The sequence below is a fragment of the Exiguobacterium sp. s50 genome (assembly GCF_018618175.1).
In the GTDB taxonomy this organism is placed as follows: domain Bacteria; phylum Bacillota; class Bacilli; order Exiguobacteriales; family Exiguobacteriaceae; genus Exiguobacterium; species Exiguobacterium chiriqhucha.
On sequence record NZ_JACSLP010000005.1, the window covers coordinates 111,999 to 168,010 of the forward strand.

A 56,012-nucleotide genomic window follows, 5' to 3' on the forward strand; every position below is an offset into this window, starting at 1 on the left:
CCGAAGGACACGGCGGAACGATTCGCGTCGATTCGAGCGTCGGCCACGGCTCGACATTCACCATCATCTTGCCGAAATACGCGGCGGAAGATCAACTAAGCAGTTAATAGACAAAGGGAGACGCCGCTTGACGCGGAGCCTCCCTTTTATCATTGCACTTTATTTTCAGGACCGAATGATGGATAGAGCGACAAGCCTCCGTCCGCGAAAATCGTCGCGCCGGTGACGTATGATGACTCGTCTGAAGCAAGCCATGCCGCAACGGCCGCAATCTGTTCCGGACGACCAATCTCATGAGTCGGGATGAGCGCCTCGAGCCCTTTCTTCTCTTCAGGGTCTTGCATTGTCTCTTCATTGATTGGTGTGTCGATGGCGCCTGGTGCGATGCCATTGACACGAATTTTGTTCGGTGCGTACTCGAGGGCGACCGATTTCGTGAACATCTTCACGCCACCTTTACTCGCCGCATAATGCGTATAGCCTGGACGTGGAATCACTTCGTGCACCGATGACATGTTGATGATGTTCCCTTGAATCTCATGGTCGACAAAGTATTTGAGGGCGGCACGTACACCGAGGAACGTTCCCGTCAAATTCGTGTCGATGATTTTCTTCCAGTTATCGAGCTCCATCTCGTGCGTCTTCGCCTCGACCTGTACGCCGGCATTGTTGACGAAAATGTCCATCTTCCCGAACTCCGATACGGCCGTTTCAATCATCTTCTCGGCGAGACCCTCTTCGGCGACGTCCCCTTTGACCGCGACCGCTTTCCCGCCAGCAGCCTCGATGCCTTCAATGACTTTGTTCATCTCGTCCTCGCTGCTACGATAATTCAAGACGACATGAACCCCTTCCTTCGCATATCGTTCCGCGATGGCGCGCCCGAGTCCTTTCGAACTCCCGGTGATGACCGCGACTTTTCCTTTTAGTTCTGGATAGTTAGCCATATCAATTCCTCCTTCGTCTCTTCTCGATTTGTAGTTCCCTCATTCCCCTCTTGTCGAAACCTTTCCGCCTGTTTTTTGAATATTTTTGGTAAATCCACTATACTGAAACAAACTATTCGTTTTCAGGGATTCTCCTGAACGACATACGACTTAACGTTAATGGAGGTGACTCCCCGATTTTTGGGGGAATTTTTGGACAGTCCCATGTTACTCAGCTTATTGATCGTCGCCTTGCTCATTTTTATGACCGCCTTTTTCGTGGCAGCCGAATTCTCCATCGTCAAAGTGCGTGGGGCCCGACTCGACCAACTCGTGCTCGAGGGGAACCGACGGGCCGCTGTCGCCAAGAAAGTGATTGAGAATCTCGATGACTCGCTATCGGCCTCACAGTTCGGCATCACACTCGCTGCCCTCGGGCTAGGCTGGATTGGCGCGGACCAAATCGAAGGGATGATTCAACCGCTCGTCGACCGCTTGAACGTCTCATCGTCGCTCGCGACCATCCTATCTTTCTTGATTGCCTTCTTGCTGATTGCCTTCTTACACGTCGTCATCGGGGAACTCGTCCCGAAAACGCTTGCTGTGCATGAAGCCGAACGCTTGACGTTACTCGTCGCCCGACCGCTCTATTTCTTCACGAAATTACTGTATCCGTTTATCCATGTGTTGAACGGGACGGCCCGGTTGACGTTGCGCTTGTTCGGCGTGCAGACGACCGCGCAAGAAACGGCGCACTCGGAAGAAGAACTTAAGATCATCATGACCGAGAGCTTCCGCAGCGGAGAAATTAACGAGAATGAGCTCGCCTACGTTCAAAACATCTTCTCCTTCGACGAACGGATCGCCAAGGACGCGATGGTCCCACGAATGAACATGGTGACCATCGACGAAGAAGACTCGATTGAGACGATTATCGCTACCGTCCAAGAACATCAATACACCCGTTATCCGGTCACGCGTGATGGCGACCGCGATGACGTGCTTGGCTTCATCAATGCCAAACAATTATTCACCGCTCAACTCGTCAAAAGCGATGCCCCGTTCGAGACGTTCATTCATCAGCTGCCGCTCGTGACGGAATTCACACCGCTCCAAGAAGCGATGGTGAAAATGCAGAACGCGCGGACGATGATGTGTCTCGTCATCGATGAGTACGGCGGCACGGCCGGTCTCCTCACGATCGAGGACATCCTCGAAGAAATCGTCGGAGAGATTCGTGACGAGTTCGACCGTGACGAACAGGCTGAAATCACCGAGGTCACACCCGGTCATTACCGCTTGTCCGGTCTCGTCTTGACGCAAGAGATTGAAGAACGGTTCGGCATCGAAATCGAGGATGACGTCGATACAATCGGCGGTTTCGTCTTATCGCAAAAAGCGAATGCCCGCACCGGTGAACGGTTCGTCTTACCGGGCGAACATGAACTGATCGTCCGTGAAATCGACAATCACCGCGTCGTTTTCGTCGATTTGATTTTAGCCCATAAAGACGAGATTCAACCTGAACTCGACTGACTCAATGGACTGCCCTCCCCGATTTTTCGGGGAGGGCTTTTCGTGGAGCGGTCGAACTGTCGCTATATTTTCATGTCTTGTCGTGATATACTGCACATATGTTGCTAATTTGAGTGCGTGTCACTCATTGACACAACATCACCGAACAGTTCATCAATGTTCGGTCCAACAACTACAGAAAGAAGGTTACGCATGGAACGTAAACTATTTTTAATTGACGGAAACTCCATGCTGGCCAGTGCCTACTATGGTGCCGCCGCGAGCCGAACGAAAAAAGGACGCGAGGTATCTAAAAACGATCGGAGTGCCGTCATCGGTATGACCGGCCTCATCCGGACGATTCTACGCAGACATCGTCCGACTCATTTCGTCGTCGTGTGGGACGTCTCACGTGAAACATTATGGCGCCGCGAGCTTTATCCAGGCTATAAACGCCGTCGCCGCCAGACACCACCCGAGTTGAAAGCACAAATGGAACTCATGCGCCAATTGCTTGAAGAGAGCGGCATTCCGCAATATCAAGTCGAAGGCTATGAAGGTGAAGATTTGATTGCTCATATCGCTCGGAAGTTCAGCTGTAGCGCCCCTGTCGTCATTATGACGAAAGACAAGGACTTGCTTCAGCTCGTGAGCCCACGCATCACCGTCTGGCTTCAAACGCAAGAGCTGCAACAAATGCAGGCTCGTTGCGACATCAAAGACAATCGCCCGCTCCCGCTCAAGCGACATCTCGAGATTCGCCCTGAGGAGATTGCGGCATTGTACGAGGGATTGAAGCCAAAACAGCTCTCAGCAGTCAAAGCATTGACAGGAGACCGTTCAGACGGGATTCCACCTGTGGCCGGATTAGATGAAAGTCAATCGGTCCAGTTAATCAAACGCTTCGGTTCGCTCGATAAGCTCTATACGGCGCTCAGCGTCAAAGGCGACAAACGACAATTGATCAATGAAACGATCGCGGCACTGACGTCAGAAGAAGTGCCCCGTAACTTGAGACGCACACGTAAAAAGGCCGAGCGCAACATGGAGCTCGTCCGTCTCGATGTCACGGTGCCAGAACTTGAACACTTGAAACTCGCTCATCTTGAGCTCAGTATCAATTCAAAACGTGTCGAACAAGCGTATCAAAAGCGCGGCATTCGCCTCTCGTTTGATTCAAGTCAAAAGAAAATTTCAGCACGCTAAAAAAGCGCGGACATTAGTCCACGCTTTTTATATTGACCGTGATGCCGTCGTCATCGGTGAGCGACCATTCCGATGTCGTCCCGCCGAGTTCGCGATTCGTGGCCGTATCGACTAAGAGCGTCCACGCCTCCAGACCGGCCTCTTGTCCCATCGGCTGGCTTGGTCGGGCCCAGACGTTCGCGCCAATGTGGTGATGATACCCGTCGGCCGCTAAAAATAAGGCGCCCGGATACGAATCGGTCGTCACCTTGAAACCGAGACGATTTTGATAGAATAATTTTGCCGCTTCTAGGGAACGTACTTTGAAGTGGACATGCCCCATCGTCGTCCCGTTCGGAAGACCCGTGAACGGACGGTCGGCCGCCGCCTCGAGCATCGATTCATATTCAACTGGGTCCGTCGACATCTTCACATGACCGTTCGCTTCATATTCCCACTGCTCGCGAGGACGATCGGCGTAGAGCTCGATGCCGTTACCTTCCGGGTCGCTCAAATAGAACGCCTCACTGACCAAATGGTCGCCTTGTCCGACTTCAATCCGTTGTTCAATCAAATGACGAAGGATCCGTCCGAGTTCGACGCGGTTTGGCAATAGGATCGCCATATGGAACAAGCCAGCTGTTCGTGGATTTGGACGCACGCCGCTCACTTCATGTAAGACGACGAGCGCCATTTCCTTCGTTCCGAGCGTGACGCGATGTTCTGACGTCTCGAGTACATCCATTCCGATGACGCGCTCATAATATGTTTTCATCGTTTCTAAATCGCTGACGCGCAATGTGACGGCGCCGAGTTTAATGTTTGTTAAGTTCATCCTTGATCACCTCTTTCTCAGTATACCCGCTAAGTAGAATCGACAGAAGACGGCACAAAAAGGTGGTATAGTTACCTCAAGGATACTATAGAGAGGAGTGAGACTGATGCCATTGATTTCAAGTTGCGAAGTCGATACCGCGCTCGAGCTGATCACGGGGAAATGGAAACCGTCGATTTTACTCGCGCTCATTAATGGGGACACGTTACGGTTCAGCGAATTGAAACGCTCGCTCCCAAATATCAGCCAAAAGATTTTGACGGCACAGCTTCGCGATTTAGAGGAGCAAGACATCATCATCCGAACCGTCTATCCCGAAGTTCCGCCTCGTGTGGACTATCGCTTGAGCGAGTATGGGAAGACGTTGATTCCGGTGCTCGAGACGATGAACGCTTGGGGCATCCAACACGCAGAACGTATGCGTCAAAAATAATTGTCCACATGTGGATAACTCGTTCCCGCATTCCCATCTATCACTTATCCACAGGAGGCTCACATGATTCGTTATCCACAATTGACCGGACATCACTTCGGTGTGACGGCCCCTTCGTCTGGCGTTCCCGCTGAATTACATGGACTGCTCCATGAGGCCGAGGCGACATTCTCCCGCCATGGGTTCACGCTCCAATTCGAGCCATCGGTCTGGACGCAAGACAAAGCAAAATCGGCACCAGCAGAAGTCCGCGCCGATGAATTGACCCGGTTGTTCCACAATGATGCAATCGATTTGATTATCCCGCCATGGGGCGGCGTCCTCTTGATTGAGTTGCTAGACGCTATCGACTGGGACGCGCTCCCACCGAAATGGATGCTCGGCTATTCTGACGTCAGCTTATTCCTATTCGTGTACACGCTCAAGACCGGTATCGCTTCGGCCCACGGGACGAACCTTGTCGACCTACGCGGCGAAGAATGGGACGCGACAAGCTCGCGTTGGCTCGACGTCGTATCAGCAAAAGAAGGCGAGACGGTCATCCAGCTCGCCTCGGAACAGTTCCAAAAAGAGTGGCAGCATGAGAACCCAAGCCCGCACGTCTATCATTTGACCGAACCGACGGAGTGGAAATCACTCGGCGGGACAGAAGCGACCGGACGACTGCTCGGCGGCTGTATCGATGTCCTGATGCATACGATTGGTACACCGTACGGCGACGTCGCCACGTTCCAACAGACCCATTTGAACGGGGAGCCGATCCTTTGGTATTTCGAAAACGCCGAGCTCGATGTCCCGGCACTCAAACGGACCCTGCTTCAAATGAAGTGGGCCGGTTGGTTCAATCATACGTCTGGCATTCTGTTCGGGCGTAGCGCGGCCCAACAGCCCGTCCAAGGCTACACGGCAGAAGACGTGTATACGGAACTGCAGGAATTGCTCGACGTACCTGTCATTTACGATATCGATTGCGGGCACGTCCCGCCGCAAATGACACTCATCAACGGTGCCCACGCCTCGATTCAAGTCGAGGACGGCAAAGGGACACTCATTCAAACGTTCAAGGGCTGACGCGTCAGCCCTTGATTTTTTGTAATAGTTCGGTCAAATGCGTCCGGTAGAATCCTTCTGGGAGCTTTTCGACGGCTTCACGTATAAACGGGATTAACTTCTCCCCACATCCGTTTAAGCGGATTCTTCATCATCCGCATCAATATCCCCATTCAGCTCTATTTACAGACGAACACGGAACCAGGTTATCTCGGTCGCGTGATCGGTGTTCTCGAATCCCTCGCCATGGGCATCACACCGTTCGGATTCATCGTGTTTGGCCTATTGAGCGAATGGATGCCGGTCGCTTCACTCTATACGATTTGTATGCTCTGCCTGCTCACCATCACGTTGTTCGCGATGTATCGGATCCGTCACGACATCTCTGCCGAAAAAGCAAATGTGTCAGCGAAAGCAGAAAGTGCGTGAACACAAAAAGACATCGAACGTTTTTCAGTTCGATGTCTTTTCTGTTGATGGAAGGACGCGTTTCTCTAACAAGAACGGTCCGAGTGGGATGACCGACGCCATGACGGCGAGGACCAACACTTTGAAGCCCCAGTTGAAACGCCATGCCATATAGACGGCTGCCGCCACGTAAGCGACGAACAGGAAACCATGGGCCGCGCCGACGATGCTGACAGCGAGCGGCATGCCCGCCAAATACTTGAGCGGCATCGCGATGAGCAACAAGAGTAAGAAAGACACTCCTTCTGTGTATCCGAGCCATTTAAAATGTGTCGCGTTCATATTCGTTCTCCTTTTCAATCGATGCTACGTTCATCGTAGCCGAAAGTGGTGAGGTTTGTCACAGGAGAACGTCATAAAGTCGTTACGCTATTTGACGATTTGGTGAACGATGCATGACTTTTGTTTCCACGAACTTGCGAAGGAACAATCCATCGACGCCAAGTTTACCAGCATTGTAGCCTGCGACGAGAATGAGGACTGATACGATTAACATCGTCGGGTTCGTGCTGACCGTACCTGAGAGCAAGAACGCCATGTTCATGACGAGACCGAAGAAGGCTGCGCTACGTGTGAGGGCACCCACTAAGAGTCCAAGACCGACTAGGAATTCACCGTATGGGATCAACACATCGAACAAGGCTGCGTTCGGGATGGCGAAGTTTTCAAGGAATGCTGCCCACCAACCGGCAACGGCTGGGTGATCACCCGTGGCGAGAGAAGCTGCGTTTTGAAGATATCCTTCTGAACCAAATCCGCCTGTGATTTTGCCCCAACCTGCTGTGAGCCAGTGATAGCCGAGCCAGACGCGAAGGACTGTCAAAATACCGGTGGCGACGTTGTGGTTCTGCCAAAATTTTGTGAACATGATAATTCCTCCTTAGAATGAGTGAATGATGACTTATATGTGATTACATTCACAATATACCATCCATGTTCATCTTTTCACATAGGTTAGGACAAAAGTTCACGTTTCGTTCATATGTGTGTCACAGGTCAGTCACTTTTTGGAAATTGGTCAATTACAAAAGACGCCCACTCGGGACGTCTTTGTTTGAATTACAGGTTCACTTCTTGAGGCGGCTGTCCTTTTTTATTCATCACGCGCATCGATTGCGGCGAGATTTTTAAGATGACGAGTTTTGGATCATCCGGACCGTCGAACCAACCTTCGAGTTTCTCGTTCCATACCTTTTCTTTCATCGATTCATCGTCAGATACACTCGTCTCGCCTAAAATCTCGAGGTACGTATCCCCGACGCCGTCCCCGTCATAGCCAATCAAAATATGCGTATACGGATTATTTTTCAGTTCATCCACTTTATCCGTTTCTTTCGAAGTTGCGGTGTAGAGCGTCAAGTCATCATGGAAAAATGTCATATAACGGCTGTGCGGCTTCCCTTTATAAACCGTTGCCATTGTCCCTACGTTACTATGATCTAAAATCTGTTTTGCCGTTTGCATTGCATCCATTCTGAAAAACCTCCTTGTGGTAGTCACTCGTATATTGATTCCCCCGGGGCAAGTGATTAAACACGCGGACAACAAAAAACCTGCTCGCCGAAGCGAGCAGGTTATAAAATTCCTTAGAAAGGAAGATTAGATTTTTTCAACGTTAGAAGCTTGTGGTCCACGAGCTCCGTCAGTGATTTCGAAAGTTACTGCTTGGCCTTCTTCAAGTGTCTTGAAGCCGTCGCCTTGGATTGCTGAGAAGTGTACGAATACGTCGTCTCCGCCTTCCATTTCGATGAAGCCGTAACCTTTTTCTGAGTTAAACCATTTTACTTTACCTGTGTTCATAATGAACCCTCCTGAAATAAACGCTGTGCGTTCTAGTAGTGCCTTACTAGAAAAAACTGACCAATAAAAAATCACAAACCTCTAGGATTATCTTAAACGAAAAATAATCCAAAGCGTTTTGTGAATTATGTTTCCAGCTATTCTTAATTAAGCACATATAGAATATATCATGGATAAATGCTTCTGTCTACTAAATACTTCGGTTTGCTAAAAATACTTCTAAAACGGGTACATCCAATTGTAGTGAACGCTAGGAGGATGAACCATATGACAGCATACATTGACCGTTCGAACATTGCCGCCACGATCGCCCAGCATTCGAATTGGGCACTTGATAAGTTACTGACGGAAACACTCGATTGGCATGAGGCGACTCGACGTACGGCCTATCCCGATCAAGCAAAAACTTATCTCTCCCATTTGCCAATGACGGAGCGTATCGTTCCAGTGACGAGTTCGTTGCCGCTTGAAATAGTAGAAGGAATCGTCCGCCCGGTGTGGATGCGCCGGCTCGACGCCGAGCACTTGAACTTGAGACAAATGACGCGTCAGCACGTCGACGTCACCGATTATGGCGCCATCGGGGATGGGCAGACGGATTGCACGCTCGCTTTTCGGCTCGCCCTCAGGTCGAGCCGCCACGTCCACGTGCCGGCCGGCGTATATATCGTCCGCGGCATCCGTATCCCGTCGAACTGCGTGCTCGAAGGGGCCGGCCAGCAGGAAACGATCATCAAGCTCTCAGACCGGGCACCGAAACATCGACGATTACTTCGAAATGCGACTCCCTTCGCCGGCAACCACCATATCGAAGTCGCACATTTGACGCTCGACTGGAACGTGGAGCGCCTCGGTGACGTCGACCGGACGTCGAGTGGCGATACCGCTTCGAGCGCGTTGACGTTCGCGCACGTCAAATTCGGTTGGATCCATCACGTCACGGCGAAAAACGCGGGACTGCATGCCTTTGATATCACTGCACCCCACTATCATTACTTGGGAGACGGATTACGCGCCAAAAAAGGCAGCCGCTACGTGTGGCTCGATCATTGCGAGGCGACGAATTATGGCGACGATGGCATCACGACCCACCATAGTGACGCCATCTATATCACGAACTGCTATTGTCATCATCCACACGGACGCACCCATGCCCATGGATTCTCGAACTCGAACGGAATCGAGATTGATGACGGGTCACGCCATGTCACACTCGTCAACAATATGAGCGAGGGTTGCTTCGGGGGCGTCGAAGTGAAGGCGCACGGGACGTCTTCAGCCGCTCACGACGTCCACATATTCGGACACTTCTCATATCACGATAATCGCTCGTTCAACTTCCGGCACATCAGCCACCACTTGGCTGATGATCCGCAGTCGAAGACGGCACGCTTCCTTTCAGGGACGAACCTCGTCTCGATGGAGCCGGTCCGTTCGAGTCTTTATAAGAAGTCTTCTGCGCGTAGCCTCGTCATATCAGCGTATCAAGACGTGTTCATTCACGGGTTCACGGCGATTGGGAATCCTGAATATGACTATCGTGGAAATCCGGCGCTCGCCGTTCAATACAAGTCTCGGAACGTCCGCTTGAAACGGATTGCGGCGAGCGGGTTTACTTCGGGACGGGCCGACATCGAACTGTTCGGCGGCGATAACCGGACCGATCACGTCACGATCGAGGACGTCATTTGCCGTAACTCGGCCCCGGTCGCGTTGAAAGTCGGCGGGCAATTGACGAACGTCATGCTCCGTCGGATTGAAGGCGAACAAAAAAGTGGAGATGTACTCATCTCCACGAGTAGCCCGATCGAGGCCCATGATTTATTCGCTTATGGGTTTTCCGATCGCGTACGCAATGACGCTTGAGCCGACTCGACGAGTTCATCGAGCATCGCCTCATCTAAATTGAGTGAACTCACCGTCTGTTTCGCCATCATGCGGACGATGGCTTTGTCGAGAAAGCCCATTCGTTCGAAATCATAGCCGTTGCCGACGACTTCGACGAAATAAGCATGTGCCCGCAACACTTCTCGATAAGCATCCTCGAGTTCTCGTTGCCGTTCGGCCGCAGTCGGCGTACCGGCACATAAATAGAGGCCGAGCGGTCGTTTGAGCAGTTGGGTTTCGTTCCTGTGCAGCCAAGCCGTCATCTCGTCTTGAATTTTGCCCATCCGGATCGAGCTGCCGACAATCACATGATCGACCGTCTCCCACTCGACATCCGGCTGCTCGACTACATTTTGGATGTGAACGTCTCCTGGAAGCCGCTCCGCCAACAAATGAGCAACTTTCTCACTCGTCCCGTAGCGGGTCGAATAAGCAATTAACGTATTCATCGTGTTTCCCCCTTTCGGTCAGACTCTACTATCCCTATTCCCGAAACGGGTCATCTTTACTAACGACACAACAAAAACTCGCCAAGGAGGCGAGTTTTTTTCGTCACACTTTATACACTTGCGCTTCGTACGGACGAAGCGTGAACGGCTCGATTGGTTCCATGTTGCCGATGACGCGTTCTGTCACGTCATACGGCAGCTCCCGCGTCACCGTCTCAGCTGAGAAGTTGCAGAGCACGAGCCACGTCTCGCCTTCGAACGTACGTGTGAAGGCGTATACCGCTTCATCGTCCGGCAGCAACAACTCATACTTCCCGTAAACGACAATCGGATGTTGTTTCCGGAGCTGAATCAATTGGCGATAGTAATGGAAGAGCGAGTCCGGATCGCGTCGTGCCGCTTCCGCGTTCACGGTCACATAGTTCGGGTTGACCCCGATCCAAGGCGTGCCGGACGTGAATCCGCCTTGCGCCTCGGCCGACCACTGGACCGGCGTCCGTGAGTTGTCGCGCCCACGTGCGTGAATGCCGCGGAAAATCTCATCATGCGTCAACAGTCCGTTCGTCGTGTAATCCCGATACGCGTTGAGCGTCTCGATATCGCGGTACTCATCGATCGAGTCGAACGCCACGTTCGTCATCCCGAACTCTTCACCTTGATAGATGTAAGGCGTCCCTTTCAACATGTGCAGGAGCGTCGCCAGCATCTTACCGGAGACGACACGGTATTCGTCCGAGTCGTTCCCGAACCGTGAGATGGCTCGCGGTTGATCATGGTTGCTCCAATAGAGACTGTTCCAGCCATCTTCCTCAAGACCTTCCTGCCAACGCGAGAAGATTGTCTTCAAATCCGTCAACTTCCAGTCCGTCGGGTTCCATTTGCCGAAACTGCCGTTGCCGACGTCGACGTGTTCGAAATGGAACACCATGTTCAACTCATCACGGTCTGTTCCCGTATATAGCTTCGCCTCATCGACGCTGACGCCAGGCATCTCACCGACCGTGATCGTATCGTATTTCGACAAGACCTCACGATTCATCTCCTGCATGAACTCATGGATGCGCGGTCCGTTGAAGAAGAACGGTGTGCCGTCCCCATAACCTGTCCCACGCGTCTCCCCGTCTGGATAGCTCGGATCTTTCGAGATCATGTTGATGACGTCCATCCGGAAACCATCGACCCCTTTATCGAGCCAGTACGTCATCAAATCGTATACTTCACGGCGCAACGTCTCTGACTCCCAGTTCAAGTCTGGTTGCTTTTTGCTGAACAGGTGCAAGTAGTATTCGTCGCTTGCCTCATCGTATTGCCACGCACTCCCTCCGAAGAAAGCACCCCAGTTCGTCGGTGGCTGACCGTTCTCGCCTTTTTTCCAAATGTAGTAGTCTCGGTACGGGCTGTCTTTTGAGGATCGCGATTCCATGAACCATTGGTGTTCGTCCGACGAATGGTTGACGACGAGGTCCATCATGATTTTGATGCCGTGACGATGCGCTTCTTCGAGCATCGCATCGAAATCGTCCATCGTTCCGAACTCATCCATGATGGCCCGGTAATCGCGGATGTCGTATCCGTTGTCGTCGTTCGGTGAATCGTACACCGGCGATAGCCAGATGACATCGATGCCGAGTTCCGCCAAATACGACATCTTCTCAGTGATTCCAGGGATGTCCCCAATCCCGTCACCGTTCGAGTCATTAAAGCTACGCGGGTAAATTTGATAGACGACCGCTTCTTTCCACCATTGTTTCATGTTTCATCCTCCTCATACGTTCTGTCGATTTCATCGTACCCGCTCGTCGCCTTGATTTCTATCCATGATATGATGAAAATATGCACGATTTTGCTATTAAGAAAGGATGATTCGATGGAAATTGGCTTTTGTGGCTATTCGTATCATACAACGACCTATACTTTTCCTTTTCCCAATCGGTTGGAGACGTATTTGATTCGCTTGCAAACAGAAGGCACGGCGCGCATCGTCGTCAATGGGAAGACGTATACGGCACGGCCTGGCGACCTGTTGCTCGTTAAACCTGGTGACGCGTACGAACTGCATGTCGATACCCCGGCAAGCGGGGATTATCATCTTTTCTGTGACGGTCTGACCCTCGATGCATGGTGGGTGGCGGTCGATCGTTCCCGCATCACGTCCATCTCGATCGACCCTCGCTTGTTGTCACTCTGGCAGCATATCACCGAAGAGGCGCGACGCCCGACGACTGAACAAAGTCCGGACTTGATTGAAACACTGATTGAAGCCTTGCTCCTCATGCTCGACCGTTCAGTCCAAGAAGTGCAAGCAAACGTGCGACCACCTGTCGTGTCACGCATGATGCGTTATATAGAAGGAAACGTTACAAGCGACTTCAAAGTGGCGGACGTCGCCGACGCGGTCGGGCTCAGTGTATCGCGGACCGTCCACTTATTTAAAGAAGTGACCGGTATGACGATTGTCGCCTATGCTCAATCGATTCGACTCCAGCTCGCCGAAGAACAGATGCAGTATACCCAACACTCTCTCGAACGGATTGCCGAGCTGTCCGGATTCCGCTCCTATCCATATTTTCATCGTATCTTTAAACGAAAATATGGCGTCGCACCAGGGGTTTATCGCACACTTCAACAAAAAAACGAAAAAAAATAAAAAAAGAGTGATCCATTTTTTGAACCGCTCCGTTAGATGGGTGTAAACAACGACAACCACTCAAAAAAAGGAGCGATTACCCATGAAGAAGAAAACAATGAACAAGATTGTAGCACCGGCACTCGCACTCGGCTTACTCGTACCATTGAATGCACAGGCAGCGGATCACGCACCGACAGCAAGCACACCAGCAGGTGACTTACGAGCCACGCTCGACCAATTACTGTCTGAGCATTACGTCTTAGCCGTCACATCGATGATGAAAGCATATGATGGAGCACCAGACGCTGAAGTCGCGATGAAGGCACTCGATCAAAACGCACTCGACATGACACCGGCCATCGCTTCAATTTATGGAGATGAGGGCGCAGCCCAGTTCGAAGACATCTTCGCTGGTCACAACGACTACTCAGCTGACTTCGTTGAAGCGGCTAAATCAGAAGACAAAGAGCTTCGTGCTGACGCTGAAGCTGAGGTCGACGAATTCGTCGAAGAGTTCTCAACATTCCTTGATGCAGCAACAGAAGGTAACTTACCGAAAGACGCTGCTGCTGACGTACTTGAGCTTCACGAAGACCAAGTTCTCTCAGTATTCGACAACTATGTCGCAGGTGACTACGAGTCGGCATACATGACGTACCGTGAAGGGTACAAGCTCATGTTCGACATCAGTAAAGCCCTCTCAGGCGCAATCGTCACACAGATGCCTGACAAATTTGAAACTGCTGCTGACACACCAGCCGTCGAGCTTCGTTCAACATTGAACAGCCTTGCTGGTGAACACTTCGCACTCGCAGCAATCGGCATGCAAAAAGGCTACGATCAAGCAGAAGACTTCGACTACGTGAGCTGGGCTGAAGATCAGAACACACTCGATTTCAAAGCAGCCATCGGTTCAGTCTACGGTGATGAAGGTGCGGCCCAATTCGAAAAAGTATGGAACGGGAACCACATCACAGCCCAAGGTGACATCGTTGCCGCTACACTCGAAGGCGATGAAGCTAAAATTGAAGAAGCACGCATGAAGCTCGACCAGTTCGCTGTCGATTTCAGCACATTCCTCGATGCAGCGACAGAAGGTAACTTGCCACAAGAAGCTGGCCAAGAAGCCATCAAACAACATGAGGCCCTCGTGCTTCAAACGTTCGATCAGTATGTAGCTGGTGACGCGGATGCCGCTTGGATGTCATTCCGTGAAGGATACGCGTTCATGTTCGGTGTTGGTGAGACACTCGGTAACGCGATCGTGACACAAATGCCTGACAAGTTCGCTGAAACAACAATGCCTGAAGAGATGCCTGAAACAGGTCTCGGTGGTGCACAAGAACAATCAATGAACACGCTCTACGCTGGCCTTGCTGTACTTGGCGGAATCTTGCTCGCCTTTGTAACGCTTCGTAACCGTAAACAATCTGTTCAATAATCAATAAGGAGGGAGCCCCATGAACAAGCGCCATTTGTTTCTGGCGCTCTCTCTCTTTTGTTTTGGCTTCTGGACGTGGACGAGCGCCCAAGAATCGTCGTCACCACCTGTAGAAGAAAAACAAATAGAGGAGAGCCCAGATTTATCGGCTGAATTCTCACTTCTACAGGAAGAGGTGAAGAAGCTCCGATTAGCCGAGGAAGAGGAAAGTGCCAAGGCCGCGACACCCGTCCAACTTCAAATCCCAACCGTTGACGTCGACACCGCGATTGAACAAGTCGGTGTGCTCGACAATGGACAGATGGGCGTCCCAAAAGACGAGAACCAAGTCGGTTGGTTCGAACCGGGCGTCAAACCCGGCAGTAAAGGCAACGCCGTCATCGCCGGACACGTCGACAGCAAGACCGGCCCCGCCGTCTTCTATGAACTCGATCAGCTGAAGACAGGCGATGCCGTGACGATTATCGACGAGACCGGTAACACGTTGCGGTTTCGTGTCACAAAGACAGAGAGTTATGACACGAGCAACGCCCCGATCGAAGCAATTTTCGGTGCTACGTCGAGTCGGCATTTGAACTTGATCACGTGTTCCGGCACCTTCGGAGACGGCGGCTATGACCAACGTTTCGTCGTCTACACCGAACTCGTCGATAGCGAGATCAAGTCGACAGTCGAACTCGACGCACCGACGAGCGTCGAACTCCGCGGGAACTTATTGACGTGGCACGCCGTCCGTGACGACGCCGTCATCGGCTATCGCGTCTACGAAATGGTCGACGGTGAAGCGACACATATCGAAAGTATCCCGTCGCACGCCCGGAAGAGCATCGAAGTCACGAACGAGCAGGCAGCGTATTACGTGACAGCGATCGATCAACTCGGGAACGAGTCGAGTCCTTCCGCACAGACGAAGTGATGATCGAAGCACCCACAGACCGCCATCTGTGGGTGCTTTTTATCAACTTGCAACTTCAAGCAAAAAAGCATCCCTCGATGAGGAATGCTTTTTCGTTTAGACGAAACACGGAATCTGCGGGTTGAACGTCTTATTGTTCTCCGTCATGATCTGTTTTTTGATTTTGCCTTCGCCGAGATAGACGATACGGTCAGCGAGCGCCTCCGCGTCCTCTTCATCGTGGGTAACGAAGATCGTCGTCGTCCCCGTCTGTTTGAGGAGGCGGCGCAAATCGTCCCGAATGCGATGTTGGAGCGACGTGTCCAAGTTGCTGAACGGCTCATCTAAAATGAGGAGCGATGGTTTCGGTGCGAGCGCACGCGCGAGCGCGACACGCTGTTGCTGACCACCACTGAGCTCATACGGATAGCGGTGACGGAACTCGGACAGGTTTACGAGCGTCAGCATCTCTTCGACACGCTCGTTCCGCTCTTTCCGGCTCAATTTATGCAGACCGAAGCGGATGTTCTTCTCAACGGTCATATGCGGGAAGAGCGCATAGTCTTGGAACACCATCCCGACACCACGCTGTTCAGGCGGCATGAACTGGCAATCGTCGCAACAGACACAGTCGTTAACGACGACGACGCCTTGATTCGGCATCTCAAGCCCTGCGATGAGGCGTAAAATCGTACTCTTCCCAGAACCGCTGTCACCGAGAAGCGAGACGATTTCACCTTTCGTGATCGAGATTGAGAATCCTTTAATCGTCTCGGCTTGCGCACCTTTATAGCTGAAGTGTAAATCGTTGATTTGAACAAACATTAGTCGTCCTCCTTATCAAGCACCTTATGGAACACAAAGATCAACAGTCCGCTCATGAGCACGATGACGATTGAGGCGAGCGCTGCCTCATGTATCTTCTCGTCACTGACATATTTGAACGCCTGTGTGGCGAGCGTCGAAAAATTGAATGGCTGTAAAAACAGCGTCAGCGGCAATTCTTTCATAATATCGATAAAGACGAGGATGAACGCGCTCATGATCGCCCCTTTAATCATCGGGATATCGACCCGGAAGAACGTCTGTACCGTCCCCCACCCGAGCATGCGTGACGCTTCCGTGAACGACTTCCCGACTTTCTCAAATCCACTCTCAATCGAGTTATAGCCGATGGCGAGGAAGCGGATGACGTAGGCGAAGATGAGCATGATGAGTGTCGTTCTGAATACGAACGTCTGGCCTAAGTCCAAAGCGAGCGCCACGTTCAACACCCACTCATCAAGCAGCAAGAACAACGTGATGACGGCGATGGCGATGGCCGCTCCCGGGATCGAATAACCGAGCGTCGTCACTTTCGAGATGACGCGTGTCATGTTCGACGGGAACAGGCGCGTGTAGTTCGCGATGATGAGCGCGAACACGAGAATGATCACGGTCGCAATGAACGCCACGCTCACCGTGTTCCAGACGAGGCGGAAAAACTCGGCCGTGAACACTTGCTCGAACGTCAATACCGTCCAAGCGACGAGTTGTACGAACGGGATGAGAAACGCGACGGCGAAGATGGTCGCCACATAGCCGAACACGGCGTAGCGGTGCCACCCGGTCAATTGTCTCGGTTTAAGCGGCTTCACTTTTGTCGTCGCATAGCTGAACTGCTTCCGCCCCCGGACGAGCCGTTCCATCGTCAAGATGGCGATAACAAGAATCATGAGCGTCCCGGCGAGTTTGAGCGCCGAGGACGTATCTTTCATCCCGAACCATGTACTGAAGATGGCCGTGCTGAACGTCTGAATCCCGAAGTATTTGACGACCCCATAGTCGTTCAATACTTCCATCAAGACGAGGCTGACCCCGCCGATGATGGCGACGCGCGAGATCGGGATGACGACAGTGAAGAAGATGTCCCATGAGCCGCGGCCGAGGATGCGGGCGTTCTCAATCATCGAGGACGATTGATTGTGCAGGAAGGCCCGCGTGATCGTATAAATGTATGGATACAAGAACAGCGTGAAGATGAACACCGTCCCTTGAATCGTCATGATGTTGAAGTACGTCTGGTCGACGGTGATACCGAACTCATTGCGCAGCGTCGTCTGGATGACGCCCGTATAGTTCAAGATTCCATGATACGTGTATCCACCGATATAAGGTGGGATGGCGAGCGGTAAGATGAGCGCCCATTTGAAGAACCGACGGAACGGAAAATCATAGACGGTGACGAACCAAGCCAAGCTCGTCCCGATGATGGTCGTCAACAATCCGGTCGCGAGCATGATGAACAGCGTATTGCGCACATAAGTCGGTAACAAGTACTCGCGGATGTGTTGCCAGTTGTCGTTGACCGGTGCGAACAGTTCGACCAAGACGACGACGCCTGGCAGGACGATGAACACCAGCGCGATAAAGCTGAGGATGGACCATCCATTCAGTTGTCGTTTCAGCGCGTACCAGTTCATGTCGTACAACTCCCGTTCTTTCGTTCAGTCACTTCCTGTCCCATCATATCAGGTTCAACGCTCTCGTTGTACCGCTAGCGTGTCGAGAAACGCAAAAATCTTCGGCCTGAACGTTTGTTCAAGCCGAAGTCTTCTTATTTCCAGCCCGCTTCGTTGAAGAGACGGATGGCTTCTTGTTGATGTTCTCCAAGTGCCGAGAGGTTGATGTCTTGCTCTTTGAACTCACCCCATGATTGGAGGAGTTCGTTCGGTTCAACCGATTCGTTGACCGGATACTCATAGTTCGCGCTAGCGAACTGTTCTTGTGCTGACGGATCAGACATGAATTCCATGAGTTTCTTCGCGTTATCTGAGTTCTTCGATGCTTTTGTCATCGCGATTCCTGAGATGTTCACGTGTGTCCCCGTCGTGTCTTGGTTCGGGAAGAAGACGCCGAGTTGCTCAGCCACTTTCTTCTCTTCCGCGTCTTCCGAGTTCAACATGAGACCCATATAGTATGTGTTCATGATGGCGACATCACCTTCACCGGCCACGACTGCTTTCGCTTGGTCACGGTCGTTTCCTTGTGGGTCGCGTGCAAAGTTGTTGACCATACCTTTCGCCCACTCTTTTGCCTGGTCGACACCGTTCACTTCGATGAACGAGGCGAGGAGCGAGATGTTGTACATGTTCTCAGACGGACGGACGAGAACTTTGCCGTTCCACTGTTCTTCTGTGAGTGCTTCATACGTTGACAAGTCTTCTGGTTTCACGCGGTCTTTCGCATAGACGATGACACGGGCCCGCTTCGTGAGACCGAACCATTCTTTGTCTGTGTCACGGTATTTCTCAGGGACGTTTGACTCAAGCACGTCGCTATCGACCGCTTGCAGATGTCCTGCTTCTTTCGCTTGATACAAGTTCCCTGCATCCGCTGTGATGAAGAGATCGGCTTCCGTGTTGTCGCCTTCTGTGTTCAAACGCTCGAGCAACTCATCGCTTTTCCCTTCGACGACGTTGACTTTCACGCCTGTCTCTTCTTCGAACTGCTTGTAAAGCTCTTTATCTACATCATAGTGACGGCTCGAGTAAACATTGACGACTTTTGACTCTTCTGCTGTCTCGTTGTCGCTTGAAGTCGTCGTTTCTTCTGTGCTAGCGCAAGCCGCAAGAAGTGATGTCGTGAGCGCAGCCGAAAGGCCAAGTGCCATGTACTTTTTGTTCATTTCATAATCCCCCACTTATTCATCTCTAATATTGGTAATGATAATTACTCTCAGTTACTATCATCACTGATAATCATTCTCACGTCAACCTTTTTATGAAATCGTTTACCATAGTTATAAACACATAACTTAACAGTTTTAACATCATCATGCCTTGACTTCAAAATGACTAGCCCCCTATAGTGAAAGAGAACAAACCGTCTGGTCGGTACAGAAAGGAGGTATGACATGACAAACCGATCAATGATCACGAAACAGAAATTGTTGGATGCCGCGACGGATATCATCATGGAGCATGGTGTACATCATCTTACATTAGATGAAGTCGCCAAGACGGCAGGCGTCTCGAAAGGTGGTCTCCTATATCATTATCCATCCAAAGAAGCGCTGTTGACCGCAATCGTCGAACGGCTTCAAACCGAGCAAAACGAGTTGTACGAGTCGCTTCAAGCCGACGGCAACGGTCCTGTCGAAGCGTTCGTTCGCCTGTTTGACGAGACGAAACTCCATCCCGAGCGTTCACCGATTCACATCGACGCCGAGAAAATGATTGCCTTCTTGACGCTATTCGCTGTCGACCAGGAATACGCCGAACGGTGGAAGCACGACCTCGACACGTTCTTCGCAGCGTTTCAACAGACGAGCGACCCCGTCGAGACGATGATTATCCGTTATGCACTCGAAGGGATGATGATGTCCGAGCACTTTAACGTCGGCGTCGCCCCTCCCGCCCTAAAACAAGACATTATCGCTCGCTTGATCGAGCGAGCCCGGAACATCGATTCGGGTAAAACAGACTAACCCATCAGAGGAGAAATGAACCCCATGCAGAAAATCACGTCCTTCTCCGTCAACAACAAGTTCGCAGTCTGGTTGATGACGATCATCTTGACGGCCGCCGGAATTTTCGCCGGCTTGACGATGAAACTAGAAACGTTGCCTGACATCACGACACCGACCGTCTCGGTGACGACGATTTACCCAGGCGCTTCACCTGAACAAGTGCTCGACGAAGTCAGTACCGTGCTCGAAGAACGCTTGAAGAGCTTGAACGGCGTCGAACAAGTTCGATCGTCTTCGTTCCAGAACGCTTCAAACATTCAAATCGATTACGATTTCAGCACTGATATGGAAGAAGCTGAACAACTCGTCAAAGACGCGCTCAGCAACGTCGAGTTGCCGGAAGCCGTCCAAGACCCGCAAGTGTCGCGTCTCAGTTTTGACGCATTCCCGGTCATCGGGGCAGCCGTCTCAGATGAGAGTCTCGATTTGGCCGAATTGACGAAATTGGTCGAAGATGAGTTACAACCGGCCCTTGAAGGGGTCGAAGGCGCTCAGACCGTCCAAATCGCCGGACAAGAGATTCGTCGTGTCGAGCTTCAGTTCGATGAGGAGGCACTCGCCGAATACAACTTGACGGAAGACACGGTCAAACAGTTGATTCAAGCGAACGATGCCCGCATCGCGCTCGGCCTATATGAACTCGGTGATACGGAACAAGCCGTCGTCATCGACGGGAAGTCGGAGACGCTCGAAGCGTTCCGCGACCTCCAAATCCCGTACTCACCCGCACAAACGGAACAGCCGGTGCCAGGTGCGCCAACGGAACTTCCGACTGGCGAGACCCCACAAGTCCCGACTGAAGTGCCAGGTGCCGTCCCACCTGCCAACGTCCCGACAACCGTACCGACCGTCGCCTTGAGCGAACTCGCGACGATTGAAGACCGCGGCGTCGAGGAATCGATTTCACGGTCGAACGGGGAACGTTCCATCGGGATTCAAGTGACGAAAACGCAAGACGCGAACACCGTCGATGTCGTCAACGCCGTCAAAGATGTGCTCGCCGACTTCGAAGCCGACTATGACACGGCCAACGTCACAGTCACGCTCGACCAAGGCCAACCGATTGAAGAATCGGTCGAGACGATGGTCTCGAAAGCGTTACTCGGTGGTCTGTTCGCCATCTTGATTATTCTCGTGTTCCTTCGTAACTTCCGCTCGACGATTATTGCGGTCATCTCCATCCCGCTCTCGCTCTTGATGGCGTTGATCGTCTTGAAACAGCTCGACATCACGCTCAACATCATGACGCTCGGCGCGATGACCGTCGCCATCGGGCGGGTCGTCGATGACTCCATCGTCGTCATTGAGAACATTTACCGTCGCCTCACACGTTCGAACGAGACATTGCGCGGCAAAGAACTGATTATCGCTGCGACGAAGGAAGTGTTCATTCCGATCGCGTCGTCGACAATCGTCACGATCGCCGTCTTCTTGCCGCTCGGTTTCGTCACAGGATTCGTCGGCGAGCTGTTCTTACCGTTCGCCTTGACCGTCGTCTTCGCCTTGCTCGCGTCACTTCTCGTCGCGATCACGGTCGTTCCGATGATGGCCGACTCGTTCTTCAAGAACCGCGACAAGTTGAAACCGGAAGAAGGTCCCGGAAAGCTTGCCGAATGGTATCGCGGCGTCCTCAACTGGTCGCTCAACCATAAACTCGTCGTCTTTGGTCTCGCGACAGCACTCCTAATTGGAAGTTTCGCCCTCGTCCCAGCCATCGGCGTCAACTTCTTGAACCAAGAGTCTGAGAAGACGCTTTTCGTCACGTTCGACCCAGAACCGGGTCAAACCCTTGACGATTCAATCGCGGCAGCTGAAGTTGCCGAGACGTACTTCATGGAAGAGCAAGCGAACGCGACCGACGTTCAATTCACGGTCGGTGGTGAGAACCCGCTCAACCCTGGCAATAATAAACAAGGAATCTTCATCGTCCAGTATGATCCGGACACGGAAGACTTTGCTGACGTCAAAATCGCCGATGTCGAACGCTTGAACGAACTCGCCACAGGCGGTGAGTGGAAAGAACAAGACTTCGCCGGCGGCGCCGGAACGAGCGGTGTGACGTATAACGTCTATGCCAACTCACTTGAAGAGCTTGAAGCAATCGTCCCGACATTCATTGAGACGATTGAAGAAGAGACGGATTACGTCCGTCAAGCAACGTCTGACCTTCGCGAATCGTACGTGCAATACACGTTCAACGTCGACCAGCAAGCTGCTGCTGAGGCAGGTGTCTCGGCCGCTCAGCTCGCCCAGACGATTGGACAGTTCCAAGCGCAAGAAAGCCCGCTTTCGACCGTGACGATCGATGACAAGCAGCTCGATGTCATCATCCCGACGGAACAAGTCACGTACGACAGCATTGAAGACTTGCAGGAACAAGAAGTGACAACACCGTTCGGCCCTCGCCCAATCTCGGACTTCATCGAAGTCGAGGAAGGCACGACACCAGATACGCTCGTCCAACGTGACGGGAAGCTCCTTGCTCGCGTCAACGTCGAGCTCAGCACCGACAAAGCGACGGAAGCTTCGGCTGCCATCGAGGAACGTGTGTCTGACATCGAACTCCCGACTGGTGTCTCGTATGACGTCGGTGGGGTCACTGAACAGATTCAAGAATCGTTCACCCAGCTCGGTCTCGCCATGCTCGCGGCCGTCGCCATCGTCTACTTGGTGCTCGTTATCACGTTCGGTGGTGCCGTTACGCCTTTCGTCGTCCTGTTCTCGCTCCCTTACGCGATTATCGGGGGACTTGTCGCTCTCCTCATCACAGGCGAAACGATTTCGGTATCTGCCTTAATCGGTGCGCTCATGTTGATCGGAATCGTTGTCACGAACGCCATCGTCTTGATTGACCGCGTCATTCATAAAGAAGCGGCCGGTCTCTCGACACGCGATGCCTTGCTCGAAGCAGCCGGTACGCGTCTCCGTCCGATTCTCATGACGGCGCTCGCGACGATCGGTGCCCTCGCACCGCTCGCTCTCGGCCTTGAAGGCGGCGCCTTGATCTCGAAAGGTCTCGGTGTGACCGTCATCGGCGGACTGACGAGTTCGACGCTGTTGACGCTCCTTATCGTCCCAATCGCGTATGAGTTCTTCGCACGGTTCCGTAAGAAAAAAGAAGCGTAATTCAAAAGAGAGTCGCCCATAAAGGGTCGACTCTCTTTTTGCGCTCAGTAACATTGCATGATGATTTCAGCTTCTTCAAACCGCTTGGCTCGGAGCGCTTCGATCGGAATCAGGAAATAGAGGATGCCGGCGTCGCCGAACATGATGTCAAGTTCATCGCTTGAGTCCATTTGGAATAAGAGAAATGGGTCACTGAATCGTTCCCCATGGGTCTCTTCAACCTCTTCAAACACATCATGTTGCACCTCGTCTGGATGACCGCCGACCGCATGCGTCTCTTCTTCATTGAATAACTCCTCAAACGCGGAATACTCGTCCTCACTCATCAGATCAAACAAGTCGTGATCGTTCTGCGCATAGCCTTCTTCGAATGCGACAGCCCTCTCGTTGAGTGCTTCGCCGACGCGGACCCTTACAAGCGCCGTCGCATCTGTATAGAGGACGCGCCAAAGGTGACGTTCGTCCGCGTCACCCCACGGTTGTTCGTCCAAATCATAGAAGAACGATAACACCCCTTCTTTCGGAAGCGCTTCGACCGATTCAAATCCAGTGAAGTCACTCAGCCGGAACTGTGCCAACAACGTCAAGTTCTCTCCAGGATGGTCCGACGCACTCGGCAAATCTGGGTAGCCGCCAAATTTCGAATGACCAATCGCGACTTCTTCTCGTGTCGTTCGGGGTTCAAGCTTCAAGTTAACGCGCTTCGTGAACGCCGCCAAGATGTCATCACCCTGTTCGAGCCCGTGCTGATCAATAAACTGTTTGATTGATTGAAGTTCCATTCGAACACCTCATTCGGATATGATAAAAGTAGTCTACCATACCGAACGTGTGTACCCTTTATCATTTTTTATATAGCCTTTATCTTGACCGAATGAATGAAACTTGAGAAAATGCATACGTTTTGAACTTATTCGCGAAAGGATGTCACATATGCAACGTCTCATCAAATGGATCATCGGCCTTTCGCTCTTGTTTGGCTTGAGCGCACTCGGCAATTGGATCGTCGCTGCGCTTGATTTAAAAGTTCCTGGAAGCGTCATCGGAATGGTCCTCTTACTGCTCTTATTGATGACCAAACTGATCCGTGTCGAATGGATTGAAGACAGCGCTGGTTTTATGACAAAGCATCTCGCTTTCTTCTTTATCCCGATTGCGGTCGGACTCATGTCTTACAGTGATTTATTGAAGGCGGAAGGTGTGCCACTGTTTGCCGCCTTGATCATCAGTCTATTCGTTGGCCTCATCGTCACCGCACTCATCTCTGGAAGACGAGGTGAAGCCTCATGACATTATTTTGGGTGCTCGTCACCATCGGCGTCTACATGTTGAGCCGCAAACTATCGTTCAAATGGGCTTCCCCCTTCACAAACGTCGTCTTCTTGAGTACAGCGACATTGATTGTCATCTTGCTCTTGTCCGGACAGACGTACGACACGTACGCCCCGGCTCGAGACGCCATCACGACGCTGCTTGGACCAGCCACGGTCGCACTCGGATTACCACTCTATCGCAACTTGCCTATCTTGCTCGCGCGTGCGAAACGGGCGCTCGGGGCCATTATACTCGGGACGCTGTCGACGATTTTCGTCGCTGTCGGGTTAGGGACCGCGCTCAAATTGACGGATCACGTCTTGCTCGCCTTGTCCGTCAAATCAGTGACGTCACCGATTGCCTTAGAATTGGCGCGGCAACTACAAGGTGACGCCGCACTCGCCGCGTCGGTCGCCGTCGCTTGTGGGATCCTCGGGGCCATGCTCGGTCCGACGATTCTCACGCGCTTCAACGTGACCGACCCGTTCACGCGTGGACTTGCGCTCGGGACGCTCAGCCACGGCATCGGAACGGCCCAAGCCGCGACGGAACATCCACTGTCAGGGGCCACGGGCGGAGCGGCGATGGGTCTGTCTGCCATCTTCACATCATTCATGTTACCGTTTCTACTTCCTCTTCTGTTTTGATTTGGGAAGAACTCGGGCACGGAGAGGCCTTCGCGCCTCTCTTTTTATTTTCAAACAATTTCGATACTTTTCAAAACGGCTCTCATGCTACACTAATTGAGAACAGATTGATCAGAGGAGGTAGACCATGCAATCGAAATTGATTGAACGTTTAATCACGTATGCAAAAATTGATACACAGTCCGACTTCACGAGTGAGACGACACCGTCGACGGCGAAACAATGGGACTTGATTCGTCATCTTGAGGCCGAGTTGAAAGCGATTGGACTCGCAGACGTCGAGACGGATGAATACGGCTACTTGTTCGCGACCTTACCGAGCAACGTCGACCACGATGTGCCGACGATCGGGCTTCTCGCCCACGTCGATACGGCGACCGACTTCACCGGTACGAACGTCAACCCGCAACTCGTCGAGCATTACGAAGGCGGCGAGATCGTCTTGAACGAGGCGCTCGGTGTCATCCTATCGCCGCGCGACTTCCCGGAGCTCGACGGCTACGTCGGACATACGCTCATCACGACAGACGGGACGACGCTACTCGGTGCCGATGATAAAGCCGGCATGGCCGAGATTGTCACCGCGGTCGAATACTTATTGGCCCATCCGGAGATCCCGCACGGACCGGTCCGCATCGCCTTCACACCGGACGAAGAGATCGGACGCGGCCCGCACAAGTTCGACGTCGCCCGCTTCAACGCCGACTTCGCCTATACGATGGACGGTGGTCCGCTCGGTGAACTCCAATATGAGAGCTTCAACGCCGCCGGTGCCACGGTCACGTTCCACGGAACGAACGTCCACCCGGGCAGTGCTAAAAACAAGATGGTCAACTCGATGAAATTGGCGATGGCGTTCCACAACCGCCTTCCGGCCGATGAGGCACCAGAGCATACGAGCGACTATGAAGGCTTCTTTCATTTGAACGGTTTCTCTGGCGACGTGGAGACGACGACATTGCAATACATCATCCGCGACCATGACCGGGAGAAGTTCGAGGCGCGCAAAGCGTTGCTCGAAAAGCTCGTCGTCGAATGGAAACAGAAATACGGTGAAGCGCGTGTCGACTTGAAAATGGACGATCAATACTACAACATGGCCGAGAAAATCGAGCCCGTGAAACACATCGTCGACACTGTCGCCGACGTCATGCGCGAACTCGGGATTGAACCGAAAATCGAACCGATTCGCGGCGGGACGGACGGTTCGCAACTATCGTATATGGGCCTCCCGACCCCGAACATCTTCACGGGCGGCGAGAACTATCACGGCAAGTTCGAATACGTCTCTGTCAACAACATGGAAAAAGCGACCCACGTCATCATCCAGACGCTCCGCACGTTCGCTGAACGCGCGCGAGCATAATCTATGCGCCTCCAATCGTTCTCTTCTAGAATAGAGACATTGGAGGCGATTTTTTATGAAGCATACGTTTCAAATGAACCTCGACTGGACCGGCGGACGTAACGACGTCGGAACGATCGAGGCCGAACGGTTGAAGACACAAATCTCGATCCCCCCGGAAATGGACGGGCCCGGCGTCGGGACGAACCCCGATGAGATGTTGCTCGGTGCTGCGGCGACGTGCTATATCATCACGCTCGCGGCCATGCTCGGTCGAAGCGAACTGCCACACCAAGGCATCACCATCGACGCCGAAGGCATCGTCGACGTGACGAACGGTGTCTTCACCTACGAGACGATTCGCTACGCGACAAACATCAACGTGCCACAGACGGCGACAGACCGTGACATCACGCTCGTCGAACGGATCGCCAAAAAAGCGAAGGACGGCTGTATGATTTCGCGCGCCTTGGCCGGCAACGTCACGTTCGAGCTCGACACGACGGTCACCCGCGTCGACTGACGATAATCCGTTTCGAACGACCGTTGATGGAAGGCACGATCGTCAAGCGGCGCAACCGCTTCATCATGGATGTCTTGCTCGACGATGAAATCGTCGCGTGTCACTGTCCGGTCACGGGGCGAATCGGCGACCTCGTCTTTGACGGTGTGCCATGTCTCGTCTCAGAGGCACCGATTTCCACACGCCGGACTCGGTTCACGGTCGAGGCGATCTCAGTGGACACGGACAATCAATGGATCGGGATTCATCAAGGACAAGTCAACGACCATGTCGCCCATCTATTGTCCTCGACACAACTCGACGTCTTCCCGTCTGCCCAACACGTGGAGCGTGAAGTCCTCATCGACTCGTCACGCCTCGACTTCAACGTCGATGGCGTGTACATGGAAGTGAAGACCCCGCTCGCCGAACTGTTCGTGACGCCGATGCCTCATGTTTCACGAGACGCGGTCAAGGCGCCCGTCGAGACGAAACGATTCCTCCGCCACTTGGAGGCGCTCATCTCGACCTTGCCGGAAACCGGTCGGGCCGTGCTGTTATACGTCTTCTTGTACGACGCGCCCGTCTTCACCGGTCATCCGAACCGAAGACACGACACCTTGATTCGCCAACGGCTTCGCGACGCGACCGTGGATGGACTGGAAGTGTGGCAATTGAACTGTCGTTTCACGGCAGAAGGCATCGTCCCGCTCCGTTGCGTTGAGACAACACCTCACTTCAATTGAAAAAGCCATCGTTGATGGCTTTTTCACTGTAATAACAATGGGGTCACGTACGCCTCGATGACAGCGGAGATCGCAAGGAGCGGAACCGCAATCAACACGAACGTCTTCACCCCAGCGAGAAACAGCGCCTTGAATGTGACGTCCGTCTCTTTCCCGCGCAGCTTCTTCCACACATGACGGTTAAGCGATAACCCCATCGCCGCTCCGAGTAAGATGGCCGAGATCTCGGTGATCCCGTGCGGCAAGATGCCGAGCACGATGACCCGAATCACAGATTCGCCAGCGAACCCGACGAGCATGGCGACCAGGCCGATGACCGCGGCGTTGATGACGACGAACACGTATGGAATGAAGAGTGGGATCAACCCGAATAGAAATGCAAACAGCGTGACACGGGTATTGTTCACGAACAAGGCGATCATCGTCTCGCGCGCGCTCGAATCGAACGTCAATCCCCTCGATTCAAACGTATCCCCGAGCTGGGCTAAAATCTCGTCTATTTGATTAGGTGCGATGACCGATCGAAACAAGAAGTACGATCCGATGCCCGTGATGATGAATAGCATCCACAGGCGCAGAAAGTCTTTCCGATAATAGTTCGACCATGCCTCGCGAATGGATAGCGATGTTTTCATTTGAATTCCCCCTTACCAAGCTATACGAATCTCGTCAACGTTTGTTTCATTTTCCCCACAACTGCGCGTTTTCAAAAAACGTGATACAATACACGTCGTAAACAAATCAGAAAAACGAGGGATCCTATACATGATTACAGTAAATAACGTAAGTCTCCAATTCGGTGGCCGCAAGTTGTTCGAAGACGTGAACATCAAGTTCACACCAGGCAACTGTTACGGCTTGATCGGCGCAAACGGCGCCGGGAAGTCAACATTCTTAAAAATTCTTGCCGGTGAGCAAGACACGACAACAGGTGACGTCAGCTTCTCGCCTGGCGAACGCCTCGCCGTCCTCAAACAGGACCATTACGCGTACGAAGACCAAGCGGTACTCGAGACGGTCATCATGGGCCACGAGCGTTTATATCAAGTCATGAAAGAGAAAGACGCCATCTATATGAAGGAAGATTTCTCTGACGAAGATGGTATGCGCGCGGCTGAACTCGAAGGCGAATTCGCCGAGATGAACGGTTGGGAAGCCGAATCAGAAGCAGCCATGGTCCTTCAAGGACTCGGCATCACGGACGCGTCACACCACAAGCTCATGAGCGAGCTCACAGGTGGCGAGAAAGTCAAAGTCCTCCTTGCTCAAGCATTGTTTGGCAAACCTGACATTCTTCTCCTCGATGAGCCGACGAACGGTCTTGACCTCAAGGCGATTCAATGGCTCGAAGAGTTCTTGATCAACTTTGAGAACACCGTCATCGTCGTATCCCATGACCGTCACTTCTTGAACAAAGTGTGTACGCACATGGCCGACCTCGACTTCGGGAAGATTCAATTGTACGTCGGTAACTACGACTTCTGGTACGAGTCGAGCCAACTCGCTTCACGTATGGCCAACGACCAGAACAAGAAAAAAGAAGAGAAAATCAAAGAACTTCAAAACTTCATCGCCCGCTTCAGCTCGAACGCCTCGAAGGCGCGTCAAGCGACGTCGCGTAAGAAGTTGCTCGATAAAATCACGCTCGACGATATCCGTCCGTCGTCACGCCGTTATCCGTTCGTCGGCTTCTCGATGGAGCGCGAAATCGGGAATGACGTACTCTACGTCGACAACGTCTCGAAAACAATCGATGGCGTCAAAGTACTCGACAACGTCACGTTCTCACTGAACAAGACAGACAAAGTCGCATTCGTCGGCCGTTCGGACGTCGCCATCACGACACTCTTCAAAATCATCATGGGTGAGATGGAGCCTGACACAGGTACAATCAAATGGGGCGTCACGACGACACAGTCTTACTTCCCGAAAGACAACTCAGAATACTTCGAAGGCTCGGATAAGAGCATCTTGGATTGGTTACGCCAGTTCTCACCAGCAGACGAGTCGGATACGTTCCTTCGCGGCTTCCTCGGTCGTATGCTCTTCTCAGGCGAAGAAGTCATGAAGAAAGCGTCTGTCCTCTCAGGGGGCGAGAAAGTGCGTTGCATGCTCTCGAAAATGATGCTCTCCAACTCGAACGTCCTCGTTCTTGACGATCCGACAAACCACTTGGACCTCGAGTCGATTACGGCGCTCAACAACGGTCTCGAAACGTTCAAAGGCGTACTCCTCTTCAGCTCGCATGACCATCAGCTCATCTCGACGATTGCCACGCGCATCATCGAAGTGACGCCGAACGGGATCGTCGACAAAGAAGCGACGTATGACGAGTTCCTCGAGAACGAATCGCTTCAACAACAAGTCGAGTCACTCTATCAGAACGCATAAGAAAAATCGATCGGCCGCGGCCGATCGATTTTTTTATTTGACCTCGACCGTCTCCATGATATGTTCATGGATGTCGTGTCCTTTCGTCACGTGGACTTGAACGTTGTATATGCCTGACTCTTTGAATGTATGCTCACCTTCATAGCTTCCGCCTTCCGTTTCATCAAGCTTCACCCAGTCGTGCTTGTCCGCTCCGTCTTTGAACACTTCGAGTTGGACGTCCGCACCCGTCAACGCCTCATGCTCAATTTCGACGTTGACTGTGAACGGTTGGACTTCATTGGCGACAGCTTGAGTCGGATCAAGGACAATGTCTGCTCCCGCGTGGTTGTGATGGTCTTGCTCAGCTTCAGCCTCAGCCTCGGCCGCCGTCTCCGGATGGCCGACCGTAACGTTAGTCGTCGGCATCGTATGCATCGAACGGGCCGTCACATGGACTTGCACCGTGTAAACTGCTTCTTCGACAAACGTCGTCTCCGCCTCGTAGACTCCATCTTCTGTGAGCGACGCTTTCGTCATCTCACTCTCTTCCTTGGCGCCATTTTTCCAGACCTCGAACTTAATCTCGTCGGCATCATCGACCGCTTCACCGTCTTGTGTGACGCGAACCGCCAACGTGACCGTCTCGTCTTTGTCCGCCGTGGCTGGAACGTTTAATTCTGCTTCTACCGGTTCCATCGACTGCACCGTCTCCGTGCCACTGACCGTTTCATCGGCTCCGCACGCCCCAAGGACGAACAGACCGACGAGACCAAATGCCACCCCGAACCGTTTCATTGATTTACTCATGTTGAATCCCCCTATTCAATCGCTTACATTCTTCACACATTGTTCATGATAGCACCCTTTTTTAGGAAATGTGTGAGGATTGTGTGATATTTGACACGTTGGTCACTCATAAATCGAACACAAATATTGAGAGTCATTATCCAAAAATTCCTTTCCCTATTTTTAGGGTTAGACGATGTTTACCACTAAAAGGGGGTATATAAAATATATACACAGCTCAATATATGGAAAGCCTTAACATCAAGATACATACACCCAAGAATGGAGGCGAAACCAAAATGAAGAGCAAGTTTGTACGTGTGTTGATGGCCTTGTTGATCATGTTGGCACCGTTAGTCGCTTATCCAAAATCGGCTGACGCCGCCGCTTCGAAATTCATCACGAGCGTGAATACGACGAGTAAAGTTGTCGCGTTGACGTTCGATGACGGGGCGGATGGTGCGAATACGAATAAGATTTTGGACATACTTGCCAAGAACAACGTCAAAGCCACTTTCTTTTTGACTGGATCAGGCGCCAATAACCATCCTCAATACATTAAAAACATCGCAGCTAAAGGTCACCAACTCGGTAACCATTCGTATACCCATCCAGACTTCACAAAGTTGACCGCCACGCAAATGAAATCAGAACTTGATCGGACGGAAGCGCTCATTAAATCGCTTACTGGCAAAACGACAAAACCAATCTTCCGGGCACCGTTCGGCGCCGTCAATAGCGCCGTGTTGAGCGGAGTCGGCGCTGCCGGCTACGGTTATACGATTCAATGGAACATCGATACCGTGGACTGGAAAGGAGTCACTGCTAGCCAAATCAATACGAAAGTACAGGCGAACATCAAACCAGGCTCAATCGTCTTGATGCACACCGGTGCCGGCGCTCCAGGTACACCACTCGCCTTGCCGACGATGATTGCCCAGTTGAAAGCGAAAGGCTACAAGTTCGTCACCGTCTCGCAATTGCTCGCTTACCAAAACACATCTACTAGCAAAACGTATACCGTCAAATCAGGCGATACCCTTTATAGCATCGCCCGAGCTTACAACGTCACAGTCGCTGCGCTCGCTGCGGCCAACAAAATTACAAACTACAGTCTCATCTATGTCGGACAAGTGCTCGTCATCCCGGGTACCACTGTAACTCCTCCACCTACGACGACCGTCAAGTATACGGTTAAATCGGGTGACACGCTCTATAAGATCGCCACTTTGTACAAAACGACCGTCGCTAAGATTGCAGCCGCCAACAATATTACGAACGTCAGCTTGATTAGCGTCGGGCAAGTGCTTACAATCCCACGCTAACCAAAAAAGTGTCCTCCGCTTTTCGGGGGACACTTTTTTATGCGCCAAGACACTCATCGACCATCGCGATTGCGACGTTCGCGTCATCAATTCCATGGACGAGCACACGACCGTCTTTAAATAAAAGCATCCGATGATTCCGCCATCGCCATTCTAATGTGAACGGTGTCTGTTTCACAGCGATGTCCGCACGCTCGAGTTGATGTGCGATTGGTTCAAGCCCTTCGATGGACCGACGGACTTGGACGACGTCACGCCCACAGAGGAGTGCTGTCTGTTGCCGATTCGGGACGAGGCTCGGATAGTCGTGAATTTGACAAGAAGGACAAGACACATCGACGAGACGTGCGACATCTAGTCGCTGTGACTGGTTTTCCCACATATCTTCAATCAAGAGTCGACGTTCCATCTTTTCATGACGCCCCGTCAAATATTTCAATGCCTCAACGGCTTGACGACTTGCCACATGTTGAACGATTGGCGCTACCACCCCCGCTGTCGCGCACGTTTGCCCGGCTAGCGGCAAATGACGCATGAGACAACGAAGACACGGCGCTTCTCCCGGCATCACTGTGTAGTTCATGCCGTATGCCCCGACGCAAGAGGCAAACAAGAACGGAATGCCACGCTCGAGTGCGAAATCGTTCAATAGAAGACGCGTCTCGACGTTATCGGTTGCGTCCAAGATGAGATCAACGGACGGCAAAGGCCGAAGCCAATCCCACGAGACATCGGCGATTTGAGCGTCCAACTCAACGTCTGAGTTGATGGCCCGCAGGCGTTCGAGCGCTGCGACCGCTTTCGGCGTCTCGGAACGTGCGTCCTGTTCCGTATAGAGCGTCTGTCGTTGTAAGTTCGTCACCTCGACGTAGTCGCGGTCGACGAGGATGAGCGAGACGCCGGCCCGAACAAGTTGATCGCTAACGGCCGCCCCGAGCGCGCCGAGACCGACGACGAGCACGCGTTTCTCCATCAGACGTTCTTGGCCCTCCACCCCGATGCCGTGGAACCGGGCCTGCCGCGCGTAACGTTCTGGGACAGGTGTCATCGGATGTAGTCCCCTGACTTCCCGCCTTGTTTCTCGAGCAAGTATGTCGGTCCGATGACGATGCCTTTATCGACTGCTTTCGTCATATCGTACACGGTCAAGGCAGCGACCATTGCTGCCGTCAACGCCTCCATCTCGACACCGGTATCGCCTTTCGTCTTCACAAACGACTCGATGATGAGCTGTGTCCCGTCCCATTCGAACGTCAAATCGACTTTTTTCAAGGCGAGCGGATGACACATCGGAATGATGCGGCTCGTCTCTTTGGCGGCCATGATGCCAGCCACTTGAGCGACAGCGAGTACATCCCCTTTTGCAAGACCCCCATCCGTGATGAGTTGTTTGAGTTCACCGCTCAGTTCAACTGATGTACGGGCCCGAGTAGTACGTGTCGTTTCCGGTTTATCCGAGACATCGACCATCCGCGTCCGGCCTCATACCATTCCGCATCGAGTTGTTTGAGACCGAGACGAATCGTTTGGTAGATGAGTGGGAACGCGGCCAAGGCGGACGCGATGACGTTCGCCTGTTTGGTGAACAAGATAGTAATCGGCAACAATCCGCCGATTCCGTTGTTCCCAAGGACAATCAAGGCGTATAGTCCGATGACTGTCGGCGGCAAGATGAGCGGCAGTAAAAACACCGTCTCCAGCAGCCGCTTTCCTTTGAATTGACGGTGATGCATGAAATAGGCCGCTCCGAAGGCGAGGACGAAGGCACTCACCGTCGCCATCATCCCGACTTCGAATGTGAGTTGAAGTGGAGATTGCGTCATTTAGAAAATCCTTTCGCTAAAAAGTGAGCTTGGATATCATCGTCAAACAAACGCGCGTAAACATCGCGCACGTATGGGTTGTGCGTCAATCGGACCGCCTGATACGCGATCGTACCCGTCGCTTCAAACGGGACCGCCTGAAGCGACTCGACGTCCGTCGTCAGTTCCGTCTTATAGACAAATCCCGCATTGGCGTCGCCTTGTTCGATGAGCGTCAACACTTGTCTCACATTCTGGGCGAACATGATTCGTGGTTCCACTTCTTCCCACACGCCTTCCACTTCTAGCGCCGCTTTCGCGTAGCGACCGGCCGGGACATTGACCGGGTCACCGATGACGATCCGAGCACATGCGTTTAAGTCGTCCCACGTCTCCGCGCACGGATTCCCTTTCGGTGTCACGAGCCACAGCTCGTTATGCAAAAACGCATCCCGCTCTAGAATCGGGATTTGTAATCGGTCGACATCTCAACGCTCGCGGCTAAAAAGATATCTGCCGGAGACCCGTGATCGATTTGTGCTCGCAAGGCGCCGCTCCCGTTCGTCACGACCCGAACGTCGATCCCATCGAATTCCGCTTCAAGTTGTCGCTCGACCGCTTCTAAAGCCGGTCCTAAGCTTGCCGCCGCCAAAATGGTCACGGTGGTGTCCTCCGAATCTGAACTCGACCAGACTTGACTTAGTAATAAGGCGACCGTCACCCCTACGATGACTCCACTCACCCGTTTCATGATTAATCACTCCTTTGCCTCCCCTTTATCGTAGCGCTTGATTTGCCTCCCATCTGTATCAAACGTCACAAAAAGACACCCCCACGTAAGTAGAGGTGTGCCACTGCTTAAGCGAACGTGCGCGCCCGCGGGAATAAAATGTTGTTTTCGAGATGAATGTGTTCAAATGTATCCGATTCGAGCGCTTCTAACCGTTGATAGACAAGACGATACGTCCCACACGCTCCTTCAGGCGGCGTATAGTCGTTCGTGATTTGACGCAACTCTTTTAAAATGTCACCGGCTGCCGCGTGTTCTGACTCGAGCGAGGCCAAGATGTCATCAAGCTCCCGTCTCGTTTCAGCTGTCGGTGCCGTCTCGTGACGAAGCAACGTCGGGAAGTCTTCTGTCTCTTCTTTGACGATATGTTGTTCAAGTTCCACTTTCAATTGATTGAACAGTTGATGAATGCGTCCGAGGTGCGGATGATTTTGTCCGTGAACCCGGAACACTTTTGTCACATATGGTGTGAGCTGAGGCAATTCGTCCGTCAAAAACTGGTGATGCTTATAAATGATGTGCTCAATCAATTCCGAAGAAGAAGCGGCATCCCAATCGATGCTCTTCTCGTTCATCTCTTGCTTGCGTTGATAGAGCGCATTGACTTCTTCTAAAATATCTTCTGTCGACCGTTTCGATTTGTCAGTCGCTTCAGCGAGTGGTCGGTTGCCACCACAACAAAAATCGATTCGGTTCCGTTTGAAGATGTCTGCTGCTTGCGGGCATTGTTTGACGATTTCAGATACGTGCGTATCGCCCGTGAATGTCTGTGTCATCTGTCATAACCTCCATATTCGTTTTGACATGTTTAGCGTAGCAAGAGTTTGACGACAAAAATGTGAAATACGTCACATTTAGGTGAACGGGATTGCCGCGTTCCAAATTTGGACACAAAACAGCCCCTCATTTTGTGAGGGGCGTCGATTAATGGGAAGGCGTTTCAAATTGCTCTGCCTCGGTCGATCCGGCCAATGCCGTCGTCGACGACTGGCCTCCAGAAATGACGAGTGACACTTCATCAAAGTACCCGGTCCCGACTTCGCGCTGGTGACGTGTCGCCGTATAGCCATGCTGCTCCGCCGAGAATTCAGCTTGCTGCAACTCGGAATAGGCAGCCATCCCGCGGGCTTTGTATCCGCGTGCGAGTTCGAACATTCCGAAGTTGAGCGAGTGGAAACCAGCGAGCGTGACGAATTGGAACTTGTACCCCATCGCACCAATTTCTTGTTGGAACGTTGCGATTTCCTCGTCTGACAGCTTCTTCTTCCAGTTGAACGAAGGTGAGCAGTTGTAAGCAAGCAGTTTGCCCGGATATTTCGCGTGAATCGCATTTGCGAATTGGCGTGCCTCATCCAAATCGGGCTCGGACGTCTCGCACCAGACGAGGTCGGCGTACGGTGCGTAGGCAAGACCACGCGCGATTGCCTGCTCGATGCCTGCCTCGGTGCGGTAAAACCCTTCCGGTGTCCGGTCACCGACGATGAACGGATGGTCGATTGGGTCGATGTCGCTCGTAATCAAGTTCGCGGCGTGGGCGTCGGTCCGGGCGACGATAATCGTCGACACCCCCATGACGTCTGCCGCGAGACGTGCGGCAATCAAGTTTTTCACGGCCGTCTGTGTCGGGAGCAACACTTTGCCGCCGAGGTGACCGCACTTCTTCTCTGAAGAGAGTTGATCCTCCAAGTGGACGCCGGCTGCACCCGCCTCAATCATCGCCTTCGTCAACTCGAACACGTTGAGCACACCGCCGAAACCGGCTTCCATGTCAGCGACGATCGGGGCGAACCAATGCGTATCGCCTTTCCCTTCCGCCGTTTGAATTTGATCGGCCCGTTGAAGCGCCTGGTTAATCCGTTTGACGACGCTCGGCACCGAGTTAGCCGGGTATAGGCTTTGGTCCGGGTACATGTGTCCCGACAAGTTCGCATCGGCGGCGACTTGCCATCCGCTCAAATAGATGGCTTCGAGACCCGCCTTCACTTGCTGGATGGCCTGGTTCCCCGTCAACGCGCCGAGCGCGTGGACGTAGTCTCGTTCGTGGAGTAACTCCCATAACCGTTCCGCTCCTTTTGTCGCGAGCGTATGCTCGATTAGGACAGACCCCCGAAGCCTCATCACGTCTTTGACCCCATATGGACGTTCGACCCCGTTAAACCGTTCCGACTGTAACATATCCTCTAGTTGCATTTGTTGTTCATTCATATCCATTCCTCCTGTATTATATTAATTTATATATTTATCGTTTGTTATATAACAGATAATGCAAGCTTAATCCAAGTATGCACAGCATTCGAGCGCCGCTTTGAATGACGAGTGCTCCATCCCGCAGCAACGACAGACGTTTTCTTCGTCACGATCTTCTGGTTTACGGAATATGACGACCTCTTCGACCGGCTCTCTCATGATTTGGAGCGACCCGTCGGCCCGGTCGAGCACGAGGCGCATCAAATCGTTCCCATAGACGAACGCCGTGTTAGCGAGCGCCGCTGTCGATTCCCCCGAGACGATCCGACGGACGACCCAACGTTCAATCAACTGTTCGCTTTCGATTTTTTTCGTTGTCATGATGATGCTCCTCCTTTTAAATTCGGTTCTAATGTCACTTGTTGTAAAAACTGTCGGCGGCGCCGGTGCAGGATCGGTTCCGTATATCCATTTGGTGATGCATCGCCTTCGAACACTAACTCTTTCGCCGCTTGATAGGCGATGGAGCAGTCTACATCTGGCGTCATCGGACGATAGTGCGGATCTTCCGCGTTTTGCGCGTCGACGACCTCGGCCATCCGGTAAAGCGTCACTTCGACTTGTTCACGGCTACAGATTCCATGGTATAGCCAGTTGGCGACATGTTGACTCGAAATACGAAGCGTTGCTCGGTCTTCCATCAACCCGACATGATGAATATCGGGCACTTTCGAGCAGCCGACACCTTGCTCGACCCAACGGACGACGTAACCGAGCAACCCTTGCAGGTTGTTCTCGAGTTCCTCGTTCACTTCCTCATCTGTATAGAGACGCGTGGCGAGTGGTACCTCGAGCAGACGCCCTCGCTCAGTTGCTGGATTAAACGAACGATTCGCCAACTCACGCTGAACGTCAAACGCATCGACTTGATGGTAATGCAGCGCATGAAGCGTGGCCGCCGTCGGGGACGGCACCCAAGCCGTCGTCGCCCCGGACCGGACATGATTGCTTTTTTCACGCATCATGTCGCGCATCCGATCGGGCATCGCCCACATCCCTTTCCCGATTTGCCCGCGTTGATGGAATCCTGCGTCAAGCCCGATCTGGACATTCAGACGTTCATAAGCATCGAGCCACTCCGATGTTTTCATCTCGCCTTTCTTGCGCATCGGTCCGAGCGTGAGCGAGGAGTGAATCTCATCGCCCGTCCGGTCGAGGAATCCGGTATTGATGAAGACGATGCGTTCCTTCACTTGCTCGATACAGTTCTTCAAATTAAGCGACGTGCGTCGCTCCTCGTCCATCACGCCGACTTTGAGCGTGTGACGCGGTAACTCGAGTACATCTTCAATCGCATCGAACAAGTCGTTCGTGAACGCGACTTCCTTAGATCCATGCATCTTCGGTTTGACGATATAGATGGAGCGTTCGCGGGAATTTCGTCTGGCATCAAGATGGCGGCTCGCGATGAGCGCAGTGAAAATCCCGTCCAAGATCCCTTCCGGTACTTCACGCCCTTCCGCGTCGAGCATCAAGTCTGTCGTCATCAAGTGCCCGACGTTTCGAATAAAGAGGAGCGATCGGCCCGGAAGCGTGACTTCACGCCCGTCTTTCCCGACATACTTCCGGTCAGGGTTCAACTTCCGAGTGAGCGGCCGACCTCCTTTCGTGAATGTTGCTTCGAGCGTCCCGTCCATCAGGCCTAGCCAGTTCGCGTAAAGGTGGACCTTGTCTTCCGCCCGAACAGCGGCAACCGAGTCTTCACAGTCGACGATGGCAGACAAGGCGGACTCGAGTTCGATGTCAATGAGCCCTGCTCGATCGACCCGTCCGATTGGGTGGTCCCGGTCAAACTGCAACTCGGCGTGAATCCCGTTATGGACGAGCAAGAGCTTATTCGGATCACTCGTTTCCCCGACATAGCCGACGAGACAATCGTCTTGAAACGCGATGCGGTTCCCTTCGATGATGGCGTATGGCCTGCCCTCTGACACGAGATAGCCGTTCGCTTCTTCGTGCGAGCCCTCCCGGAGCGGAAATGTATCGTCGAGAAACTGTTTGGCGTAGGCGATGACCGCTTCACCTCGGACTGGATTATAACCACTCGACTTCGTTTTCCCGTCCTCTTCGTCGATGACGTCCGTTCCGTACAAGGCGTCATACAGACTTCCCCAGCGGGCGTTCGCCGCGTTCAACGCATAGCGCGCGTTGTCGAGCGGAACGACGAGCTGTGGTCCGGCTTGCCTACTAACCTCTGAATCGACACCTGAAACGTCGATGCTGAAATCAGGGACGGTCGCTTCGATGTAATCGATGGACCGAAGGAAACGCTCATAGTCTTCCAGGTCGAAGGCTTGCTTGTGCTCGCTGTACCATTCCTGTAATAGTCGCTCATACGACTCACGTTCGTGAAGCAGTGACTCATTCCGAGGAATGAACTCATCGAGTAGGCGCCCGACCCCAGGCCAAAATTGTCGGTGCGCCTCTTCGTCAGGCAATATACGAGCCGAGATGAAGTCGAGCAACGTTTCATGTACGTGATAAGTACCTACTTGTTTGTAATGTTCCAAGCCGTCACATCCTTCCATTCAATTGTTATATATCAGTTGACTTTAATATAGACTATTATATAACAGTTTGACAACAGTTTTTTGAAACTTTTTATTTGCGATCTATTTCAAAACCGATTAGTATACATTGTGTGAGCTATCAATGATTGATTCATCAATTAGTTTTTTGAAGGAGGATACCCGATGCGCGACGCCTGTTCGCTCAGCGATGAGATTCTCTACCACGTCATCACCGTACAAAAAGAACTGGCCCAACTGTTCGATACGGAAATGGACGGGCTCAGCTCGACCCGCTTCGATATTTTGAGCAACTTGCATCACGTCGGCCCTTTGCGTCAGCGTGAACTGCAACAACGGGTCGGCGTCGATCATGCCGCCATCACGCGTCATTTGAAACAGCTCGAGACACAGGGCTTGATCACGCGCGAACGCTGCCTCCAAGACAATCGGGTCATCTTTGTCGATTTGACCGATGTCGGTCGGGAGCGGATTGCACATTGGACCGAGCAAAAGAAGTGTTTATCGGACCGTCTTTTTGTAAACATGAAGGTAGAGGAGCAACGACAGTTACTCGAACTTTTAAATACGTTACAAACCAACATTCAACATGAAAGGAAGACCCTTATATGAACACGACAACACAGAAAGACTTTATGGAAATCCTCAAAGGACGCCGCTCGATTCGCGTCTATGATGAGAACGTCAAAATCTCAAAAGAAGAGATGACACAAATCCTGGAGGAAGCGACGACGGCACCGTCATCACTCAACCTGCAACCGTGGCGCTTCGTCGTCATCGATAGCGCAGAAGGGAAAGACACACTCCTTCCGCTCGCAAGCTTCAACAAACGCCAAGTCGAGACGTCATCAGCCGTTATCGCCATCTTTGCCGACTACCAGATGGCCGATTACACACAACAGATCTTTGATACGGCCGTCGAGCGTGGCCTCATGCCACCAGAAGTCCGCGACCGTCAAGTCGACATGATCAAAGGCATCTTCAAAGACGCCCCGAAAGAGTCTGTCAAAGACAGCATCTTGCTCGACTCGGGTCTCGTCGCGATGCAACTCATGCTCGTCGCCCGTGCCCACGGCTACGACACAAACCCGATCGGTGGTTATGACAAAGCGAACATCGCGGAAGCGTTCGGCCTCGAGAAAGAGCGCTACCTTCCTGTCATGCTCCTCTCAATCGGAAAAGCCGCGGAAGACGGTTACCAATCGGTCCGCTTCCCAATCGACCGCATCACCGACTGGAAATAAGCAAAAGCTCAAGCGCCGAGGCGCTTGAGCTTTTTTTCATCCGATGTATTTGACGACCTCATTGAAGTCACGGCGTGTCTTCGGCGCGAAGTCACGGGCCCGATGTCCGAACGCGACCATGACCGAGAGCGACCAGGCGCCTCGTTCCATGACGCCTTCTGAAATCAATAATTCGTCAATCTCCGCTTGATTGAACCCTTCGATCGGGCATGAGTCGACGCCGATTTGGGCAGCGGCCGTCATCATGTTGCCGAGCGGGATATACGTTTGGCGTTTAATCCACTCTTGGAACACACGCTCGTCGTCCAACAGTCGATAATCTTGTTCTTGGAACTCACGGACACGTTTTACCCGAAGGGCGTACTCGTCTTCCGTCCGTCCTTGGACGTCCGTGACGATATGACGGATATAGTCCGAGTCGTAGCGCATCGCTTCAGGCGTCCGCGCCAAGATCAACACGAAATGGCTTGCCGTCAACGCCTGCCCTTGCGCCCCCCAAGCATGGTCTTTAATCTTTTGGAGCAAGTCTTCGCGACGAACGACGACGAACTGCCAAGGCTCAAAACCGAACGAACTTGGTGACAGGCGGCCTGTCTCCAAGATGAATTCGAAATCTTCCTCATCGATTTTACGGTCCGCGTCGAACTCCTTCGTCGCTTGACGCCAACGATACGCGTCTAAAATCTCTTCTTTTTTCACGATGATCCACTCCCCATTCACCAAGATGACTCCATCATATCAAAACGATAAATGAGAAAGCGCTCATGAAGATTCTTCAAGGGCAATCGGACGTCTTGCACGTAGCGAAACGGCGTCTCATCGTTCAGAAAATGTAAGTACTCATCGGCTGGATAATAGAGGATGAGGTCGACCGGACGCGGCGTGCGCTCGACCGAGTCGATGATATTCGCGACGACCTGCCGGAACACGTTCACCGAGAACGGGTTGAAGAAATAAAAGCGGTTCGCCTCAGCCGGCACCTCAAACTGTTCGGCGTAGCCGCGGACGAGCTGGACACTGCCACGCGTCCGGTGTTTCTTGGCGTAGTTCATCCAATTCTCGAGCGCCGCCTCGTGGAAGCCGCCATCCATCTCGACACCGATGGCCCGGACACGGAACGTATAGGCGAGATAAAACGGGAGGCGCCCTTTCCCCGATCCGAAGTCGACGACCGTGTCCGTGGCCGCGAGCGGATAGGCGTCACGCAACAAGTCGAGCGCCTCATATGGGGTCGGTTCATAGCGATGGTATTCAGCCGAGGCCGGGAACCCTTGTTGCGGTTTCGCCGTCTCGATTTGAAGCAATCGTTCATAGTCTTGTTCAGTCATAAATCTGTCCTTTCTTGGATGGCGCGGAAAAACGGATGACGCTCCATCTCTTGTTTGAACGCCTGTCGTTCTTGCCACATCACATAGCCGACGTAGAGCGGGATGAGCAACTTGAACCAGCTCGGTACGAGGAGCATCCCCGTGACGGCAAGCGGGATGAGACGCAGCCATAAGTTCCGATGACGCGGCGTCCGTATATAGAGTAAAATGGCCGACGTGCGCCGGGCGGTCCCAAACCGATTCGGTCTCGGTCGATAGAGCGGACGTTTGCGCCGGCTCGGCTTCTCGATGGCGCCCGACGTCGATAATAATGCCCGGTCAAAGGCGGTACGCAACGCCTCACTACGTTTGAGTTCTTGGCTAAGATATGGGTGGCGTGACAGCCACCCTTCTCCGACATACATCGCAAATGCAACGAGGCCGCTGCCGAGTACGGCCGACCATAAAGGTGAGTCGATGAGGAGCGCATACATACAAACGAACGTCACACACGTGACCGTAACTCGTAACATCCAATGGCTGCGCCGGACCGTCAATTGATAACGGATCCACGTATGAAGCCCGGTCAAAAACAGGAGGCTGATCCCAAATGCGGATATGGAGACAACGGGCCAACCGTCAAGCCAAAGCACGGGGATGAACATCAATAGGACAAAGAGGAGCGTTGAACCTAGTTTGATGGCGTGATAAAGCAACGAATCGTGCTTCAACCTGCGAACCAAAGAACGTTTGGCCACCAGCGTCACGTCCGCCCGTTCGACCCAGACGAAAAACGGATTTCTAAGGAGTACGATTCCAATTCCAAGCGCCCAAACGAGCGTCGGCACCTGACTCACCCCCTCGATTTCGCCTTGCCAAAGCAATCGGTATTGATACCCGAGAAAGATGGCGAACGGAATGACGCCGTACAGAACGACTGTCCAATCCAAGATGAGCCGCCACGTCCTCCACTGCTTGGTCACATGGGTGCGGACACGTCTAGCAAACAGCTGATGTTCATTCATCGCATAACCACATCTTCCATCATATCGAACAGCGACTCGCCTTCGGTTTGCAGGCTGAGACGCAATTCATCTTTCGTCCCACTTGCGAGCATGCGTCCGTCATCGATCCAGACGAAGCGGTCGCATAACCGCTCTGCCGTGTCGAGGACGTGGGTGACGAGAAGCACCCCGGTGCCTTGACGGCGTTCCGCTTCAAGTAAACGAAGCAACTGAATCGTCGTCGTCGCGTCGAGTCCGACGAACGGCTCATCGACAAGGAGAAACTTCGCCTCTTGGATGAGCGCCAACAGAATCATCGCTTTTTGCTTCATCCCTTTTGAGAACGAGGCGATATAGTCGTGCCGGACCGTCTCGAGCCGAAACAGACGCAGCAATTCGTCTGTCCGCTCGCGAGTGTGAACACTCGTCAATTCCAATACGAGAGCGATATGTTCCTCGAGCGTCAAATAATCATAGTAAACCGGTTGCTCGGGGATATAGGCGTAGCGGTCGATTTTCACCGTTCCACGCATCCACGGGATTGTTCCGGTGAGACAGGCGAGCGTCGTGCTCTTCCCGGCCCCGTTCGACCCAATCATCCCAACGATTTCGCCCGGTCGGACCTCAAATTCGATGTCCTCAATGACCGACTCACCGCGTTCATACCCGGCTTGTTCAATGTGAACGTCCATTCGAACCTCCTTCGCAAAAAGTCGCCTTTTCAGGCGACGTCATCGAACGATATTGACCGAAGAGAAAACGAACTTGTCATAGCGGTGCCGGGCGAATGAATATTCGAACGGCTTCCCGTTACTCAAGTAAACGACTTGTTCGACTTCAATGATTGGGTCGGTAATGTCATTCTTCAAGTAACGTTGGTCGTACTCGTCAGGCTTGTCGGCTCGAATCATCTTGTGTGAACTCGTGATTGTATAGCCGAGCTCCTGTTGGATGTAACTATAGACCGATTTCTCTAAAATTTTACGCGACAGTCCTGTAATTAGATTGGCGACCATGTACGTCAATTCGATGACATACGGCTCTTCGTCCACATAGCGGACACGACGAATCTCATAGACTGGTTCCGTCAGCTCAATCATCAAATGGTCAGCGACTTCCTGGGTCGGGAACTTCACTTCAAAATCGAGCACTTCACTGCGCAAACTGCGGTCGCCGATGACTTGCGTCAATCCTCTCGTCTCTTTACTGATGATGTTGATGCGTTCTTTTTGGAAACTGGCCGGCAAGATGAACGTCCCTTTGCCACGCTTCCGATAAATCAAGCCTTCCATCACGAGAATCTCGAGAGCACGCTTCATCGTCATACGGCTGACACCAAATTCTTCTGCTAATTGAATCTCATCTGGGAGCGGTGTTTCGAGTTCATAAGCCTGTTCATTGATCCGATGCCGAATCTCATCCGCAATCGATTCATATTTTGGTTTTTTCTTTATAGACATATTCCACCTCATGTATAGACATATACAAATAATATATCAAAAAAAGCTGACAAAGAGTAGGTCCTTGTCAGCTTTTCCTATTATTCTGTAAATCCATGATTGGTAATCACTTGTTTGAACCAGTGACCAGACTTTTTAACGGTCCGCTCTTGGGTCGCCAAGTCGACACCGACGAACCCATAGCGGTTCTTATAGGCGTTGCTCCATGACCAGTTGTCCATGAACGTCCATAAATGGTACCCTTTCACGTTCGCACCTTCTTCGAGCGCCCGATGCGTCCATTTCAAATGCTCGCGAATGAAATCGATCCGGTAGTCGTCTTGCACGCTGCCGTCGGTGTCACGGTAACGTTCTTCTCCTTCGACGCCCATCCCGTTCTCAGAAATGAAACACGGGATGTTACCGTAGTTGTCTTTCAAGTTGATCAAGATGTCATAGACGCCCTGCTCATAAATTTCCCAACCACGATACGGGTTCATCTTGCGACCCGGCATCTCATAGAAGTCGAACAAATTCTCGGGTAGGAACGGCGCATCAGGATTCGGTAGCGACGCCTTTGCCTTGACCCGACGCGGTTGATAGTAATTGATGCCAAGGAGGTCGATCGTATTCGCCCGAATGAGTTCCAAGTCTCCAGGTTGCATCTCCGGCATCGCGCCTTGTTCCTGTAACACGTCGACGAGTTCTTCAGGGAACGTCCCGAGCACGGACGGGTCCAAGAACGAGCGGTTGAAGATGGCGTCGGCCAAGCGTGACGCCTTCAGATCGGCCGGATGTTGGCTGCGCGGATACGACGGCGTCAAATTCAGGATAATTCCGATTTGACCGGCCTGTTCCCGCTCCCGGTACGCCTGAATGGCGAGCGCGCTCGATATGATCGAATGGTAAGCGACTTGAACGGCACGCTTGAAATCGACGACGTTCGGATAGTGGAAATCGTACAAATAGCCGCCTTCGACCGGTACGATCGGTTCGTTATGGGTGAACCATGTCGTCACACGGTCTCCGAAAAGTTCGAAACAAGTCTTCGCGAACTGTACGTAAGCGTCGACGACGTCACGTGACTCCCAGCCGCCTCGGTCTTGAAGCGCCATCGGCATGTCGAAGTGATACAAGTTGATGAACGGCTCGATGTCATGATCGATGAGGCAATTAATCACATTGTTATAGAACGTGATCGCCTCTTCATTCACCTCACCGACGCCTTCTGGGAATAGACGTGACCACGAGATTGAGAAACGGAACGTGTTATGTCCGAGCTCCTTCATGAGTGCGATGTCTTGCTCGTACAAATGATAGAAGTTAGACGCCTCCGTCGCGCTGACGCCATTGAAGAATCGGTTCGGCTGTTGCATATACCAATAATCCCAAATATTTAAGCCTTTGCCTCCCTCAAACGCCGCACCTTCCATTTGCGTCGCCGAAGAGGCCGTCCCCCACCAAAAATCGGTCGGGAATTGATACGTCACTGCTGCTGATGTTTTCGTTTCTGTCGGGTTCGTCATAAACTTTCTCTCCCTTATTCTCTATTTCTCATTCATACCGCTTCGTCTTTATGGTTAGCGGCTTCTTCCTGTTCTTTCTTCAAGTTCAAACGGTCAATAAATTTAAGGAATGGGAACCAGACCGCCAAGATGATCAAGAAGTTGACGAGTTGTAGCAATCCGCCGGCAAGTGAGTTCGTCGCCATCATCCCACTGATGAACATCGGGACGGTCCAAGGTACCGCGACCCCTGTCGGCGGCGGGACGAGCCCTGTCGACATTGCAAAGTAAGTGACTGTGACCGTGATGAGTGGGGCGACAATCCACGGAATCATGATGAGCGGGTTCATGACGATCGGCAGACCGAAAATGACCGGTTCGTTGACGTTAAAGATCCCTGGTCCGAGTGACAGTTTCCCGATTTGTTTCAACTGCTTCGATTTCAAGAACAACAAAATCGCTACGATGACGGCAAGCGTCGAGCCCGATCCACCAAGGCCGACCGTATAGATTTCGACAAACTGTTTACTGATGATGTTCGGTACTTCTCCGGTCGCCGTGTACGCGTTCAAATTTTCAAGCGACAACGTATTCCAAATCGGATCCATGACCGAGTTGACGATGACTTGTCCGTGCAACCCGAAGAACCAGAACAATTGGACGAAGAAGATGGCGATCAACGTTGGGACGAGACCGTTACCCAATTTAACGAGCGGCTGTTGCACGACGTTGAAGATGACGTCATGTAAGTTCGTATTGAACAAGCTCGTCACACCAATGTTGAGGAGCAAGAAGACCGTGAGCGTCAACAAGGCCGGAACGAGCGCCGAGAACGACTTCGCAACCGCCGGCGGTACGCCGTCCGGCATTTTGATCGTCCAGTTCTTTTGAACGACGAATCGATAAATCTCACCTGAGAGGAAACCTGTAATCATGGCGAGGAACATTCCTTTGGCGCCAAGACGATCAAGCGGGAGGACGTTACCGACCGCTTCTGTCATTCCTTCGACTTCAATGAGGAACGGTGTCAACAAGAGGAACGATACGAGCGAAATCGCCCCACCGAAGACGGCTTCGACGTTGTAACTTTTCGAAAGATAATAGCCAATACCGAAAACGACGAAGATTGACATGATTCCCATCGTGGCCGATGGGGCGTTACCGAGTGACGATTTGAACGCATTCAGCGTCCCTTCCGACATGAACTTGTCTAAGAACGGCAAGTTGGCAATAACGACGACGATTGAACCGAACATGGTAATCGGGAACGCGAGCATGAACGCATCCCGTAATACTTGCAAATACCGACTGTTATTCAAGTAAGTCGCCATCGGCATGAGCAACTTGCTGATCAATAAGAACATTTTGTTGTCCTGTGACATAGGATTCACCCTTCTTGATTAGGATTTACAATCTTTTGCTCCATCATCTCGATCAGGCTTGCCGTCAAATCGAGCATCGTCTGAGTCGACATGAGATGGTCTTCGGCGTGAAGGAGCAACAGTGACATGTCCGTCTTCTCCCCGTTCGCCTCTTTTTGAATTTGACCGAAGTGCGTCTGATGCGCTTCTTTTAACTGTTCACGTGCTGTCGCCAGCTGCGCTTCAAACGCTTCGTAGGAACCGTTCTTATACGTTTGGATTGCTTCTTGAATCGTGCTCCGAGCGTTCCCGCTATGCAAAATCATCATGAACGCCATCTGTTCTAACGTTAACTCTTCCGTTCCTTCCATGACCTCACCCCATCAATTTGATTGCTTGCTCATACGCTGCTTTCCCATTCGCCGTTCCGTAGGCCATCATGTCGATGACTTCGACCGGTTTCGATGTTTGCGCTTTCAATTTGTCGAGCAAAAAGCGCATTTGCGGTCCGATGAGGATGACGTCCGCTTCTTCCATCTCCTTACCGACCTGGTCCTGACCGACTGCCCAAATTTTCGCTTCGTCCCCGATTGACGCCGCGTGCTGTTGCATTTTCGTGACGAGCAGGCTCGTCGACATTCCTGAACTACAAGCAAGTAATACCTTCTTCATGTTCGACCACTCCTTTTTTGAAATCGTTTACAAGTTTTATTATACACATGATTTATTTCATGTCTATACTTGATTTAAAGTTTGTTTAGTTTTTAAATTTAAAAGTGTATACGATAATAAATGAGAGTGAGGGAATTGACGATGAAAATCATCCCGTTACAGCCGCATTATCAATATCGTCTTTGGGGAGGCGACCGCTTAAAGCGTTTTGGTTTTTGTTTTGATGAAGTCTCGATCGGCGAAGCATGGACCGCCTCGGCGTTGCCGCAAGGCAGTTCCGTCGTGTCTGCCGGATCGCATATTGGGACAACGCTAGACGACCTTTATGCCACGCATCCAGAACTGTTCGGCATTAACTCACCTGTATTTCCGTTATTGATCAAGTGGATTGACCCGAACGATGATTTATCGATTCAAGTGCATCCTGATGACGAGCTCGCGCAGTCGCTCGAGGGTCAACCGTATGGAAAGAATGAATGCTGGTACATCCTCGACGCGCCAGAAGGGGGAGAAATCATCTACGGGCATACGTTCGAGTCGAAAGAGACGTTACAACAGGCGCTCGAGGCTGGTGATGTCATGTCCGGTTTAATTCGAAAACCTGTCAGCCGCGGCGATTTTTTATACGTGCCGGCCGGGACTGTCCACGCTTTGACGAAAGACGTATCTGTTCTCGAGATTCAACAAAGTTCGGATACGACGTACCGTCTCTATGATTACGGACGCACTGAACCGACGACGGGCCGCACACGTGATCTCCACGTCAATCAAGGTACTCTTGCCTCCTTCGCACCCCATCTCGACTATGTGGAACCTGCCCTGTCACTGGATCATTTCCGAACGCAATTGACGCGCAATCCGTATTTCTTCGTCGAAAAATGGACGATCGAACGCGAAGAATCCGTCTCGACGGACACGTTCCGTTTGCTCTCGGTCGTCGAAGGGACACTTGAGATTGACGGTTCGGCCTTCGAGATCGGTGCGACGTTGCTTTTGCCAGCGGGTCAGTCATTTCAGTTAGACGGAACGGCCACGTGCCTCGTCACCGGTGTATCCTCTCCAACGAAACAAAAAGCCCGCATCGGCATCGATTTGGGCGGCACAAACACACGAATCGCCGTCGTGTCGACAGAAGGGCGTCTCGAGAAACAATATAAATTGAAGACACAGCCGCACCTTGCGCTCGACACCTTGTTGAACCAAATCAAGCTTGCCGTCGAACGATTCCAACTCGAATATGACATCACGCACGTCGGCATCGCGGCACCGGGTCCGCTCGACTTAAAACGAGGTGCGTTCTTGACCCCGCCGAACCTCCCGAACTGGCACCATCAGACAATCGTGGAGCCGCTATGCACTCTGCTCGGCCTACCTGTCACGTTAGAGAATGATGCCAATGCGGCAGCGCTCGCCGAAGCGAAATTTGGGGCTGGTCGTCATGTCGACTCCGTCTTTTACGTCACGGTCAGCACAGGTATTGGCGGCGGTTTCGTCTATAAGCAAAATTTGATTAGCGGGGCTCATGGTAGCGCCGGAGAAGTCGGCAATATGATCATTCGTACGGACGGACCAGCACATCCGACGCTGAACGTCGGAGCGCTTGAAACGCATGCGAGTGGAACGGCACTTCACGAACGTGCCCGCACTAAAGGAATGACTGATTCGATGACGCTTTTGACAGACGAAATCGAATGCAGCACGTTCGTCGAGGATTTAGCGACCGGTCTCGCCAATATCATCCACACGGTCGATCCTGACGTCATCATTCTTGGAGGAGGCGTGACGGCTTCGGCTCCGTTATACTGGAATCAGTTACAAGACGCGGTCGCGATGCGAGTATACCCTCATTTGAGAGGAGCGACCCCCCTCGTCCTGCAGCAATTGCATGGCGACGCTGGCGTCATCGGGGCCGCGTTCTTGCCATAAGGAGTGGAAACAAGACATGCAACATTATTTAGCTATCGATATTGGTGGTACGAGTATCAAATACGGAGTCGTCCAAGCCGACGGCAACCTCCTGTCGAACAAACACGTCCCAACCCCAGCGACGTGGGACGGCTTGCTTGATCAAGTCGATGTGATTTTTAACGAAGCGACCGTTGAGTCCCCGCTCGACGGAATCGCCTTCAGTGCGCCCGGCTCCGTCGACTCGACGACCGGTGTGATTCATGGCATCAGCGCATTGCCGTATATCCACAATCGTCCGTTTCTACAGGCGTTCGAAGACCGTTACGACTTACCGGTCACCGTCTTGAACGATGCCAATGCGGCAGCACTTGCAGAAGGATGGAACGGTGCGGCCGCATCCGTGAAACGTTATGCGACCGTGGTCATCGGTACCGGCATCGGTGGTGCCTTCGTCGACTCGGACGTCCTCATGGTCGGGTCACACTTCCACGGCGGTGAGTACGGGTACTGGATTTTGGACCCGAACTTGCCGCATCCAGATGGAACATGGAGCGCCATCGGTTCGACGGCCGTCCTCGTCAAGCGTTGCAGCGAACAGCTCGGTCGTCCACTTACCGGAAAAGACGTGTTCGCGCTTCAAACCAATCCGGTCATCCAAACGGAATTAGAGCGCTTCTATCGCTGGAACGCAATCGGCATGTACAATCTTCAATTCGGACTCGACCCGGAGCGGATTTTAATCGGTGGCGGCATCAGTCGCCGTCCGGAAGTCCGAGACGGCATCAAACGACACTTGGATGCGCTCTGTGACGCGTTCGGGACGTTCCACATCGATCTCGAGACGTGTGCCCACTTCAACGCGGCCAACTTGATCGGTGCCGCACGATTTCACATGTTAGCGCAGTAAAAAAAGGGTTTCCACCACGAGTCTGTGATGGAAACCCTTTCATTGTGCGAGGTGATCTTCATGGAGGTGATCATACACCTCGTCTCGAATCGCTTCGAGCGTACGGTCATGGACAATCATATGCTCCCGAATCGTCCGGTTGACGCGTTCATTAATCTTTCCGGCCTCCAAGTGTCGATCCAACACAGGAAGGCTGAAATCGTCAATCGGCAAATAGGCGATAGGAATCACCGTCGATTCTGATTTTACGGAGACTTGCACGCCGTTCACTTCTGGAAAGAAATAAGACTCATAATACGGTTCGACGACCAGTTCTGCTTTCGCCGCATCGCGGACTTCTGGAATCGTCGTCGGCAACGCGATGAAATATACCATTTGATCGAACGAGAACGAGACGTCTTTCAATGAGACACCGAGTGCCGCAGCGTGGCGTCGCGCCAAGTTGCCTGTCACGAAACGATAACACGGCTGACTCGTCAATAAAATCGAACCGATAAAGACGACGGTCATAATCATGACACTGAATTCGGTCATAATGTTACCCCCTCCCAACGACAGACTTGATTTTTCCCTTTTGATTTGGCTGCATAGAGGGCTTGATCGGCACACTCAATCAACTGTTCGAGGGACTGTTCATGAAGGGTATGCTTTGAAGCGACGCCGAAGCTGAGCGTCAATTGCCCACCCGGTTGTCGCTCTCCGTTCATAAAGTTCGTTCCGAGCACGGCGCTGCGGATCGTTTCCGCCACCTGTGCCGCCTCGACCTCGTCATACTGCGGCAATAGGACGACGAACTCTTCGCCACCGAACCGATACGCCATCTGTTCATCCGGCACGCTTCGTCGAATGACACTCGCGAGTCGCGTCAACAACTCGTTTCCAGCCAAGTGCCCGTTCGTGTCGTTGAAGTGCTTGAAATAATCGATATCCATGACAATCAGTGACAGCTCGTCCGTTTCGCACTCCCGGAATAAGACGTCCAGATCTTGTTCGAATGAGCGATGGTTTTTAAGACGCGTCAAGCCGTCACGAAGCGCCAATGTCTCGATACGTTGATACAGCATCGTTTGATGGAGCGCGAGCGAGGCTTGTTCCGCAATCGGACGGACGCTATCAATCTTTTGAGGGGTGATCGGCTTTTTGTTGACGACGTTATCGATGACGAGGAGTCCGTAAGGGATTCCTTGATGGTGAAGTGGGAAAATCGTACACTCATCCATTTGTAAATCGGTATGTAGCATCCGCAGCACCGGGTCATCGGCGATGCTCGCGTAGACATGGAGCGGTCGTCCTGAATCGAGCGTCTGTTTGAACAGGTGGTTGCCATGAAACGGGATCGTCATCTTCCGAATTCGTTCGTTCAACTGTTCATCGTGCGTCGAGTCCGTCTCCTTCTCATCAATCAGTCCTTGGAGGTCATAATGTTGGCGCGTAATTTCTTCCCAAATTTGAAAGCCGTCTTCTGGATTCATCGGTCCTGTTCCCATCACTCCGTAAATGCTATCTTTTTCCAAATCCGCAAAAAAGATGATTGAACGGTTAAACCCGAGCCCGTGCCCCGCCGTCACCGATGTCAAAATCGTTTGCAACAATCGGTCCGGATCAAGCGTGTCTTGCATTGTAAAACTGACTTCCCGAAACACGTTCAATTGACGAGAACTTGCCGTCAACATCCGTAACCGTCCCGATCGCTCACGCTTTAACTGTTTGACGTAGCCGAAGAGCAACGCCGCACCTAATCCAAAGAAGACATAACTGAGCAACAGTGGAAAGGATAGTATCCCGGATTGACTGTATACTAAAAGCCAGCTGACCATAATAGCAACAGTCATGCCTTTCCAGTGAAAACAGACGAGTCCCGTAATAATCAACAACAGCACGGACCAATGCAAATCATAAAAGTCGAACAACACCCCGTGCCAAATCACGACGAGACTGCTCGTCCCGGCGAGCAGCCAGCGATTCAGGGCGGGGGTCGTCATCAACCGGAGGATGTTGAGGACGATGGTGATTAGGACAGTGCCGCCAATCAATAAGCCATAAACCATGGTTACCCCTCGTTTCATCGATTCATCTATACATTTGATTATAAATCGAATCCTTGAAGGCGGGACCGAATTCGCCCAATCACTGACCAAACTTTTAACTTCCTTGAAGTATTTTCCATAAGATGTCGAACGTCTTTATCTACCTCTCGTATGAGTGATTTCACATAATCCTTTCGTTTACTTTAGTGGAGTAACGTGGAATGATGGAATTAACTAACCTATTTAAGCGAGGTGGAAGCGTGACCCGTACCGAACATCTAGAAGCTACACGGATTTTACAACATCTATTTAACGCGTCTTCCTTCGTCGGAATCGACTTCGGTTCCGGTCCAAACCATCACCTACTTTACTTTAAACGAGACGGCAACGAGTCTTGGCTCTCAATCGAAGGACCCTGGTACGTCCATTCATCGGGTCCGTCGTTCAACGAAGACGAACAACTCCATCACCTCGTCGGACTGCGACGTGAACGCGTCCGCTCCGTCCGTTTAACAGAAGACAACCCCAACCTTGAACTCACATTTGAATCCGGATCGGTCCTGTTCGTGAACGGTTATCATGAGCAGTACGAGAGTTGGCAGGCCGGGGACGCCCGCCCGCTCGGAGGCGAACACTTTTTACTCGTCGCCATGCCTCAAGGAGACTTGGCCGTCTTCGCGGAAGATGACGTCTGATGGCAGCCTGGACGGAGATTCTCACGTATATGTTGATTGCCGGCGGCGTCAGTCTCGCCATCATCGTTTTGCGAAAAATCACGAAAGCATAAGAAAAGAGCGGCCGCGGCCGCTCTTTTCTTATTTCACCGTCTCGTCCTCGAACAAGCTCGCCCCGTTCGTCTGGATGACGTCTTGATACCAGAAGAACGAGTCTTTCCGTGAACGCTCGAGTGTCCCTGACCCATCGTCGTGCTTATCGACGTAGATGAAACCGTAACGTTTGCTGTACTCCCCGGTCGATGCGCTGACAAGGTCGATACAGCCCCAGCTCGTATAACCGATGACGTCGACACCGTCTTCAATCGCCTCCACCATCGCTTTCAAATGGTCACGCAAGTACTCAATCCGATAATCGTCATGGACCGAACCGTCCGCTTCGACCTTATCATAAGCCCCGAGACCGTTCTCGACGATGAAGAGCGGCAATTCATAACGCTCATACAGTTTGTTCAAAATGACGCGAAGTCCCATCGGATCGATTTCCCAGCCCCAGTCGCTTGCTTTCAAGTAAGGGTTTTTCACACCGCTCATGATGTTCCCTGCTGCTTCGTCTTCTGTCTTCTCCGCTTTCTCGGTACGCGACATATAGTAGCTGAGTGAGAAGAAGTCGACCGTGTGTGCTTTTAGCGTCTCGAGATCGCCATCTTCCATCACGAGTTCAATCCCGTTCTCACGGAAGAATCGTTTCGCGAACGACGGATATTCACCGCGAACGTGAACGTCGCCGCAGAAGAAGTTCATCATGCGCTCGGCGTCATGCGCGTACCAAATGTCTTCCGGGTTCGAGCTGTACGGATAGACCGGCGCCGCGATGAGCATGCAGCCGATTTGCATCGACGGGTCGATTTCGCGTGCCGCTTTTGTCGCGAGCGCACTTGCCACGAGTTGATGGTGCAACCCTTGATATGTCAATTGCAACTGGTCGTCCCCTTCACGGATTGCCATCCCGAGACTGAGCATCGGCATGAATTGGGCCCCGTTGATTTCATTGAACGTGAGCCAATATTTGACCTTGCCTTGGTAACGTTCGAACAAGACACGGCTGTACCGCTCGAAAAATGTCACGAGGCGGCGGTCACGCCAACCACCGTATGCTGTCGCCAAGTGGAGCGGCAACTCATAGTGCGAGATGGTGACGAGCGGCTCAATCCCCTGCGCGACGAGCTCGTCGATGACGCGGTCATAGAATTGAAGACCTTCCTCGTTCGGCTCGAGTTCGTCACCGTTCGGGAAGATGCGCGACCAAGCGATTGACATGCGGAACGTCTTGAAGCCCATCTCTTTGAAGAGAGCGATGTCTTCCTTGTAGTGATGATAGAAGTCAATGCCTTCGTGGTTCGGGTACGTATACTCGTCATGTAACTCGAAATCGAACGTCGGGTCATGGATGATTTTCATCCGGTCCTTGCCGCCCGGCATCACATCCGCGATCGACAGTCCTTTGCCACCTTCTTGATATCCGCCTTCAAATTGGTTCGCCGCTGTGGCGCCACCCCATAAAAAGTTTTTCGCTACTTGTTTCATATCCATTTCCTCCTTTTAGGCTAAGACGCGCAAGACGCCGTGGTTTGGTTCGACGATGCCGCTATGTGTCGGCAAGACATCTAAGTAATTCCCTGTATTTGTGACAATTACCGGAGTTATCGTGTCGTAACCGGCTTGAGCAATGGCTTCTAAATCAAATTTCACCAACACGTCGCCTTCGGTCACTTGTTGTCCGTCTGTGACGAACGATTCGAAATGTTGTCCCCCGAGCTGGACCGTGTCGAGCCCGACGTGAATCAATACTTCGACACCGCTATGCGACCGGAGTCCGATTGCGTGCTTCGATTGATAGACCGTGACGACTTCCCCGTCGAACGGCGCATAGACGACGCCTTCCGTTGGCATGATGGCAATTCCTTTCCCCATCGCGCCACTCGAGAACACTTCATCGCGAACGGTCTCAAGTGCGACGACTTCCCCTTTGACCGGTGAGGAGACCGGTGTACCGACGTGATCAGTCAAGACAGGTGCTGATTCGACACGCGGCGACGTTTCTTCCGATGTTACTTCTTTATGGAATGCGAACGTGAGTCCGAACGAGACGAGCGTCGCAACTGCCATCCCAATCAACGCACCATAGAATGTCATATCAAGGCCCGTTGCCGGAATCATGACCGGGATACTGAACACGCCGAGACCACCCATCGCATAAGCGGCCGTCCCGAGCATACCGCCGACGACACCGCCGGCCGCGCCACCGACCATCCCAAAGACGAACGGTTTTTTACGCGGGAGCGTCAATCCGTAAATCGCCGGCTCGGTGATACCGAACACACCAGCGATCGTCGACGAGGTACCAAGT

60 protein-coding genes (2 of these 60 cut by a window edge) are annotated in these 56,012 nt (G+C 52.3%); 24 read left to right on the plus strand and 36 right to left on the minus strand.

The window, feature by feature from the left end; translation table 11 throughout:
- Positions 1–107, plus strand: partial view of a HAMP domain-containing sensor histidine kinase gene (locus KNP68_RS08830; RefSeq protein WP_029596295.1) — the 3' portion only. It extends 1,849 nt beyond the left edge of the window; the window shows 107 of its 1,956 coding nt (coding positions 1,850–1,956); the start codon falls outside the window, past its left edge; its stop codon occupies positions 105–107.
- A gap of 42 nt (positions 108–149) precedes the next feature.
- Here KNP68_RS08830 and KNP68_RS08835 read toward each other — a convergent pair whose 3' ends face one another.
- Complete coding sequence (locus KNP68_RS08835; protein ID WP_029596296.1) at positions 150–947, minus strand: glucose 1-dehydrogenase; 798 nt, start codon at positions 945–947, stop codon at positions 150–152.
- Between the two features lie 192 nt (positions 948–1,139).
- Here KNP68_RS08835 and KNP68_RS08840 point away from each other — a divergent pair, with 192 nt between their 5' ends.
- Complete coding sequence (locus KNP68_RS08840; protein ID WP_035385700.1) at positions 1,140–2,462, plus strand: hemolysin family protein; 1,323 nt, start codon at positions 1,140–1,142, stop codon at positions 2,460–2,462.
- A gap of 192 nt (positions 2,463–2,654) precedes the next feature.
- Positions 2,655–3,647 (plus strand): 5'-3' exonuclease, encoded by a 993-nt coding sequence (locus KNP68_RS08845; protein ID WP_021068063.1) that lies wholly within the window; start codon positions 2,655–2,657, stop codon positions 3,645–3,647.
- Between the two features lie 13 nt (positions 3,648–3,660).
- Here the strand turns inward: KNP68_RS08845 and KNP68_RS08850 are convergent, their stop codons facing one another.
- The gene (locus tag KNP68_RS08850; RefSeq protein ID WP_029596298.1) at positions 3,661–4,461 is read right to left on the minus strand and encodes a VOC family protein; all 801 of its coding nucleotides are present in this window, start codon (positions 4,459–4,461) and stop codon (positions 3,661–3,663) included.
- Between the two features lie 106 nt (positions 4,462–4,567).
- Between KNP68_RS08850 and KNP68_RS08855 the strand changes: the two genes are divergently transcribed.
- From KNP68_RS08855 to KNP68_RS08865, 3 genes are all read left to right on the plus strand, one after another.
- Positions 4,568–4,894, plus strand: a complete 327-nt coding sequence (locus tag KNP68_RS08855) for a winged helix-turn-helix transcriptional regulator (RefSeq protein WP_021068061.1) — start codon at positions 4,568–4,570, stop codon at positions 4,892–4,894.
- A 63-nt stretch (positions 4,895–4,957) separates the two neighbouring features.
- Positions 4,958–5,965 carry a S66 family peptidase gene (locus KNP68_RS08860; protein ID WP_214799395.1) on the plus strand — a complete coding sequence of 336 codons (1,008 nt, stop codon included), beginning with the start codon at positions 4,958–4,960 and terminating at the stop codon, positions 5,963–5,965.
- A gap of 198 nt (positions 5,966–6,163) precedes the next feature.
- A complete protein-coding gene (locus KNP68_RS08865; RefSeq protein ID WP_242678974.1) occupies positions 6,164–6,373 on the plus strand; it encodes a hypothetical protein in 210 nt (69 codons plus the stop codon).
- A gap of 24 nt (positions 6,374–6,397) precedes the next feature.
- Here the strand turns inward: KNP68_RS08865 and KNP68_RS08870 are convergent, their stop codons facing one another.
- The 4 genes from KNP68_RS08870 to KNP68_RS08885 all read right to left on the minus strand — a co-directional run bounded on the left by KNP68_RS08870 (position 6,398) and on the right by KNP68_RS08885 (position 8,212).
- Complete coding sequence (locus KNP68_RS08870; RefSeq protein WP_029596302.1) at positions 6,398–6,694, minus strand: DUF3817 domain-containing protein; 297 nt, start codon at positions 6,692–6,694, stop codon at positions 6,398–6,400.
- Between the two features lie 82 nt (positions 6,695–6,776).
- A complete protein-coding gene (locus KNP68_RS08875) occupies positions 6,777–7,280 on the minus strand; it encodes a DoxX family protein (protein ID WP_029596303.1) in 504 nt (167 codons plus the stop codon).
- Positions 7,281–7,471: 191 nt separating this feature from the next.
- Complete coding sequence (locus KNP68_RS08880) at positions 7,472–7,885, minus strand: pyridoxamine 5'-phosphate oxidase family protein (RefSeq protein ID WP_131471649.1); 414 nt, start codon at positions 7,883–7,885, stop codon at positions 7,472–7,474.
- Positions 7,886–8,011: 126 nt separating this feature from the next.
- Positions 8,012–8,212: a cold-shock protein gene (locus tag KNP68_RS08885; RefSeq protein ID WP_016507985.1), complete on the minus strand. Its 201-nt coding sequence runs from the start codon at positions 8,210–8,212 to the stop codon at positions 8,012–8,014.
- Between the two features lie 267 nt (positions 8,213–8,479).
- On the opposite strand from KNP68_RS08885, the gene KNP68_RS08890 reads away from it, so the two are divergent.
- Positions 8,480–10,078 carry a glycoside hydrolase family 55 protein gene (locus tag KNP68_RS08890; protein WP_214756407.1) on the plus strand — a complete coding sequence of 533 codons (1,599 nt, stop codon included), beginning with the start codon at positions 8,480–8,482 and terminating at the stop codon, positions 10,076–10,078.
- Here KNP68_RS08890 and KNP68_RS08895 read toward each other — a convergent pair.
- Both KNP68_RS08895 and KNP68_RS08900 read right to left on the minus strand, forming a co-directional pair.
- Entirely contained in the window at positions 10,042–10,548 is a 507-nt protein-coding gene (locus KNP68_RS08895; RefSeq protein WP_214709715.1) for a flavodoxin domain-containing protein, read from the minus strand. The genes KNP68_RS08890 and KNP68_RS08895 overlap by 37 nt on opposite strands.
- A gap of 103 nt (positions 10,549–10,651) precedes the next feature.
- The gene (locus KNP68_RS08900) at positions 10,652–12,301 is read right to left on the minus strand and encodes a glycoside hydrolase family 13 protein (protein WP_131471653.1); all 1,650 of its coding nucleotides are present in this window, start codon (positions 12,299–12,301) and stop codon (positions 10,652–10,654) included.
- A 114-nt stretch (positions 12,302–12,415) separates the two neighbouring features.
- Between KNP68_RS08900 and KNP68_RS08905 the strand changes: the two genes are divergently transcribed.
- From KNP68_RS08905 to KNP68_RS08915, 3 genes are all read left to right on the plus strand, one after another.
- Positions 12,416–13,195 (plus strand): helix-turn-helix domain-containing protein, encoded by a 780-nt coding sequence (locus tag KNP68_RS08905; protein WP_035385701.1) that lies wholly within the window; start codon positions 12,416–12,418, stop codon positions 13,193–13,195.
- Between the two features lie 82 nt (positions 13,196–13,277).
- A complete protein-coding gene (locus tag KNP68_RS08910; RefSeq protein WP_214756408.1) occupies positions 13,278–14,618 on the plus strand; it encodes a globin family protein in 1,341 nt (446 codons plus the stop codon).
- Positions 14,619–14,637: 19 nt separating this feature from the next.
- Positions 14,638–15,534: a class F sortase gene (locus KNP68_RS08915; RefSeq protein WP_214756409.1), complete on the plus strand. Its 897-nt coding sequence runs from the start codon at positions 14,638–14,640 to the stop codon at positions 15,532–15,534.
- A gap of 96 nt (positions 15,535–15,630) precedes the next feature.
- On the opposite strand, the gene KNP68_RS08920 is transcribed toward KNP68_RS08915, so the two are convergent.
- From KNP68_RS08920 to KNP68_RS08930, 3 genes are all read right to left on the minus strand, one after another.
- A complete protein-coding gene (locus tag KNP68_RS08920; RefSeq protein ID WP_021068048.1) occupies positions 15,631–16,338 on the minus strand; it encodes an ABC transporter ATP-binding protein in 708 nt (235 codons plus the stop codon).
- Positions 16,338–17,975 (minus strand): ABC transporter permease, encoded by a 1,638-nt coding sequence (locus KNP68_RS08925; protein ID WP_214799397.1) that lies wholly within the window; start codon positions 17,973–17,975, stop codon positions 16,338–16,340. Before KNP68_RS08925 ends, KNP68_RS08920 begins: the two co-directional genes overlap by 1 nt.
- Positions 17,976–18,109: 134 nt before the next feature.
- On the minus strand, positions 18,110–19,180 hold the full coding sequence (locus KNP68_RS08930; RefSeq protein ID WP_021068046.1) for a Fe(3+) ABC transporter substrate-binding protein: 1,071 nt from the start codon (positions 19,178–19,180) through the stop codon (positions 18,110–18,112).
- 228 nt (positions 19,181–19,408) lie between these two features.
- On the opposite strand from KNP68_RS08930, the gene KNP68_RS08935 reads away from it, so the two are divergent.
- Positions 19,409–19,981, plus strand: a complete 573-nt coding sequence (locus KNP68_RS08935) for a TetR/AcrR family transcriptional regulator (protein ID WP_131471661.1) — start codon at positions 19,409–19,411, stop codon at positions 19,979–19,981.
- A gap of 24 nt (positions 19,982–20,005) precedes the next feature.
- Positions 20,006–23,149: an efflux RND transporter permease subunit gene (locus KNP68_RS08940; protein ID WP_029596312.1), complete on the plus strand. Its 3,144-nt coding sequence runs from the start codon at positions 20,006–20,008 to the stop codon at positions 23,147–23,149.
- 44 nt (positions 23,150–23,193) lie between these two features.
- Here KNP68_RS08940 and KNP68_RS08945 read toward each other — a convergent pair whose 3' ends face one another.
- Entirely contained in the window at positions 23,194–23,931 is a 738-nt protein-coding gene (locus KNP68_RS08945) for a YwqG family protein (protein ID WP_214799400.1), read from the minus strand.
- 151 nt (positions 23,932–24,082) lie between these two features.
- On the opposite strand from KNP68_RS08945, the gene KNP68_RS08950 reads away from it, so the two are divergent.
- The 5 genes from KNP68_RS08950 (at position 24,083) to KNP68_RS08970 (ending at position 27,703) form a co-directional block, all read left to right on the plus strand.
- A complete protein-coding gene (locus KNP68_RS08950; protein ID WP_029596314.1) occupies positions 24,083–24,439 on the plus strand; it encodes a CidA/LrgA family protein in 357 nt (118 codons plus the stop codon).
- Positions 24,436–25,110: an LrgB family protein gene (locus KNP68_RS08955; protein WP_214799402.1), complete on the plus strand. Its 675-nt coding sequence runs from the start codon at positions 24,436–24,438 to the stop codon at positions 25,108–25,110. Before KNP68_RS08950 ends, KNP68_RS08955 begins: the two co-directional genes overlap by 4 nt.
- 127 nt (positions 25,111–25,237) lie before the next feature.
- Positions 25,238–26,476 carry a peptidase T gene (gene pepT / locus KNP68_RS08960; protein ID WP_214799405.1) on the plus strand — a complete coding sequence of 413 codons (1,239 nt, stop codon included), beginning with the start codon at positions 25,238–25,240 and terminating at the stop codon, positions 26,474–26,476.
- A 55-nt stretch (positions 26,477–26,531) separates the two neighbouring features.
- A complete protein-coding gene (locus KNP68_RS08965) occupies positions 26,532–26,978 on the plus strand; it encodes an SACOL1771 family peroxiredoxin (protein WP_214756416.1) in 447 nt (148 codons plus the stop codon).
- A gap of 26 nt (positions 26,979–27,004) precedes the next feature.
- Positions 27,005–27,703, plus strand: a complete 699-nt coding sequence (locus KNP68_RS08970) for a DNA/RNA nuclease SfsA (RefSeq protein WP_214799406.1) — start codon at positions 27,005–27,007, stop codon at positions 27,701–27,703.
- Positions 27,704–27,726: 23 nt separating this feature from the next.
- Here the strand turns inward: KNP68_RS08970 and KNP68_RS08975 are convergent, their stop codons facing one another.
- Positions 27,727–28,338: a stage II sporulation protein M gene (locus KNP68_RS08975; RefSeq protein WP_214756418.1), complete on the minus strand. Its 612-nt coding sequence runs from the start codon at positions 28,336–28,338 to the stop codon at positions 27,727–27,729.
- 130 nt (positions 28,339–28,468) lie between these two features.
- Between KNP68_RS08975 and KNP68_RS08980 the strand changes: the two genes are divergently transcribed.
- The gene (locus KNP68_RS08980; RefSeq protein ID WP_021068037.1) at positions 28,469–30,094 is read left to right on the plus strand and encodes an ABC-F family ATP-binding cassette domain-containing protein; all 1,626 of its coding nucleotides are present in this window, start codon (positions 28,469–28,471) and stop codon (positions 30,092–30,094) included.
- Positions 30,095–30,127: 33 nt separating this feature from the next.
- Here the strand turns inward: KNP68_RS08980 and KNP68_RS08985 are convergent, their stop codons facing one another.
- Entirely contained in the window at positions 30,128–30,883 is a 756-nt protein-coding gene (locus KNP68_RS08985) for a FixH family protein (RefSeq protein WP_029596320.1), read from the minus strand.
- Between the two features lie 278 nt (positions 30,884–31,161).
- Here KNP68_RS08985 and KNP68_RS08990 point away from each other — a divergent pair, with 278 nt between their 5' ends.
- A complete protein-coding gene (locus KNP68_RS08990) occupies positions 31,162–32,187 on the plus strand; it encodes a polysaccharide deacetylase family protein (RefSeq protein WP_029596321.1) in 1,026 nt (341 codons plus the stop codon).
- Positions 32,188–32,224: 37 nt separating this feature from the next.
- Here KNP68_RS08990 and KNP68_RS08995 read toward each other — a convergent pair whose 3' ends face one another.
- The 9 genes from KNP68_RS08995 to KNP68_RS09030 form a co-directional block, all read right to left on the minus strand.
- Complete coding sequence (locus tag KNP68_RS08995; protein ID WP_029596322.1) at positions 32,225–33,235, minus strand: ThiF family adenylyltransferase; 1,011 nt, start codon at positions 33,233–33,235, stop codon at positions 32,225–32,227.
- On the minus strand, positions 33,232–33,657 hold the full coding sequence (gene moaC, locus KNP68_RS09000) for a cyclic pyranopterin monophosphate synthase MoaC (protein ID WP_029596323.1): 426 nt from the start codon (positions 33,655–33,657) through the stop codon (positions 33,232–33,234). The genes KNP68_RS08995 and moaC overlap by 4 nt, the downstream gene beginning before the upstream one ends.
- A complete protein-coding gene (locus KNP68_RS09005; protein WP_241764623.1) occupies positions 33,591–34,010 on the minus strand; it encodes a molybdate ABC transporter permease subunit in 420 nt (139 codons plus the stop codon). The genes moaC and KNP68_RS09005 overlap by 67 nt, the downstream gene beginning before the upstream one ends.
- The gene (gene modA / locus KNP68_RS15175; protein ID WP_251131488.1) at positions 34,007–34,432 is read right to left on the minus strand and encodes a molybdate ABC transporter substrate-binding protein; all 426 of its coding nucleotides are present in this window, start codon (positions 34,430–34,432) and stop codon (positions 34,007–34,009) included. The genes KNP68_RS09005 and modA overlap by 4 nt, the downstream gene beginning before the upstream one ends.
- 14 nt (positions 34,433–34,446) lie before the next feature.
- Positions 34,447–34,740 carry a molybdate ABC transporter substrate-binding protein gene (locus KNP68_RS15180; RefSeq protein WP_251128708.1) on the minus strand — a complete coding sequence of 98 codons (294 nt, stop codon included), beginning with the start codon at positions 34,738–34,740 and terminating at the stop codon, positions 34,447–34,449.
- Between the two features lie 107 nt (positions 34,741–34,847).
- Entirely contained in the window at positions 34,848–35,555 is a 708-nt protein-coding gene (gene ric, locus KNP68_RS09015; RefSeq protein ID WP_029596325.1) for an iron-sulfur cluster repair di-iron protein, read from the minus strand.
- Between the two features lie 148 nt (positions 35,556–35,703).
- Positions 35,704–36,984, minus strand: coding sequence for an isocitrate lyase (aceA, locus tag KNP68_RS09020; protein WP_370448610.1), 1,281 nt, complete (start codon positions 36,982–36,984; stop codon positions 35,704–35,706).
- A 66-nt stretch (positions 36,985–37,050) separates the two neighbouring features.
- Complete coding sequence (locus KNP68_RS09025) at positions 37,051–37,347, minus strand: hypothetical protein (RefSeq protein ID WP_029596327.1); 297 nt, start codon at positions 37,345–37,347, stop codon at positions 37,051–37,053.
- A complete protein-coding gene (locus tag KNP68_RS09030) occupies positions 37,344–39,536 on the minus strand; it encodes a malate synthase G (RefSeq protein ID WP_251130832.1) in 2,193 nt (730 codons plus the stop codon). Before KNP68_RS09030 ends, KNP68_RS09025 begins: the two co-directional genes overlap by 4 nt.
- A gap of 183 nt (positions 39,537–39,719) precedes the next feature.
- On the opposite strand from KNP68_RS09030, the gene KNP68_RS09035 reads away from it, so the two are divergent.
- Together KNP68_RS09035 and KNP68_RS09040 are read left to right on the plus strand one after the other, a co-directional pair.
- Complete coding sequence (locus KNP68_RS09035) at positions 39,720–40,166, plus strand: MarR family winged helix-turn-helix transcriptional regulator (protein WP_029596329.1); 447 nt, start codon at positions 39,720–39,722, stop codon at positions 40,164–40,166.
- Positions 40,163–40,798 (plus strand): nitroreductase family protein, encoded by a 636-nt coding sequence (locus KNP68_RS09040; RefSeq protein WP_214799408.1) that lies wholly within the window; start codon positions 40,163–40,165, stop codon positions 40,796–40,798. The genes KNP68_RS09035 and KNP68_RS09040 overlap by 4 nt, the downstream gene beginning before the upstream one ends.
- 36 nt (positions 40,799–40,834) lie before the next feature.
- Here KNP68_RS09040 and KNP68_RS09045 read toward each other — a convergent pair whose 3' ends face one another.
- From KNP68_RS09045 to KNP68_RS09085, 9 genes are all read right to left on the minus strand, one after another.
- Positions 40,835–41,497, minus strand: coding sequence for an NAD(P)H-dependent oxidoreductase (locus KNP68_RS09045; protein ID WP_058765538.1), 663 nt, complete (start codon positions 41,495–41,497; stop codon positions 40,835–40,837).
- 17 nt (positions 41,498–41,514) lie between these two features.
- Positions 41,515–42,126, minus strand: coding sequence for a class I SAM-dependent methyltransferase (locus tag KNP68_RS09050; RefSeq protein ID WP_058765356.1), 612 nt, complete (start codon positions 42,124–42,126; stop codon positions 41,515–41,517).
- Complete coding sequence (locus KNP68_RS09055) at positions 42,123–43,130, minus strand: ABC transporter permease (RefSeq protein WP_214799410.1); 1,008 nt, start codon at positions 43,128–43,130, stop codon at positions 42,123–42,125. Before KNP68_RS09055 ends, KNP68_RS09050 begins: the two co-directional genes overlap by 4 nt.
- On the minus strand, positions 43,127–43,801 hold the full coding sequence (locus KNP68_RS09060) for an ABC transporter ATP-binding protein (protein ID WP_214799411.1): 675 nt from the start codon (positions 43,799–43,801) through the stop codon (positions 43,127–43,129). The genes KNP68_RS09055 and KNP68_RS09060 overlap by 4 nt, the downstream gene beginning before the upstream one ends.
- 39 nt (positions 43,802–43,840) lie before the next feature.
- On the minus strand, positions 43,841–44,569 hold the full coding sequence (locus tag KNP68_RS09065; RefSeq protein WP_029596335.1) for a GntR family transcriptional regulator: 729 nt from the start codon (positions 44,567–44,569) through the stop codon (positions 43,841–43,843).
- A gap of 80 nt (positions 44,570–44,649) precedes the next feature.
- Complete coding sequence (locus KNP68_RS09070; protein ID WP_214799413.1) at positions 44,650–46,074, minus strand: glycoside hydrolase family 1 protein; 1,425 nt, start codon at positions 46,072–46,074, stop codon at positions 44,650–44,652.
- Positions 46,075–46,106: 32 nt separating this feature from the next.
- Positions 46,107–47,417 (minus strand): PTS cellobiose transporter subunit IIC, encoded by a 1,311-nt coding sequence (gene celB / locus KNP68_RS09075; RefSeq protein ID WP_029596337.1) that lies wholly within the window; start codon positions 47,415–47,417, stop codon positions 46,107–46,109.
- Positions 47,418–47,440: 23 nt separating this feature from the next.
- Entirely contained in the window at positions 47,441–47,785 is a 345-nt protein-coding gene (locus KNP68_RS09080) for a PTS sugar transporter subunit IIA (RefSeq protein ID WP_021068000.1), read from the minus strand.
- Positions 47,786–47,789: 4 nt separating this feature from the next.
- On the minus strand, positions 47,790–48,086 hold the full coding sequence (locus KNP68_RS09085; RefSeq protein ID WP_021067999.1) for a PTS sugar transporter subunit IIB: 297 nt from the start codon (positions 48,084–48,086) through the stop codon (positions 47,790–47,792).
- 141 nt (positions 48,087–48,227) lie between these two features.
- On the opposite strand from KNP68_RS09085, the gene KNP68_RS09090 reads away from it, so the two are divergent.
- Positions 48,228–50,012 carry a type I phosphomannose isomerase catalytic subunit gene (locus tag KNP68_RS09090; RefSeq protein WP_058765346.1) on the plus strand — a complete coding sequence of 595 codons (1,785 nt, stop codon included), beginning with the start codon at positions 48,228–48,230 and terminating at the stop codon, positions 50,010–50,012.
- A gap of 16 nt (positions 50,013–50,028) precedes the next feature.
- Complete coding sequence (locus tag KNP68_RS09095; protein ID WP_029596338.1) at positions 50,029–50,901, plus strand: ROK family protein; 873 nt, start codon at positions 50,029–50,031, stop codon at positions 50,899–50,901.
- A 39-nt stretch (positions 50,902–50,940) separates the two neighbouring features.
- Here KNP68_RS09095 and KNP68_RS09100 read toward each other — a convergent pair whose 3' ends face one another.
- Complete coding sequence (locus KNP68_RS09100; protein WP_029596339.1) at positions 50,941–51,435, minus strand: hypothetical protein; 495 nt, start codon at positions 51,433–51,435, stop codon at positions 50,941–50,943.
- Positions 51,432–52,949 carry a sensor domain-containing diguanylate cyclase gene (locus KNP68_RS09105; RefSeq protein WP_029596340.1) on the minus strand — a complete coding sequence of 506 codons (1,518 nt, stop codon included), beginning with the start codon at positions 52,947–52,949 and terminating at the stop codon, positions 51,432–51,434. The genes KNP68_RS09100 and KNP68_RS09105 overlap by 4 nt, the downstream gene beginning before the upstream one ends.
- Before the next feature lie 200 nt (positions 52,950–53,149).
- On the opposite strand from KNP68_RS09105, the gene KNP68_RS09110 reads away from it, so the two are divergent.
- Positions 53,150–53,623: a DUF6188 family protein gene (locus tag KNP68_RS09110; protein WP_125318031.1), complete on the plus strand. Its 474-nt coding sequence runs from the start codon at positions 53,150–53,152 to the stop codon at positions 53,621–53,623.
- Between the two features lie 120 nt (positions 53,624–53,743).
- On the opposite strand, the gene KNP68_RS09115 is transcribed toward KNP68_RS09110, so the two are convergent.
- The gene (locus tag KNP68_RS09115; protein WP_031200425.1) at positions 53,744–55,195 is read right to left on the minus strand and encodes a glycoside hydrolase family 1 protein; all 1,452 of its coding nucleotides are present in this window, start codon (positions 55,193–55,195) and stop codon (positions 53,744–53,746) included.
- 9 nt (positions 55,196–55,204) lie between these two features.
- A protein-coding gene (locus KNP68_RS09120) for a beta-glucoside-specific PTS transporter subunit IIABC (RefSeq protein ID WP_214799415.1) crosses the window boundary here: on the minus strand, positions 55,205–56,012 show its end. It continues 1,046 nt past the right edge of the window; the window shows 808 of its 1,854 coding nt (coding positions 1,047–1,854); the start codon falls outside the window, past its right edge; its stop codon occupies positions 55,205–55,207.

What these genes read in the sequence shown, in the direction of transcription:
- KNP68_RS08835 (WP_029596296.1), bottom strand. Translation starts at nt 947, where the DNA reads ATGGCTAACTATCCAGAACTAAAAGGAAAAGTCGCGGTCATCACCGGG.
- KNP68_RS08845 (WP_021068063.1), top strand. Translation starts at nt 2,655, where the DNA reads ATGGAACGTAAACTATTTTTAATTGACGGAAACTCCATGCTGGCCAGT.
- KNP68_RS08850 (WP_029596298.1), bottom strand. Translation starts at nt 4,461, where the DNA reads ATGAACTTAACAAACATTAAACTCGGCGCCGTCACATTGCGCGTCAGC.
- KNP68_RS08855 (WP_021068061.1), top strand. Translation starts at nt 4,568, where the DNA reads ATGCCATTGATTTCAAGTTGCGAAGTCGATACCGCGCTCGAGCTGATC.
- KNP68_RS08860 (WP_214799395.1), top strand. Translation starts at nt 4,958, where the DNA reads ATGATTCGTTATCCACAATTGACCGGACATCACTTCGGTGTGACGGCC.
- KNP68_RS08870 (WP_029596302.1), bottom strand. Translation starts at nt 6,694, where the DNA reads ATGAACGCGACACATTTTAAATGGCTCGGATACACAGAAGGAGTGTCT.
- KNP68_RS08875 (WP_029596303.1), bottom strand. Translation starts at nt 7,280, where the DNA reads ATGTTCACAAAATTTTGGCAGAACCACAACGTCGCCACCGGTATTTTG.
- KNP68_RS08880 (WP_131471649.1), bottom strand. Translation starts at nt 7,885, where the DNA reads ATGGATGCAATGCAAACGGCAAAACAGATTTTAGATCATAGTAACGTA.
- KNP68_RS08885 (WP_016507985.1), bottom strand. Translation starts at nt 8,212, where the DNA reads ATGAACACAGGTAAAGTAAAATGGTTTAACTCAGAAAAAGGTTACGGC.
- KNP68_RS08890 (WP_214756407.1), top strand. Translation starts at nt 8,480, where the DNA reads ATGACAGCATACATTGACCGTTCGAACATTGCCGCCACGATCGCCCAG.
- KNP68_RS08895 (WP_214709715.1), bottom strand. Translation starts at nt 10,548, where the DNA reads ATGAATACGTTAATTGCTTATTCGACCCGCTACGGGACGAGTGAGAAA.
- KNP68_RS08900 (WP_131471653.1), bottom strand. Translation starts at nt 12,301, where the DNA reads ATGAAACAATGGTGGAAAGAAGCGGTCGTCTATCAAATTTACCCGCGT.
- KNP68_RS08905 (WP_035385701.1), top strand. Translation starts at nt 12,416, where the DNA reads ATGGAAATTGGCTTTTGTGGCTATTCGTATCATACAACGACCTATACT.
- KNP68_RS08910 (WP_214756408.1), top strand. Translation starts at nt 13,278, where the DNA reads ATGAAGAAGAAAACAATGAACAAGATTGTAGCACCGGCACTCGCACTC.
- KNP68_RS08915 (WP_214756409.1), top strand. Translation starts at nt 14,638, where the DNA reads ATGAACAAGCGCCATTTGTTTCTGGCGCTCTCTCTCTTTTGTTTTGGC.
- KNP68_RS08920 (WP_021068048.1), bottom strand. Translation starts at nt 16,338, where the DNA reads ATGTTTGTTCAAATCAACGATTTACACTTCAGCTATAAAGGTGCGCAA.
- KNP68_RS08925 (WP_214799397.1), bottom strand. Translation starts at nt 17,975, where the DNA reads ATGAACTGGTACGCGCTGAAACGACAACTGAATGGATGGTCCATCCTC.
- KNP68_RS08930 (WP_021068046.1), bottom strand. Translation starts at nt 19,180, where the DNA reads ATGAACAAAAAGTACATGGCACTTGGCCTTTCGGCTGCGCTCACGACA.
- KNP68_RS08935 (WP_131471661.1), top strand. Translation starts at nt 19,409, where the DNA reads ATGACAAACCGATCAATGATCACGAAACAGAAATTGTTGGATGCCGCG.
- KNP68_RS08940 (WP_029596312.1), top strand. Translation starts at nt 20,006, where the DNA reads ATGCAGAAAATCACGTCCTTCTCCGTCAACAACAAGTTCGCAGTCTGG.
- KNP68_RS08945 (WP_214799400.1), bottom strand. Translation starts at nt 23,931, where the DNA reads ATGGAACTTCAATCAATCAAACAGTTTATTGATCAGCACGGGCTCGAA.
- KNP68_RS08950 (WP_029596314.1), top strand. Translation starts at nt 24,083, where the DNA reads ATGCAACGTCTCATCAAATGGATCATCGGCCTTTCGCTCTTGTTTGGC.
- KNP68_RS08955 (WP_214799402.1), top strand. Translation starts at nt 24,436, where the DNA reads ATGACATTATTTTGGGTGCTCGTCACCATCGGCGTCTACATGTTGAGC.
- pepT (WP_214799405.1), top strand. Translation starts at nt 25,238, where the DNA reads ATGCAATCGAAATTGATTGAACGTTTAATCACGTATGCAAAAATTGAT.
- KNP68_RS08965 (WP_214756416.1), top strand. Translation starts at nt 26,532, where the DNA reads ATGAAGCATACGTTTCAAATGAACCTCGACTGGACCGGCGGACGTAAC.
- KNP68_RS08970 (WP_214799406.1), top strand. Translation starts at nt 27,005, where the DNA reads ATGGAAGGCACGATCGTCAAGCGGCGCAACCGCTTCATCATGGATGTC.
- KNP68_RS08975 (WP_214756418.1), bottom strand. Translation starts at nt 28,338, where the DNA reads ATGAAAACATCGCTATCCATTCGCGAGGCATGGTCGAACTATTATCGG.
- KNP68_RS08980 (WP_021068037.1), top strand. Translation starts at nt 28,469, where the DNA reads ATGATTACAGTAAATAACGTAAGTCTCCAATTCGGTGGCCGCAAGTTG.
- KNP68_RS08985 (WP_029596320.1), bottom strand. Translation starts at nt 30,883, where the DNA reads ATGAGTAAATCAATGAAACGGTTCGGGGTGGCATTTGGTCTCGTCGGT.
- KNP68_RS08990 (WP_029596321.1), top strand. Translation starts at nt 31,162, where the DNA reads ATGAAGAGCAAGTTTGTACGTGTGTTGATGGCCTTGTTGATCATGTTG.
- KNP68_RS08995 (WP_029596322.1), bottom strand. Translation starts at nt 33,235, where the DNA reads ATGACACCTGTCCCAGAACGTTACGCGCGGCAGGCCCGGTTCCACGGC.
- moaC (WP_029596323.1), bottom strand. Translation starts at nt 33,657, where the DNA reads ATGGTCGATGTCTCGGATAAACCGGAAACGACACGTACTACTCGGGCC.
- KNP68_RS09005 (WP_241764623.1), bottom strand. Translation starts at nt 34,010, where the DNA reads ATGACGCAATCTCCACTTCAACTCACATTCGAAGTCGGGATGATGGCG.
- KNP68_RS15180 (WP_251128708.1), bottom strand. Translation starts at nt 34,740, where the DNA reads ATGAAACGGGTGAGTGGAGTCATCGTAGGGGTGACGGTCGCCTTATTA.
- ric (WP_029596325.1), bottom strand. Translation starts at nt 35,555, where the DNA reads ATGACACAGACATTCACGGGCGATACGCACGTATCTGAAATCGTCAAA.
- aceA (WP_370448610.1), bottom strand. Translation starts at nt 36,984, where the DNA reads ATGAATGAACAACAAATGCAACTAGAGGATATGTTACAGTCGGAACGG.
- KNP68_RS09025 (WP_029596327.1), bottom strand. Translation starts at nt 37,347, where the DNA reads ATGACAACGAAAAAAATCGAAAGCGAACAGTTGATTGAACGTTGGGTC.
- KNP68_RS09035 (WP_029596329.1), top strand. Translation starts at nt 39,720, where the DNA reads ATGCGCGACGCCTGTTCGCTCAGCGATGAGATTCTCTACCACGTCATC.
- KNP68_RS09040 (WP_214799408.1), top strand. Translation starts at nt 40,163, where the DNA reads ATGAACACGACAACACAGAAAGACTTTATGGAAATCCTCAAAGGACGC.
- KNP68_RS09050 (WP_058765356.1), bottom strand. Translation starts at nt 42,126, where the DNA reads ATGACTGAACAAGACTATGAACGATTGCTTCAAATCGAGACGGCGAAA.
- KNP68_RS09055 (WP_214799410.1), bottom strand. Translation starts at nt 43,130, where the DNA reads ATGAATGAACATCAGCTGTTTGCTAGACGTGTCCGCACCCATGTGACC.
- KNP68_RS09060 (WP_214799411.1), bottom strand. Translation starts at nt 43,801, where the DNA reads ATGGACGTTCACATTGAACAAGCCGGGTATGAACGCGGTGAGTCGGTC.
- KNP68_RS09065 (WP_029596335.1), bottom strand. Translation starts at nt 44,569, where the DNA reads ATGTCTATAAAGAAAAAACCAAAATATGAATCGATTGCGGATGAGATT.
- KNP68_RS09070 (WP_214799413.1), bottom strand. Translation starts at nt 46,074, where the DNA reads ATGACGAACCCGACAGAAACGAAAACATCAGCAGCAGTGACGTATCAA.
- celB (WP_029596337.1), bottom strand. Translation starts at nt 47,417, where the DNA reads ATGTTCTTATTGATCAGCAAGTTGCTCATGCCGATGGCGACTTACTTG.
- KNP68_RS09080 (WP_021068000.1), bottom strand. Translation starts at nt 47,785, where the DNA reads ATGGAAGGAACGGAAGAGTTAACGTTAGAACAGATGGCGTTCATGATG.
- KNP68_RS09085 (WP_021067999.1), bottom strand. Translation starts at nt 48,086, where the DNA reads ATGAAGAAGGTATTACTTGCTTGTAGTTCAGGAATGTCGACGAGCCTG.
- KNP68_RS09090 (WP_058765346.1), top strand. Translation starts at nt 48,228, where the DNA reads ATGAAAATCATCCCGTTACAGCCGCATTATCAATATCGTCTTTGGGGA.
- KNP68_RS09095 (WP_029596338.1), top strand. Translation starts at nt 50,029, where the DNA reads ATGCAACATTATTTAGCTATCGATATTGGTGGTACGAGTATCAAATAC.
- KNP68_RS09100 (WP_029596339.1), bottom strand. Translation starts at nt 51,435, where the DNA reads ATGACCGAATTCAGTGTCATGATTATGACCGTCGTCTTTATCGGTTCG.
- KNP68_RS09105 (WP_029596340.1), bottom strand. Translation starts at nt 52,949, where the DNA reads ATGGTTTATGGCTTATTGATTGGCGGCACTGTCCTAATCACCATCGTC.
- KNP68_RS09110 (WP_125318031.1), top strand. Translation starts at nt 53,150, where the DNA reads ATGATGGAATTAACTAACCTATTTAAGCGAGGTGGAAGCGTGACCCGT.
- KNP68_RS09115 (WP_031200425.1), bottom strand. Translation starts at nt 55,195, where the DNA reads ATGGATATGAAACAAGTAGCGAAAAACTTTTTATGGGGTGGCGCCACA.